The 57,671-nt window shown below is 45.2% G+C and carries 57 protein-coding genes (2 of these 57 cut by a window edge); 26 read left to right on the top strand and 31 right to left on the bottom strand.

Going from position 1 to position 57,671, the window contains the following annotated elements; all coding sequences use genetic code 11:
- The 6 genes from gspJ to ACYTPF_RS10700 all read left to right on the top strand — a co-directional run.
- Positions 1-61, top strand: the 3' end of a protein-coding gene (gspJ, locus tag ACYTPF_RS10725) for a type II secretion system minor pseudopilin GspJ (protein ID WP_461852200.1). Its footprint begins 566 nt before the window's first position; 61 of the gene's 627 nt are visible here — the last part of the coding sequence; the start codon falls outside the window, past its left edge; the stop codon is at positions 59-61.
- Between the two features lie 59 nt (positions 62-120).
- A complete protein-coding gene (gene gspK, locus ACYTPF_RS10720; protein ID WP_461852199.1) occupies positions 121-1,131 on the top strand; it encodes a type II secretion system minor pseudopilin GspK in 1,011 nt (336 codons plus the stop codon).
- Positions 1,131-2,330: a type II secretion system protein GspL gene (gene gspL / locus ACYTPF_RS10715; RefSeq protein ID WP_461852198.1), complete on the top strand. Its 1,200-nt coding sequence runs from the start codon at positions 1,131-1,133 to the stop codon at positions 2,328-2,330. The genes gspK and gspL overlap by 1 nt, the downstream gene beginning before the upstream one ends.
- Positions 2,327-2,806, top strand: coding sequence for a type II secretion system protein GspM (gene gspM, locus ACYTPF_RS10710; RefSeq protein ID WP_179985004.1), 480 nt, complete (start codon positions 2,327-2,329; stop codon positions 2,804-2,806). The genes gspL and gspM overlap by 4 nt, the downstream gene beginning before the upstream one ends.
- Positions 2,803-3,558 carry a type II secretion system protein N gene (locus ACYTPF_RS10705; RefSeq protein ID WP_179985005.1) on the top strand — a complete coding sequence of 252 codons (756 nt, stop codon included), beginning with the start codon at positions 2,803-2,805 and terminating at the stop codon, positions 3,556-3,558. The genes gspM and ACYTPF_RS10705 overlap by 4 nt, the downstream gene beginning before the upstream one ends.
- An 87-nt stretch (positions 3,559-3,645) precedes the next feature.
- Positions 3,646-5,079 carry a YdgA family protein gene (locus tag ACYTPF_RS10700; RefSeq protein WP_461852197.1) on the top strand — a complete coding sequence of 478 codons (1,434 nt, stop codon included), beginning with the start codon at positions 3,646-3,648 and terminating at the stop codon, positions 5,077-5,079.
- A 277-nt stretch (positions 5,080-5,356) separates the two neighbouring features.
- Here the strand turns inward: ACYTPF_RS10700 and ACYTPF_RS10695 are convergent, their stop codons facing one another.
- The 4 genes from ACYTPF_RS10695 to yrfG all read right to left on the bottom strand — a co-directional run bounded on the left by ACYTPF_RS10695 (position 5,357) and on the right by yrfG (position 9,588).
- Positions 5,357-6,394 (bottom strand): MBL fold metallo-hydrolase, encoded by a 1,038-nt coding sequence (locus tag ACYTPF_RS10695; protein WP_461852196.1) that lies wholly within the window; start codon positions 6,392-6,394, stop codon positions 5,357-5,359.
- Between the two features lie 252 nt (positions 6,395-6,646).
- Entirely contained in the window at positions 6,647-8,035 is a 1,389-nt protein-coding gene (locus ACYTPF_RS10690; RefSeq protein ID WP_461852195.1) for an NAD-dependent succinate-semialdehyde dehydrogenase, read from the bottom strand.
- A 280-nt stretch (positions 8,036-8,315) separates the two neighbouring features.
- Positions 8,316-8,861 carry an inosine/xanthosine triphosphatase gene (yjjX, locus tag ACYTPF_RS10685; protein ID WP_179985009.1) on the bottom strand — a complete coding sequence of 182 codons (546 nt, stop codon included), beginning with the start codon at positions 8,859-8,861 and terminating at the stop codon, positions 8,316-8,318.
- 13 nt (positions 8,862-8,874) lie between these two features.
- On the bottom strand, positions 8,875-9,588 hold the full coding sequence (gene yrfG / locus ACYTPF_RS10680; RefSeq protein ID WP_461852194.1) for a GMP/IMP nucleotidase: 714 nt from the start codon (positions 9,586-9,588) through the stop codon (positions 8,875-8,877).
- Between the two features lie 71 nt (positions 9,589-9,659).
- Between yrfG and nudE the strand changes: the two genes are divergently transcribed.
- The 3 genes from nudE to ACYTPF_RS10665 all read left to right on the top strand — a co-directional run bounded on the left by nudE (position 9,660) and on the right by ACYTPF_RS10665 (position 11,784).
- Positions 9,660-10,223 (top strand): ADP compounds hydrolase NudE, encoded by a 564-nt coding sequence (gene nudE / locus ACYTPF_RS10675; protein WP_269917920.1) that lies wholly within the window; start codon positions 9,660-9,662, stop codon positions 10,221-10,223.
- Positions 10,224-10,226: 3 nt separating this feature from the next.
- Positions 10,227-11,072, top strand: coding sequence for a 3'(2'),5'-bisphosphate nucleotidase CysQ (gene cysQ / locus ACYTPF_RS10670; protein ID WP_461852193.1), 846 nt, complete (start codon positions 10,227-10,229; stop codon positions 11,070-11,072).
- Positions 11,073-11,199: 127 nt separating this feature from the next.
- Positions 11,200-11,784 carry a YceI family protein gene (locus tag ACYTPF_RS10665; RefSeq protein ID WP_179985013.1) on the top strand — a complete coding sequence of 195 codons (585 nt, stop codon included), beginning with the start codon at positions 11,200-11,202 and terminating at the stop codon, positions 11,782-11,784.
- 111 nt (positions 11,785-11,895) lie between these two features.
- On the opposite strand, the gene mdoH is transcribed toward ACYTPF_RS10665, so the two are convergent.
- Entirely contained in the window at positions 11,896-13,896 is a 2,001-nt protein-coding gene (gene mdoH / locus ACYTPF_RS10660; RefSeq protein WP_461852192.1) for a glucans biosynthesis glucosyltransferase MdoH, read from the bottom strand.
- Positions 13,877-15,502 (bottom strand): glucan biosynthesis protein G, encoded by a 1,626-nt coding sequence (locus ACYTPF_RS10655; RefSeq protein ID WP_461852191.1) that lies wholly within the window; start codon positions 15,500-15,502, stop codon positions 13,877-13,879. Before ACYTPF_RS10655 ends, mdoH begins: the two co-directional genes overlap by 20 nt.
- 813 nt (positions 15,503-16,315) lie before the next feature.
- Here ACYTPF_RS10655 and ACYTPF_RS10650 point away from each other — a divergent pair.
- The gene (locus tag ACYTPF_RS10650; RefSeq protein ID WP_179985016.1) at positions 16,316-16,870 is read left to right on the top strand and encodes an outer membrane beta-barrel protein; all 555 of its coding nucleotides are present in this window, start codon (positions 16,316-16,318) and stop codon (positions 16,868-16,870) included.
- A gap of 92 nt (positions 16,871-16,962) precedes the next feature.
- Here ACYTPF_RS10650 and ACYTPF_RS10645 read toward each other — a convergent pair whose 3' ends face one another.
- The 4 genes from ACYTPF_RS10645 to ACYTPF_RS10630 all read right to left on the bottom strand — a co-directional run bounded on the left by ACYTPF_RS10645 (position 16,963) and on the right by ACYTPF_RS10630 (position 20,775).
- A complete protein-coding gene (locus ACYTPF_RS10645; RefSeq protein WP_269917915.1) occupies positions 16,963-17,196 on the bottom strand; it encodes a YheU family protein in 234 nt (77 codons plus the stop codon).
- A gap of 63 nt (positions 17,197-17,259) precedes the next feature.
- Positions 17,260-18,294 (bottom strand): hydrolase, encoded by a 1,035-nt coding sequence (locus tag ACYTPF_RS10640; protein WP_118491212.1) that lies wholly within the window; start codon positions 18,292-18,294, stop codon positions 17,260-17,262.
- A gap of 20 nt (positions 18,295-18,314) precedes the next feature.
- The gene (locus ACYTPF_RS10635; RefSeq protein ID WP_461852190.1) at positions 18,315-18,815 is read right to left on the bottom strand and encodes a TIGR02444 family protein; all 501 of its coding nucleotides are present in this window, start codon (positions 18,813-18,815) and stop codon (positions 18,315-18,317) included.
- A complete protein-coding gene (locus ACYTPF_RS10630) occupies positions 18,802-20,775 on the bottom strand; it encodes an ATP-binding cassette domain-containing protein (protein WP_461852189.1) in 1,974 nt (657 codons plus the stop codon). The genes ACYTPF_RS10635 and ACYTPF_RS10630 overlap by 14 nt, the downstream gene beginning before the upstream one ends.
- A 118-nt stretch (positions 20,776-20,893) precedes the next feature.
- Between ACYTPF_RS10630 and ACYTPF_RS10625 the strand changes: the two genes are divergently transcribed.
- Positions 20,894-21,100, top strand: a complete 207-nt coding sequence (locus ACYTPF_RS10625) for a YheV family putative zinc ribbon protein (protein WP_461852188.1) — start codon at positions 20,894-20,896, stop codon at positions 21,098-21,100.
- A 178-nt stretch (positions 21,101-21,278) separates the two neighbouring features.
- The gene (locus ACYTPF_RS10620) at positions 21,279-22,388 is read left to right on the top strand and encodes a DUF748 domain-containing protein (RefSeq protein WP_461852187.1); all 1,110 of its coding nucleotides are present in this window, start codon (positions 21,279-21,281) and stop codon (positions 22,386-22,388) included.
- 111 nt (positions 22,389-22,499) lie between these two features.
- Here ACYTPF_RS10620 and ACYTPF_RS10615 read toward each other — a convergent pair whose 3' ends face one another.
- The 3 genes from ACYTPF_RS10615 to ACYTPF_RS10605 all read right to left on the bottom strand — a co-directional run bounded on the left by ACYTPF_RS10615 (position 22,500) and on the right by ACYTPF_RS10605 (position 24,098).
- The gene (locus ACYTPF_RS10615) at positions 22,500-22,658 is read right to left on the bottom strand and encodes a hypothetical protein (protein WP_012520154.1); all 159 of its coding nucleotides are present in this window, start codon (positions 22,656-22,658) and stop codon (positions 22,500-22,502) included.
- A gap of 249 nt (positions 22,659-22,907) precedes the next feature.
- Positions 22,908-23,156, bottom strand: a complete 249-nt coding sequence (locus ACYTPF_RS10610; protein WP_179985022.1) for a SlyX family protein — start codon at positions 23,154-23,156, stop codon at positions 22,908-22,910.
- A 9-nt stretch (positions 23,157-23,165) separates the two neighbouring features.
- Positions 23,166-24,098 carry a WD40 repeat domain-containing protein gene (locus ACYTPF_RS10605; protein WP_461852331.1) on the bottom strand — a complete coding sequence of 311 codons (933 nt, stop codon included), beginning with the start codon at positions 24,096-24,098 and terminating at the stop codon, positions 23,166-23,168.
- Positions 24,099-24,295: 197 nt separating this feature from the next.
- Here ACYTPF_RS10605 and fkpA point away from each other — a divergent pair, with 197 nt between their 5' ends.
- Complete coding sequence (gene fkpA, locus ACYTPF_RS10600) at positions 24,296-25,081, top strand: FKBP-type peptidyl-prolyl cis-trans isomerase (protein ID WP_179985023.1); 786 nt, start codon at positions 24,296-24,298, stop codon at positions 25,079-25,081.
- Between the two features lie 264 nt (positions 25,082-25,345).
- Here the strand turns inward: fkpA and ACYTPF_RS10595 are convergent, their stop codons facing one another.
- Positions 25,346-25,615, bottom strand: coding sequence for a hypothetical protein (locus tag ACYTPF_RS10595; protein WP_461852186.1), 270 nt, complete (start codon positions 25,613-25,615; stop codon positions 25,346-25,348).
- A 174-nt stretch (positions 25,616-25,789) separates the two neighbouring features.
- Here ACYTPF_RS10595 and greB point away from each other — a divergent pair, with 174 nt between their 5' ends.
- The 4 genes from greB to ACYTPF_RS10575 all read left to right on the top strand — a co-directional run bounded on the left by greB (position 25,790) and on the right by ACYTPF_RS10575 (position 31,019).
- Positions 25,790-26,275: a transcription elongation factor GreB gene (gene greB / locus ACYTPF_RS10590; RefSeq protein ID WP_179985025.1), complete on the top strand. Its 486-nt coding sequence runs from the start codon at positions 25,790-25,792 to the stop codon at positions 26,273-26,275.
- Positions 26,276-26,453: 178 nt separating this feature from the next.
- Complete coding sequence (locus ACYTPF_RS10585) at positions 26,454-28,844, top strand: Tex family protein (RefSeq protein ID WP_461852185.1); 2,391 nt, start codon at positions 26,454-26,456, stop codon at positions 28,842-28,844.
- 202 nt (positions 28,845-29,046) lie between these two features.
- Complete coding sequence (locus ACYTPF_RS10580; protein WP_461852184.1) at positions 29,047-29,178, top strand: hypothetical protein; 132 nt, start codon at positions 29,047-29,049, stop codon at positions 29,176-29,178.
- 62 nt (positions 29,179-29,240) lie between these two features.
- Positions 29,241-31,019 (top strand): C1 family peptidase, encoded by a 1,779-nt coding sequence (locus ACYTPF_RS10575; RefSeq protein ID WP_461852182.1) that lies wholly within the window; start codon positions 29,241-29,243, stop codon positions 31,017-31,019.
- Positions 31,020-31,183: 164 nt separating this feature from the next.
- Here the strand turns inward: ACYTPF_RS10575 and ACYTPF_RS10570 are convergent, their stop codons facing one another.
- The 3 genes from ACYTPF_RS10570 to bioH all read right to left on the bottom strand — a co-directional run bounded on the left by ACYTPF_RS10570 (position 31,184) and on the right by bioH (position 33,452).
- On the bottom strand, positions 31,184-32,134 hold the full coding sequence (locus ACYTPF_RS10570) for a putative metalloprotease CJM1_0395 family protein (protein WP_461852181.1): 951 nt from the start codon (positions 32,132-32,134) through the stop codon (positions 31,184-31,186).
- A 14-nt stretch (positions 32,135-32,148) separates the two neighbouring features.
- Positions 32,149-32,466: a hypothetical protein gene (locus tag ACYTPF_RS10565; RefSeq protein WP_179985029.1), complete on the bottom strand. Its 318-nt coding sequence runs from the start codon at positions 32,464-32,466 to the stop codon at positions 32,149-32,151.
- Positions 32,467-32,642: 176 nt separating this feature from the next.
- A complete protein-coding gene (gene bioH / locus ACYTPF_RS10560; RefSeq protein ID WP_461852180.1) occupies positions 32,643-33,452 on the bottom strand; it encodes a pimeloyl-ACP methyl ester esterase BioH in 810 nt (269 codons plus the stop codon).
- A 99-nt stretch (positions 33,453-33,551) separates the two neighbouring features.
- On the opposite strand from bioH, the gene ACYTPF_RS10555 reads away from it, so the two are divergent.
- Entirely contained in the window at positions 33,552-34,265 is a 714-nt protein-coding gene (locus tag ACYTPF_RS10555; RefSeq protein ID WP_461852179.1) for a ComF family protein, read from the top strand.
- Positions 34,266-34,323: 58 nt separating this feature from the next.
- Here the strand turns inward: ACYTPF_RS10555 and ACYTPF_RS10550 are convergent, their stop codons facing one another.
- Positions 34,324-36,981 carry a M14 family zinc carboxypeptidase gene (locus ACYTPF_RS10550; protein ID WP_461852178.1) on the bottom strand — a complete coding sequence of 886 codons (2,658 nt, stop codon included), beginning with the start codon at positions 36,979-36,981 and terminating at the stop codon, positions 34,324-34,326.
- 161 nt (positions 36,982-37,142) lie between these two features.
- Between ACYTPF_RS10550 and nfuA the strand changes: the two genes are divergently transcribed.
- From nfuA to ACYTPF_RS10525, 5 genes are all read left to right on the top strand, one after another.
- The gene (gene nfuA / locus ACYTPF_RS10545) at positions 37,143-37,721 is read left to right on the top strand and encodes a Fe-S biogenesis protein NfuA (protein WP_118491185.1); all 579 of its coding nucleotides are present in this window, start codon (positions 37,143-37,145) and stop codon (positions 37,719-37,721) included.
- A gap of 45 nt (positions 37,722-37,766) precedes the next feature.
- Positions 37,767-37,997 (top strand): hypothetical protein, encoded by a 231-nt coding sequence (locus ACYTPF_RS10540; RefSeq protein ID WP_461852177.1) that lies wholly within the window; start codon positions 37,767-37,769, stop codon positions 37,995-37,997.
- A gap of 204 nt (positions 37,998-38,201) precedes the next feature.
- Positions 38,202-38,909, top strand: coding sequence for an aspartate/glutamate racemase family protein (locus ACYTPF_RS10535; RefSeq protein ID WP_461852176.1), 708 nt, complete (start codon positions 38,202-38,204; stop codon positions 38,907-38,909).
- 75 nt (positions 38,910-38,984) lie between these two features.
- Positions 38,985-39,368, top strand: coding sequence for a VOC family protein (locus tag ACYTPF_RS10530; protein WP_461852175.1), 384 nt, complete (start codon positions 38,985-38,987; stop codon positions 39,366-39,368).
- Between the two features lie 205 nt (positions 39,369-39,573).
- Positions 39,574-40,266 carry a class I SAM-dependent methyltransferase gene (locus ACYTPF_RS10525; protein WP_461852174.1) on the top strand — a complete coding sequence of 231 codons (693 nt, stop codon included), beginning with the start codon at positions 39,574-39,576 and terminating at the stop codon, positions 40,264-40,266.
- Between the two features lie 87 nt (positions 40,267-40,353).
- Here ACYTPF_RS10525 and ACYTPF_RS10520 read toward each other — a convergent pair whose 3' ends face one another.
- On the bottom strand, positions 40,354-41,700 hold the full coding sequence (locus tag ACYTPF_RS10520; RefSeq protein ID WP_461852173.1) for an MATE family efflux transporter: 1,347 nt from the start codon (positions 41,698-41,700) through the stop codon (positions 40,354-40,356).
- A gap of 121 nt (positions 41,701-41,821) precedes the next feature.
- On the opposite strand from ACYTPF_RS10520, the gene ACYTPF_RS10515 reads away from it, so the two are divergent.
- Positions 41,822-43,042 (top strand): polysaccharide deacetylase family protein, encoded by a 1,221-nt coding sequence (locus tag ACYTPF_RS10515; protein WP_461852172.1) that lies wholly within the window; start codon positions 41,822-41,824, stop codon positions 43,040-43,042.
- Positions 43,043-43,133: 91 nt separating this feature from the next.
- On the opposite strand, the gene ACYTPF_RS10510 is transcribed toward ACYTPF_RS10515, so the two are convergent.
- Genes ACYTPF_RS10510 through ACYTPF_RS10485 form a run of 6 tightly spaced genes read right to left on the bottom strand, consistent with a single transcriptional unit; the run spans position 43,134 to position 47,790 of the window.
- The gene (locus tag ACYTPF_RS10510; RefSeq protein WP_179985039.1) at positions 43,134-43,721 is read right to left on the bottom strand and encodes a GNAT family N-acetyltransferase; all 588 of its coding nucleotides are present in this window, start codon (positions 43,719-43,721) and stop codon (positions 43,134-43,136) included.
- Position 43,722: 1 nt separating this feature from the next.
- Positions 43,723-44,367, bottom strand: a complete 645-nt coding sequence (locus ACYTPF_RS10505) for an SCO family protein (protein WP_269917895.1) — start codon at positions 44,365-44,367, stop codon at positions 43,723-43,725.
- Entirely contained in the window at positions 44,364-45,281 is a 918-nt protein-coding gene (gene cyoE / locus ACYTPF_RS10500; RefSeq protein ID WP_461852171.1) for a heme o synthase, read from the bottom strand. The genes ACYTPF_RS10505 and cyoE overlap by 4 nt, the downstream gene beginning before the upstream one ends.
- Positions 45,274-46,548, bottom strand: coding sequence for a COX15/CtaA family protein (locus ACYTPF_RS10495; RefSeq protein ID WP_461852170.1), 1,275 nt, complete (start codon positions 46,546-46,548; stop codon positions 45,274-45,276). The genes cyoE and ACYTPF_RS10495 overlap by 8 nt, the downstream gene beginning before the upstream one ends.
- A gap of 5 nt (positions 46,549-46,553) precedes the next feature.
- Entirely contained in the window at positions 46,554-47,093 is a 540-nt protein-coding gene (locus ACYTPF_RS10490) for a hypothetical protein (protein WP_461852169.1), read from the bottom strand.
- Complete coding sequence (locus ACYTPF_RS10485; RefSeq protein ID WP_461852168.1) at positions 47,086-47,790, bottom strand: SURF1 family protein; 705 nt, start codon at positions 47,788-47,790, stop codon at positions 47,086-47,088. The genes ACYTPF_RS10490 and ACYTPF_RS10485 overlap by 8 nt, the downstream gene beginning before the upstream one ends.
- A gap of 45 nt (positions 47,791-47,835) precedes the next feature.
- Between ACYTPF_RS10485 and ACYTPF_RS10480 the strand changes: the two genes are divergently transcribed.
- Complete coding sequence (locus ACYTPF_RS10480) at positions 47,836-48,045, top strand: DUF2909 domain-containing protein (protein ID WP_118495343.1); 210 nt, start codon at positions 47,836-47,838, stop codon at positions 48,043-48,045.
- Positions 48,046-48,061: 16 nt separating this feature from the next.
- Here the strand turns inward: ACYTPF_RS10480 and ACYTPF_RS10475 are convergent, their stop codons facing one another.
- From ACYTPF_RS10475 to lexA, 5 genes are all read right to left on the bottom strand, one after another.
- Positions 48,062-48,955, bottom strand: a complete 894-nt coding sequence (locus ACYTPF_RS10475; RefSeq protein WP_136782458.1) for a cytochrome c oxidase subunit 3 — start codon at positions 48,953-48,955, stop codon at positions 48,062-48,064.
- Positions 48,956-48,978: 23 nt separating this feature from the next.
- Entirely contained in the window at positions 48,979-49,566 is a 588-nt protein-coding gene (locus ACYTPF_RS10470; RefSeq protein ID WP_179985293.1) for a cytochrome c oxidase assembly protein, read from the bottom strand.
- 151 nt (positions 49,567-49,717) lie between these two features.
- Entirely contained in the window at positions 49,718-51,376 is a 1,659-nt protein-coding gene (ctaD, locus tag ACYTPF_RS10465; RefSeq protein ID WP_461852167.1) for a cytochrome c oxidase subunit I, read from the bottom strand.
- Positions 51,377-51,386: 10 nt separating this feature from the next.
- Positions 51,387-52,550 carry a cytochrome c oxidase subunit II gene (gene coxB, locus ACYTPF_RS10460; protein ID WP_179985046.1) on the bottom strand — a complete coding sequence of 388 codons (1,164 nt, stop codon included), beginning with the start codon at positions 52,548-52,550 and terminating at the stop codon, positions 51,387-51,389.
- A 582-nt stretch (positions 52,551-53,132) separates the two neighbouring features.
- Entirely contained in the window at positions 53,133-53,759 is a 627-nt protein-coding gene (gene lexA, locus ACYTPF_RS10455; RefSeq protein WP_269917890.1) for a transcriptional repressor LexA, read from the bottom strand.
- Between the two features lie 240 nt (positions 53,760-53,999).
- On the opposite strand from lexA, the gene ACYTPF_RS10450 reads away from it, so the two are divergent.
- On the top strand, positions 54,000-55,385 hold the full coding sequence (locus tag ACYTPF_RS10450) for a glycerophosphodiester phosphodiesterase family protein (protein WP_461852166.1): 1,386 nt from the start codon (positions 54,000-54,002) through the stop codon (positions 55,383-55,385).
- 58 nt (positions 55,386-55,443) lie between these two features.
- On the opposite strand, the gene ACYTPF_RS10445 is transcribed toward ACYTPF_RS10450, so the two are convergent.
- Positions 55,444-57,671, bottom strand: partial view of a sensor domain-containing diguanylate cyclase gene (locus tag ACYTPF_RS10445; RefSeq protein ID WP_461852165.1) — the 3' portion only. 55 nt of this gene lie beyond the right edge of the window; only the last 2,228 of its 2,283 coding nucleotides appear in the window; the start codon falls outside the window, past its right edge — the gene reads right to left on this strand; the stop codon is at positions 55,444-55,446.

The following is a 57,671-nucleotide window of genomic DNA, read 5'->3' as shown; positions in this document are numbered from 1 at the left end:
AAGTAAAGACTTTGGCAAAATTCGAAGGGAATTCACCTTAACTACGGGTGAATCATCATAATGCCAAACACAAGAAGACGCCTTTTAAAAAAACATACGCGCGCCAAGACTAAGACGTGTATGCCCCAGCTGTCTAGCCCACCAGCTAAACAAAAGGGTGTGGCACTTATGATTGTACTTATGATTGTGGCATTAGTGGCCGTGCTGGCTACAGAAATGGGTACGCGATTGCAGCTACAAGTGCAGCGCACCATGAATTTAAAAGACAATAATCAGGCTTATTGGTACGCCATGGGCGCCGAAGCTTTTGCACGTAAGTCAATTCAGTCGCTGATAGAGGAAAGCCCAGATACTATTTCTATTGACCAACCTTGGGCACAAGAATTTAGCTATCCGTTAGAAAACGGTGGTTTAACGGCTAATTTGGAAGACCTTCAAGCTTGCTTTAATCTTAACGCAATAGCATCGGGTAGTGCTTCGAATAACGCAAACAGTGCCTCAAGCAATACCACCGAAGCTATGGAAGCTTTTCACACCATGCTGCTATCGCTAAACGTTGACGGGTTAGACAATTTTACCGCCGATACACTGCGCGACAGCTTAGCAGACTGGGTTGATGAAGATGACAGCATGCGCCCCTATGGCGCAGAAGACAGCGAGTATGAGTCAAGAGAGTTTCCATATCTTGCAGCCAACGGACCACTGGCATCGAAAAGCGAATTGCGTATTATTAACGGAGCATCGCCTGCGTGGCTAGACGATTTAATGCCTTTGGTTTGCGTGATCCCAGATTACAGTGAATTGAAAATAAACGTTAATACGTTAGAAGAAGAAGATGCACCATTACTAGCAGGCCTAACGGGACTTGATCTTCAGCAAGCTGCGAGTTTACTCAGCAGCCGCCCGCAAAACGGGTGGGATGATACGGATGCATTTTTAAATGAGCCGTCTATTCAAGCGCTTAACCTAACAAGCTCTCGACAAGATTGGTTTTCAGTTAAAACTGAATATTTCATGTTGCATACAAAAACACAATACAACAAAGCAACCTTTAAGCTTTCCACCGTGTTTCATGCAAGCGCCGATAGTGGCGTTAGCATTGTGAATCGCGAGTTTGGGGGAACCTATTAATGGAACAATTATTGGTGCGTTTAGGCGCCAACTACACAGACCCGATAAGCTGGCTCGTTTATTCAAAATCTGAAGACGAGATCATTGCTTCTGGCGAATTACCTAGTGCAGAAGACTTATCTACGCTCACTGAGCGCGCTGGTCAGCGAAGCGTTATCGCTCTAGCACCAAGCAGCGAGATACTGCTTAAATGGGTAGAGCTACCGCCTAAAGCTGGGCGTAAAATTATCTCAGCTATTCCATTTATGCTAGAAGACGAATTGGCTACCGACATTAGCCAGCAGTTTTTCGCCATTGGCCCTAAGCGCGGGAACAAACAAGCTGTCGCTGTGGTTAGCCATGAAAAAATGGAGCAGTGGCAAGCCTGGCTAAGCGAAGCAGAGTTATTTTGCGACACCATTATTCCTGACGTTCTAGCGGTTCCAGTAACCGAAAACGGCTGGTCGGTACTGACCTTAGGGGAGCAACTACTGGTTCGCCAGGACGAATTTAAAGGGGTTCAAGGTGAACAAACCTGGTTGCTTCCTACATTAGTGCACTTCACTGCGCAGCAAGAAGCGCCGGTAACTATCACAAACTACGCAGGTATCGATTTAAGCAGTCTGCCAAATATTGAAGAAGCACAGGCCCCACTTGAATTGCCCATGCAAGTATTGGCTAAAGAGGCCATGCAAAGCAGCTTTAACTTGTGCCAAGGTGAGTACAAGATTAAACGTAAGCGCAGCGGCGTGCTAAGTCAGTGGCGTGTAGCCGCTGTACTCGCTGTACTTGCACTGTGTACCAGCTTAGTAGATAAAGGCGTTACTCTTTATCAGCTAAAGTCGCAAAACCAAGCACTTAGCAGTGAAATAAGTAGCGCAGTTAAAGCCGGCTTTCCCAACATTGGTACCTATCGCAACGTACGGTTAAAGCTACAAAGTGAGCTTGCCAAGTTAGAGCAGGGCGGTGGGGATGCTTCCATGCTTATTATGTTAGATCAGCTCGCACCGGCTTTTTCAGCCACCGACGTTAAGCCACAAACATTGCGCTTTGACGCTACCCGCACAGAAATTCGTATTCAGGCGCAGGGCAAAAACTTTGAAGCTTTAGAACAGTTTAAACGCAGCGCTGAAAACGCGGGTTTTGTGGTTGAACAGGGTGCGATTAATAATCGTGACAACGGCGTTGTGGGTACAGTTTCAGTAAGGAGTACGTTGTGAACGCGCTTTTAGAAAAATACAAAGCCCTCACTGAACGGGAACAAAAATTAGTGCTCATTTCTGCAGTGATGGTAGTGATAGCACTGTTTTATTTTGCAGTATGGTCGCCACTAAATGCTGCGCTAGATAAACAAAAACAACTGCTTGATAACCAGCAGTCGCTTCTAGTTTGGGTAAAAGACAGCGGTGCACGCGCTCAACAGTTACGTCGTAGCACGGGTAACAAACGGGCGTTTTCAGGGTCGTTACCGCAAGCGGTGAACCGAACCACTGCCCAGCATGATATTGCTATTTCCCGTATGCAGCCTCAAGGTGATGAACTGCAGGTATGGGTAGACCAAGCGCCATTTAATGCGGTGCTAGAATGGCTTAAAGCCATGGAAAACATGGGCGTAGTTATTCTTCAAGCCGATATAGCTGAAGCGGATGCGCCAGGCTATATCAAAATTCGCCGACTACAGTTAGGTAAAGCATGAAGTCGAAAGTTAGTTGGATCATAGGCGGAATTCTTGCCTTCCTATTGTTTGCTATTGCTTATATGCCCGCAGTGCAGGTTATTGGTCGTGTAACACTACCGAATAATGTCTCGGTAAGCGGAGTAAGTGGCACTTTATTTTCTGGTAAAGCACAGACCCTAGTGGTGAACGGCTTGCCGGTTAACAACCTGAAGTGGGAACTCAGCCCACTTCACATGTTATTAGGTAAGGTTAAGCTAGACCTAAAAGCAGGTAATATTCGCGATAAAAACGACATCGCGTTTGAAGGGCCTGTTACCACAGGGCTTTTCAGTCAAGATACAATCAATACCGAGAACTTTACGCTCTACCTGCCTGTAGATAGAGTACTTGCACAAGTTCGTCTACCCTTACCTGTTAATGCAGGCGGACGCTTTAAAGTCTCGTTAAATGATTTAACATTCGGCCCTGCGTGCGAGTCGCTAGATGGTACAGGAGATTGGTTAAACGCGACGGTTGCGGGAACCCAAGGGCCCATTGATTTCGGTACTTACTCAGCGAAACTTCGTTGCGAAGGAAAAGATATTGGCATCATGGTAAGCGAGCCTAACTTGTTAAGCTTATCCATGGACGCGGTTATCCCTACCAATATGAAAAATATCCGCGTTAGCGGTAAATTTAAACCAGACGATAGCTTGCCCAACGAAGTACACCAAGCGGCTCGCTTGTTTGGCGCGCCTAATAGCAGCGGGTATATCCCAATAAAGCTTTAACGAGCAAAGCAGAATTTTTAACACAGAGCGCGCCCTGAATTTTTAAATCAGGGCCACTAGGAAACACACTCAACAAAGGATTGTACAATGAACAAACCTCTTTTAGCTGGCGCTGGCGTGACTTTAGTTGCGCTTGGTATTGCCCCTTATTTTATCGGTTCTAGCGTTGAAGATAACGTTAACGCTGCAGTAAACGGATTTAACGAACAGGCTGTATATTCAGCCGAAGTCCTTTCATACGACAAAGGCTGGTTCTCAACAAAAGCAGAAATCAAACTTGCTATAGACTTTCAAGCGCTTTTCAATGCGCAAAATGTTGACGCAGTAGAAATGCCTTTAGACGAAAACCCTAACATTACCGCTACTTTGGTCGCTCATCACGGTCCTGTGTATTTTGGTGACGGCGTTGGATTAGGGCGCGTTCATTATACAGTGTCGATTGATGGCGATGAATTAAGAGAGTACGTTCAATGGGATGGGCAACAGTCCATCTATCACAATGAAGGCGTGGTTGGTCTATTAGGCGGCCTAAGTTATAAAGATGTAATTCCCGCCCTTAGCGCTACTAATGAGGAAGAAGGCTTTACCCTGCTATTTTCCGGTTATACGGGTGAAGCGAAGCCTGATGGCGGGCAAACCTTATATACGTCCTCGGGCGAGTCGCTAAGTATTAACGCCGATGAGTTTTCAATGAAAATGGCTAATTTATCTATGGATGTAACCTATGACGGCAGCATGATGGAAGCTTTCAAGGGCGAATTGTTTGAATCTAAAATTGAAGCGCTCGTCGAAACCATGGAAGTATCTGGCCTTGAAGCGGGCGCTACGGTGCAGCTAGAAAATATTGCACTGATTACAGACACTAACATTGATAAAGACAACAACACCGCCAATGTGTACGTAGAATACGCCATTGATAAGGTAGAGGGGCCTGAACTTGAAGCCTCTGATATGGTGTTAGGCGTTGCCCTAAACAACTTAGACGTAGACTTCATCAAGGCTTATCAAGACTTTAGCAACACATCTTTGATGATCCCTCCTGAAGAAGTACCCGCTAAAATGATGGAGTTTGTCGAAGCTAACTTACTTCCACAACTGAAAGCCGAACCTGAACTTAACATTACGACGCTTAAAGCGACGTTACCTGAAGGCTCGTTTACTGCCCATGCGAATACTAAGCTAGTAGGCATTGATGCGCTACCGGGTACTATGGAAGATGTGGCCTATTGGGTAACACACCTCATGGCCGACGCCCAAATAGTTGCTGATAAGGCCTTTGCGCAAAGCGTAGCGTCTGGTTATATGATGGGTCAATTGATGGCGACACCACAAGCGCAAAGCATGTCAGCAGAAGAACTCGAAGCAGCAGTAGAGCAGCAAACTCCTATGATGTTAAGCACCTTTGCTCAGCAAGGCTTGATAAAAGAAACCGAGAAGGGTTACGAGACAAAACTGGAGCTTAAAGACGGCAAAGCCAGCGTTAACGGCACGCCTATTCCACTGCCTTTTGCGCCTCAGTAACGAGTAGAACAGTATTTAAAATACTTGAAAGCTAAATACGGTTGAAAGTACGGTTGAAAGTACGGTAAAAAGTACGGTAAAAAGTACGGTTAACACAAAGCGCTATTTGCGCTAAGCATTGACTGACTTAGTTTGAATAAAACATCCCCAAATTAAAAATGCAGAGCCCAAACGCTCTGCATTTTTTGATAACCCCATTCTACTTAACTTTATACCCGTAAAACCCAAGCCCCTTGCTACAAACTACCATAGCTAAGTTTTTGACCTAAAACTGCGGCTAGTTGTCATCAAGCAGTTCGATATTCATCAATTCTTGAGCAGCATATACACGCCCTTCAGCTACGACTGAAATGGCCTCGGTAAGCGCGTCTAAGCCCGATTCGCTGCGTTTCATAATATGAGATAGCACGATGCGTTTTGCTTTAGACTGCTCGGCAATATCGATAATTTGTGTTGGTGTCATATGCAGATTCTTCGCAACGCGCCCCGCGTTATCGTCAATTGCGTTATGCAGCACTAAAATGTCAGCGTTTTTAGCAAAGCGCGATAGGTTTCCCTCTTTATCATTAGTATCACCAGAAAATACCGCTTCACACCCGTTAGCCTTAACTTTCCACGCAAGTGTTGGTATAGGCCCGTGATTTACCGACATAGCTTCAACGCTAATGTCATTATTCACTGCGTATTCAAAGGGTTTCTCTAGTGTGGCGTTTGCAACGCTTTTCGTCGATATTGTGTAATCGTCTTGACCTTCGATAGTGTAAGAAGACAGATATCTAAACGCACCTTCCTCGCCTATTAACGATGATACGTAGGCGTTAGTGGAGGGCATAGTTTCGTTACCGTCTGGCCCCATTACCCATAAATTTTTCTCGCGATTAGTGAAATAACCACCTTTTACGAAGCTGGGTAAATCCGCTGAATGATCGGTATGTAAGTGAGAAAGTAGAATCACATCAAGGGTTTCAAATGACGCGCCAGCGGCGCCGAACTGAACACTGCTGCCGCTGCCAGCATCTACCAACACGCGGGCTTTGTTATCTACCCAGACCAAGTAAGCGCTAGAGGTCCTTCCATCATCCAATTCAGGTCCGCCCGACCCTAACACCTGCACTGAGACTTTGTCACAAGCCATTGAGGCCGTGTTTTCACTCTCTTTGCTTGCTAGTTTCTCCTGTTTAGGTGGGGTCTGATGTAACGATGTAGACGATGCCTGCGCCACAGAAGAAATCGATAAAATGGAAGCCGTTACCAACATGGTTAACGAGAGAGCATGCGCTTTATTACGCCGTTTCTCGCACTTCTCAAGCTTCATGTGTTTCCTATTCCTAACGCTTAAATCAGCACCGCTTATCTGTCTATGTAAGACCTTCATCGCCATCGCCTTATGTCGTTTCCTAGTAATTTATACATTCATATCACAGTAAAAGACCTGATACCTGCGTAAAATTGTTCAATGAACAGAGGGATGAAGGCAAGATGAGTAAAGGCTAAAAGCGAAAGCAAATAAAAAAGCGGGCACATTAGATGTACCCGCTTTCGTTTAGCAATATCAAACAACTAATATTTATTCGGCAGAGTTTTCCGCTACCATAATGGTTTTGATATTTACGAATTCACGCATACCATAACCACCGTGCTCTCGACCATAACCACTGTCTTTCACACCGCCAAAGGGTAGGTTCGGTTGTGCTAAAGAATACCCATTGATATTTACCATACCAGTATCAAATTCATCTTTTGCTAAGGCAACCGCTTTATCAGTATCAGTACTAAAGATACCGCCGCCTAAGCCATAGCGCGAATCGTTTGCGACTTCCATCGCCTGCTTGTCATCGCGAGCTCGAATTAATGACGCAACAGGGCCAAATAACTCATCATCATAGGCTGGCATGCCAGATGAAACATCTTCAAGTATAGTTACTGGGTAAAAGTAGCCGTCAGATTCTGGAATTTCACCGCCTAGGGTAAGTTTCGCTCCAGCTTCTACTGAGTTTTTCACCTGCTCATGAAGTTCATCTCGTAAGTCTTCTCTAGCCATAGGGCCAAGATCAGTGTTTTCATCCGTTGGATCACCCACTTTAAGCTTCTTACACTGCGCTACGAATTTGTCTCTGAACTCATCATAAACGCTATCGACGATTACGAAGCGCTTAGCCGCTACACAAGTTTCACCATTATTGATAACACGGCCTTGAATACACATTTCTACCGCATGATCGATATCGGCATCTTCAAGTACCAAGAAGGCATCATTACTACCAAGCTCCATCACGGTTTTCTTCGATAAACTTGCAGCTTCTTTCGCAACTTGTTTACCTACTTCGTCACTGCCGGTAAAAGTAACGCCACGTACGTATTTATGTTTGATTAAGTCGCTTGCCGTACCGCCATCAATTAATAACGACTGATATACGTTTTTCGGGAAACCAGCATCTTCGTACATCTGCTGAATGGCTTGTGCCATACCAAACACGTTTTTAGCGTGTTTTAGTACTGTCGTATTACCTGCCATGATATTCGATACGCTGTAGCGTATAACCTGATAAAGAGGGAAATTCCAAGGCTGAATGCCCAGAATAACGCCAATAGGTTGATAGGTAATAATCGCACGACCACCTTCAAAGATACGGTGTTCGTCTTCTAAAAAGGATGCGCCATGCTCAGCAGTATAGCGACAGATTTGAGCACACAGCTGCACTTCTTGCTTACCCTGCGCCGTCACTTTTCCCATTTCTCGGGTCATTAGGCTGGCAAGGTCGTCAATGCGCTCTTCCATTAAATCTGCAAGGTTATTAAATAAATCTGCGCGAGTTTCAAATGACGTACGGCGCCAGTTCAAATATGCTTCTTGAGAACGTGTTACCGCTTGTTCGGCGTCTTCAGCTGACATCAAATGATAATGATCGATCTTTTCACCTGTAGCAGGGTTGTAGGTATTAATTGTCTCACTCATTGTCACTCTCCTTAATCCGTTTGTTAAAATGAAGGTGCAACTAGAAAGCCAAATTGCAAAAAACTTTTTTTCGCAATATATTCAAAAACATAGATAAAATTAACAGCAAAGATGGAGTCTGAGAATAAAACTGGAATTAGAAAAGATTACTTATCGCAGTAAAGATTTCAGAGCGAACACTTCAGAAAAAGAAAGGCGGCCCTCAAGAGGTAACATTTGTTTGAGGGCCGATATGCTGTATTTGGTAATGGCTAATTTAGTGAGAGGAAACTTGGCCTGACTAGTCGGTATATAAGTCTGGAAAATGAAACTTCGCCATAGCAAGGGTCAACGCAACTTCGTAAACACTTTGACGCGAAGCATGATTTAGAGTCAGTAACCCTATAGCACCGCCTTTTTGCTTAATATTTACCGTATCAAAAAGCTTGTCCATAACCGGCCCAAGCTCTTCGCCACGCTGTAGCGCCTGATACACGCTCACTGGAAGGGGTAAACTCGCACTTCGTGTTACCGACCAGTGACCTTCATGGTAAATCGCCACATAAGCAAAGGTTGCAGGGCCATCTTCAAATACATCCACACCACCTTCAATTGCCACATACCATGCGTCTGTAAGGCCGCCCTGATGATGAGCTAGCATGGCCTTCACTCGATTAATAGCACCTAAGCGCGTTTCATCCTCGTTCATGGGCTGTTCGGGCACGCCGCTTGGCACAGACATGCCCTGGGCGTCGAAGTCGTGCTCTAGTGTGTCAGAAAGTGTATTGAGCGCAGCATTTATTTTTACCGGATTCAGCGACCCTACAAAAATTGTGTCAGAAACCATTTGCTTTCGTCCTTTAAAAACGTCCTTTTGCAGCATCACCCACTGGGTTACGCTTAATATCTTCTAGCATTAAACGGTAATCGCGCACTGCTGGAAATTCGCTAATATTGCGATTTGGCAAGGTACTATCAGGGTTGTCTACAGCAAGTAAGTGTTTAATACCGTACGTCTGTGCCGCTTTCAAAATAGGCAGTGAGTCATCGACAAATAAGGTGCGGCTATTATCAAATTGCACTCTCTTTTGTAGTCGCTCCCATAAAAGCTGAGACTCTTTGGTAACGCCAAATTCGTGGGTAGAAATAAGGTTGTCGATATGCGCATCAAGTTGGGTATGCTCTATTTTAAGTGCCAGACTGTTTGGATGCGCATTGGTTACTAACACTACCTGCCTACCTGAGTCGTGAAGTGCATCAAGGAAGGGAATGGTATCGTCGCGAAGGGATAGTAAGTGCGCCAACTCTCGTTTCAGCGGCATAAACTCATTTTCTAAGTCCAGTGCTAGAGTTTCAGCCCAGTAGTCTAAGCAGTACCACTGAATTTGCCCAAATACTGACTCATAACGCGCGCTCATTTCCTTTTGACTCTCGGCCTCAGAAATACCTTTTATCTGAGCTAACCGTTTGGGTAAATGGTGCAGCCAGAACTGGTTGTCATAATGAAGATCCAGCAAAGTACCGTCCATATCTAGCAGTACAGTTTCTATTTCATTCCAGGGCAGAAAGGGCAAGCGATTTTCCTTATAATGAAGTAAGCTAAGAAATTGTATACAAGTATGATAACAAAGTTGTAGCGAGAGACATGCCAAAAATTGATCCGAACAAACCGTTACCACACATTCATTCTCGTGAAATCGTTGCGCAAAGCAAACTCTTTAGGGTAGAACGCTTAGACCTTGAGTTTTCGAACGGCGCTACCCGTGAATTTGAACGGATGGCAGGCGGAAACCGAGGCGCGGTAATGATAGTGCCTATGCTTGATGAAAATACCATGGTGTTAATTCGTGAATATGCAGCCGGCACACATTCGTATCAACTAGGCTTTCCAAAAGGCCTAATAGACCCTGGCGAAACAGCTATTGAGGCCGCTAATCGCGAGCTTCAAGAAGAGGCTGGCTTTGCAGCGAACGATCTTATAGAGCTCCATAAGGTCAGTATGGCACCCACTTTCTTTAACGCCAATATGACCATTGTTTTGGCTCGCGACTTGTACCCAAAGCAACTTGAAGGCGACGAACCTGAACCTCTTGAGGTGATTCACTGGCCTTTAAATGAAGCAGATGCTTTACTTGCAAGAGAAGACTTTGTTGAAGCACGCTGTATAGCCGCGCTGTTTTTAGCTCAAAAGTGGTTTAAGGAACAATAAACAATGCCCGATGACGCCCATGCCGACTTACTAGAACTTGCGAAAGAAATTGCCATTGAAGCGGGTCAAGCCGTACTAGAGGTATACGATAAAGGTGAGTTTGACGCTTATCAAAAAGACGACGACTCTCCTGTTACCAGTGCAGATTACCTAGCAAACGATATCATCAACAAGCGCTTACAAGCTGCAACGCCTGATATCCCAATCCTCTCAGAAGAAAATAAACACGCAAGTTTAGAAGAGCGAAAGCATTGGTCTCGATACTGGTTAATCGACCCCATCGACGGCACCCAAGAATTTATTGCCAGAAGCGGAGACTTTGCGGTCAATATTGCCCTAATAGAGAACAATGAGCCAACTATCGGCGTTATTTTCTGGCCTCCAGGGCAATCGTTGTATTATGCGCAAAAAGGTAAAGGCGCGTTTAAGTCATCACCTGATGGCGATCACCCAATTGGCGTACGCAAGCTAGACGACCCTAAAAATAGCGTGGTGATGATTGCAATTAGCCGTCGCCAGTCAAGAGAGAAAGTACTCAGCAGAATGTGCGCTAAGCGCGTATACCAAACCCTTCCACTGGGCAGCTGCTCACTGAAAGCATGCTTTATTGCCGAAGGCAAAGCTGATGTATTCATGCGCATTGGTATCACAGGTGAATGGGACACAGGCGCATCTCAATGCATTGTTTCTGAAGCTGGCGGGAGCATCGCCGCGGCCAACTTCGAGCCACTTACTTATAATCAGCGCCATTCGCTGGAAAACCCAGATTTTGTGGTAATGGGCGATCAAAGGGTGCCATGGCAAGACGTAGTCCAGTATGATGACTTCGTAAACCCACATCAGCACTAGCGCGTATTATTTACTTAGCGCAGTGCAATAAACCTACGTATAATAGCGTAGTAATGTTGCTGGGCCACATTACTCTGGTATTGGTTAAATCAAGCCAGATGGAACCAAAAAGTAAAAGGAGTAACCTATGATGACTACACGTATTCGCACGTTATCTGCAGCATTGCTCGCATGTGGGCTAGCATTCCCTGCCGCAGCCGACTGGTCAATAGACGGCGAGACAAGTGCGCTACATTTTTTATCAACTAAGAATGCACAGGTCACTGAAGTACATAAGTTTGATAGCTTTGACGGTACCCTGTCTGATAGCGGCAAGCTCTCTGTGGCGGTAGACTTATCGTCAGTTAATACAGCTATTGATATTCGCAATCAGCGAATGCAAGAGATGCTTTTTAACGTGAGCAAATATGCACAAGCTAAGTTTGAAGCCGATTTACCTGAGTCGATGATGAGCCTGAAAGCGGGCCAAGTCGTTAACGGAAAAGTAGATGGCATTTTGATGTTACATGGAAAGGCCGTTCCTACATCATTTTCTGTTAAGGCGAGTAAAGTAGACGACGATACGCTAACTGTATCTACTACTGCTCCTACACTTATTAAAGCAGAGTCTTTCGGCCTTGCTGAAGGCGTAGCTGCACTACAAAAAATTGCAGGGCTGAAGAGCATAACAACGACAGTCCCAGTTACGTTTTCCGTTACCTTTACGCAATAGAATACTGCTATTGCTAGCGTCTATCGATAAGCGCTAGGCGGTGGTAAGAAAATAAGAAGCATTAAAAAACCGCACGAAACGTGCGGTTTTTTTGGTTTAAAGGGCTTCTCTCTAAGACTGATGTAGTCTTTTAGGAAGTCTGTAACGCATAGGCAATGGCTTTTGACTTAACGCTTGCTCTGGCATGCTTTGCCACGCATTATCAGGTAGTGCAGGTACTTCCGCTTTATGTTGAGAAAGAGTGAAATACCCCATCGCAACACGTAAGCGCTTAAGCGCTTTACACTCATTCACTTCCTGGTCGATAACAAACACTCCAAACTTGCGCATCGCCAAGCCGAACTTGTCACTGCTTGTAAGGCGAATAACCGGCGCCGCCAACACCATGCCAACCAATACAGGTAGCAGCCACATAAATAGAGATGGTGTGAAGTAAAAGGTAGTTACGCCCCACGCTACGGCTAAACAACTCATAATTTGCGTGTGTTTGATTGCGACAGTCCAAGGTACTTTGCGACCTTCACGCTCTTGCGCTTCCCATTTTACTGAGTGGCCTATAAAAACACTGATCACAAAATAGCTGTGGTAGAACATCATCAGCGGCGCAATAAGTACAGCCATGGCTAATTCAATTGCAGACCCCTTAAGTAAAGACCACGCCCCGCCAAACTCTTCGCGACGTTTGATTAAGGCTAAGGCAATACCCAAAAGCTTAGGCAAAAATAACAAGGCTGCAGTGCCCCACATGGTTACCATCATCATGTCTTGACGGGCTACCTGCCAACTAGGAAAAAGCTGATACTCAGATACGAAGAACTCTGGCACTGACGTAGCGCGAATTAATGCATCTGCAGTCCCTAGCGCCAACATACAAAATAGTATTAATGAAGAAATGTACGCAAACGCGCCAAATAAAAAGTGCAGGCGGTTCGCCATTTTAAGACCTTTCACCTTTAAAAGCCCTAAATGCTGTATGTTGCCCTGTACCCAGCGGCGGTCGCGAATGGCGTAGTCAACAATGTTGCTAGGCACTTCTTCATAACTACCTGTTGTGTCGGTAAGTAAGTAAGCCTGCCAACCTGCTCGGCGCAGCAGCGCAGCTTCAACGAAGTCGTGACTTAGTATTTCGCCACCAAAAGGCGCACGACCTTCAAGGGTAGGTAGACCGCAATGCTGCATGAAAGGCGCTATACGAATAATAGCGTTATGCCCCCAGTAGTTTGCACTGTCCGTTTGCCAAAACGATAAGCCTGTTGCCAACATTGGGCTATACAGATGTGCAGCAAACTGTACGAAACGACCAAAGAAGGTGTTTTGTCGTACTGGCATAGGAATAGTCTGTACTAAGGCCGTGTCAGGGTTTTGCTCAATACGACGAGCCAGGTCCTGCATACGCTCTCCGGTCATTACGCTGTCGGCATCTAACACAATCATCGACTCGTAATTTGCGCCCCAGCGTTCGCAAAACTCTTTAAGGTTACCCACTTTTCTATGCAGGTTTTGTTCGCGACGGCGATAAAACACTTGGTTTGAAAAAGCGCCTAAACGCTTCTTTAACCGCGTAAAAGCACGCAGCTCTGCTTCAGCTTTTTCCATATCTCTGGTATCGCTGAGCATGAAAAAATCAAAATTCGAGCTGTTCTCGCTTTCCATCAGCTCGCGAATACAGGCTTCGAAGCCCACCATGATGCGGCGGGTATCTTCGTTATAAACGGGCATTACTACCGCGTGTTTTTGCTTCAACGGCGACGCAGCATCAGGCTTAACTTGGTTTTTTCTTAAACTCAGTGGATCTATATTGAAAAGCTGTAAAAAGAATCCAATGATACCTGTCCAAAACGCCATGCACAGCCAAGCGAATAGGGTTAATCCTAAACCTAACTGTGCAATTTCTAAGTTCGTAAGGCCGTTCGGTAAAAATATCTCGTATAAGCTCCAACCGGCCAATGCCGTGCTTGGAATTACTAGCATTGCCATGATAAACAAACGCATATGCTCTCCTTTTAAGATGAAGTGTGAAGCACGCACAGTGCTGTCACGTTTAACCTGAGGCACGGCTTTAGCCTCGTTCGATACTGATGTATGAGTGCGACTATTTTGGCTGGTAGACATAATTCCAAACCTCGCTAACGCGCTCGCCGTCTTTTTCAATGTAAGCGCGCATGTCTACCGTTTGCCTTTCATTCGGCTTTACAAAGAAAGAGGCACGCCACTCTTGGCCGTCGGCTACCGGATAAAGGCGCTGTTGTGAAATCGTGCCGTTAGTACCCTGTACCACCAGCTTCATAGTCTCGTTATCAAAAGAAATATCAGAAGGAGCACTGAAGTCCACATTAAACTGGCGGGTAGTATTCAAGCTATCATCTTTAAATTCATCGCCGGGTAACACAGCTTTTCCCTGACGAGTACGCACTACAGAAGCAAACTCGCTAACAAAGGGGTTTTGCTCTACCGTTTTAAGGTCGTAAGAGAAATATAGGGACTCACCCGATTTGAATGGCTTTGCAGGTGTCCAGAAAGCCACGATGTTGTCATGAATCTCAGACTTTGTTGGAATTTCTACTACTTCTAAACGGCCTTTCTCAAAGCCTGCTTCCGGGGTAACCCATAGCCCTGGACGTATATGATAGTTGGCCTCTGCATCAAGGTAATTATCCCATTCACCGTCGCGCTGAAGCATGCCAAACCCTTTAGGGTTGGTATCGCTAAGTGACGTTACCTGAAGGCGTGCTGGGTTAGTCAGTGGACGCCAAATTTCTTCACCTGCATGAGTTACCATTAACACACCGTCACTGTCGTGCACTTCTGGGCGATAATCGTCATGACGCTTTTCTGTATTCTCGCCATACAAAAACATACTGGTAAACGGCGCAATGCCTAGTTTACTAACGTCGTCTCGCGCAAATAACCAGCTTTCCACTTTTACGCTGGTATCAATATCAGGCTGGATAACAAACTTATAAGCGCCAGCTACCGAAGGACTTTCAAGACGAGCATAAATAGTAATTGGCTTGCCTTCACCCGGCTCGATAACCCAGAACTCTGTGAAGTGAGGGAACTCCTCGCCTTTCGCCAAAGCAGTATCAATTGCGAGGCCGCGCGCTGAAATACCATAAACTTGATTTTTACCTACCAAACGAAAATATGAAGCGCCAAGGAAAACGGCAAATTCATCTTTGTACTCGTCGTTTTTTATAGGGTAGTGAACACGAAAGCCTGCAAACCCCGACTTTTCATCTGTCATGCCTGCCAAACCTGCAGCAGAACCATCGTAGTTAAACATGTCACTATTAAATGCTAAGCGCTTAGGTTTATTGTTTTCACCGATAGTGTGAATAGTGACAGGGTATTCGTATAGAAACCCCGGATGAAAAAACTGAAGTTCGTAGTCATTCTCACCGTGCCAAAGACTTTGCTCAGGCTTAAAGCGAATAGAACGATAGGTGGTATAATCAATTTTTTTTAACTTGCTGTTTAATCCGTGGTCGTCTTGTTCATAGCTTTCTGTTGCTGATTTGCGAGCAGCATCAATAATAGATTGAAGAACGGGTGATGCTTTTTGAGGCTGATTGTTGTCATTAACCTCGACAGCGCCAGCTTGGTGAAATGCAAATAGGGCAATAACGCTGGTCATCGCTAAAAGAATGCGCGACAGCTTTCGGTGCTGAAACGCATTAGTTTGTAAATCTTTTCCGAAAATTGAAACTGGCTTAGCCATTTGTCCTCTCCTTATGAAAACAATGGTTATCCAGATGGTCGTCAATCTCTTAACTTTATCGCTTAGCTATGTATAGCTAGCAACAGAGTATCTGCTGCTCTAAAAGCGATGATGAGAAAAAGTATTCATTGAAACCATTCAAGAAAGGCGCTCTATTCCTTTCCTTATTCACTGGTATCGCAAAAAAACCGAAATCCGTGCCCGTTGGCAAAAGTGAATGCTGGATAACACACAAGTACTTCAGCAAAAGCTGTTCCAACACTAAAAAAGCGGGCTTATTTATTATATTTACATTAATTTACAACAACTTAAAAACACCCACTTCGAAGGTAGTGGGCAATTTCGTTGTTGTAAATTTGTCCGATGAGTTAGCCAAAAGGTTAACTGTTGTTTTTTAGAGACAGTTTCCCATGCCAATGTGTTCACTTTTTAAACTCCACACGGCCTTTAACTGCTTTAACATTTGCATAGCGCCTCTTCTTACTTTTAATTTCTCCATACTTATTAGATAGATAGCAACTTCTTGTTTGATTTTCAGCTGAGATTTTTTCGAAGTTGGCAGACGCTTTGCACTTCATTATTTTGATAAATACATCGGACACGATTTCTGAAAAGAAATAATTGAGATGACATAAAGACGTTTTTAGCTTTGTGTTCATCAACAAAGTAACCCACTGCAGAGCGACGTATAAGGGCAGCGCGATGTAGAAGAGCGGCGCATCGCAAAAGCGCTGACTCCCGACACGCCTTGCAAACTTATTGAACGTTTGCGCTGCAGACGGTGGGCTACTGAAAATACTAAGGAGTTATCACATGCGTAAATCAATCACACTTATTGCAGCGGCACTTACTGCGGCAACAATTCCTCTTACAGCAATGGCCGACAAGCCAGACTGGCGTTACGTAGAAGGTGGTTACACCAAAATGGACTTTGACGACAACGAGTCTTTCGAGCCAGACGGCCTGACCGTTAATGGTAAATACCTTTTAAACAGCAACTGGTACCTAAACGGCGAGTACAGCTTCTTTGAAGAAGGTAACTTCGATTTTGATATGCTTACACTGGGTGCAGGTTACCGCTTACCTGTAAACGCCACGACAGATGCCTACTTCGGTGCGAATCTAGAGCGTATTGACGGCGACGTAGACGACGAGACTGGTTACAGCATTAATGCAGGTCTTCGCTCAATGATTACAGAGCAGGTAGAGCTTGCTGGTGAAGTGGGCTATTACGATGTAGACGATGGAGAAGCGACATTCAAAGTAGGCGCTAACTACTACATCACGCCACAGTGGGCAGTTGGTGCAAACTACAAAATCATTGATGATTTAGACATTATGCAGGTAACTGCACGCTACGCTTTTTAAGCCTTCCTCTCCTCAGGTAGGTAGCCGGGTTGCTCGACCCGGCTTTTTTGTGTCTGCATTTCAAGAAGACGTCTATTTTTTCGCTTCGTTTTCTATTCAGCTGTGTCGCTGGGCTCAATATCTTCTTTTCTTTTTATATCCACACTTTCGTGAAGCTCTGAGTATACTAGTACTGCCTCGCCCGACTTTAACCTGTCTAGCACCTGCTGAACTTTTACTTCTAGCTCAACTTCCTCAGCGCCATAGTCGGTGCCTTCGCGTAATACAAAAGCTTCAGCCAAGCTATAAAGCGTATCGCCTTCTAACGCGTCGATGGGAATTATCATTCACTCTCCTGGGAAAAACGTTTTATAAAACTCAAACCACACCAATATAATATCACTGCGGTATTAGCGGCTAACATAACCACAGGTTGAGTTTACCGGTAAGGCTTCGCTAACAAAGCGTTTTACGCGCTCGTGCAGCCAAACCTTCGGATTTAATACAGAGCCTTGCATGAAGCCAACATGACCGCCGCGTTCACTCAACTCTACGGTGACATTACGCGCAAGCTCTTCTTCTTTCGGCACAATTAAGTGGTTCATAAAGGGGTCATCAATGCTATGCAATACTAACGTTGGGCAGTGGATGGCGCTTAAAAAGTGATACGCGCTACACTTTTCATAATAGTCTTGCGCATCTGCAAAACCGTGCAGGGGAGCCGTGATCTTTTCGTCAAATTGAGTAAAGCTAGTAATGCCTTCTACATCACTTTTTGTAAGCTGAATAAGCTTACGATAATCAATGTATTCCATCTTCTTACGCAAAGTATCTTTCATGCTAGTAAGTAAATACTTTTGGTATACCCGCGAAAACCCCTGATTAATTGACTTTGCGCACTCAGATAGTTTAAGTGGAGAAGAGATGGCAACAGCCGCCTTCAGCCACTTTTGTGCCGGGTTTTCACCCAACAGTTTCAACAGCATATTACCGCCAAGCGAAAAGCCAATAGCGACTTTGGGAATACGAGGAAATTTATCGTGCAGCCACTCTAAGAAAAAACTAGGGTCTTCTGTTTCGCCACTGTGATAAGCGCGCGCTTTTAAATTTGGCACACCGCTACAGCCGCGATAATGCATCATTACCACCTGCCAACCATTCACAGACAGTTGGGCCATCATATCGTTCGCATAATGCGACTTGATGCTGCCTTCCAATCCGTGAAACATCACCACTATCCCTGATGTTTCTTGTGGTTTGGGGCCCCATGCTACGTCAACAAAGTCGTCATCCGGTAAGGTTAAACGCTCCATGTTATAAGAAAGGGGCAAGCGCTTTTGAATAAAACGCGGCCATATGGTTTGCACATGTCGGTTCTTTGCCCATCCCGGCACTTTAAAGCTACTTTTTATTATCTTTCCATGCGATAGCGCTGATTTGCTCATTGTATTTTCTTATTGTGTTTTTACGATAATTGATTAACTACAAGGCTCACTAACTGGCGCGCCTCTTTGTTGTCGCGTAACTCGTATGCATTAATGAACGCAGCGATAGACGCGTTAAATATATTCGCTGGCGAGGCCTGCTGACCCAAGTTCGTAACCGCCTGCTCATTAAAAGACGCAACGATGTCTTGCTGCTGTTGCCTTTCAAGTTCTAATTCTTGCGCTTTAAGTGCATCGTAGGTTGTTTGCTCACCACCTTTCTCTGGGCTTGCTGCTTTGCGCTTCTCGCGATGCTGCTTTAACTTTTCGTCAGTGCTCGCTGATGCCGCTATAACCGACTTAAGCTGAGGCAAATTTATAATGACATTATTCTCTAAACACCAGCAAATCAGCAAGAGAACGTTTACATTCACCTTGTGGTTGTCCTGAAGTAAAAGCGCGAGCGGTGCCATATCGCCTTTCGTATAGCGAGATACACTGTACTCCCAAAACACACTGCTTTTTATATTAGGCGCTGACATTGTCATACTCTTCTCGTTTTTGCTCTATCTGCTCTTGGGCATCTAGCCATGCCATCTCTTCCTCTTCAAGCTGTTGCTTAAGCTGAGTTTGCTTGTCGAGTAAGCCCATGAGTTCTGCTTTTTTGTCGTCGCTGTAAAGCGAGGTATCGGCGAGTGATGCTTCTACCTCTGCTAATGCGGTACTGCATTTCTCCATGGCTTTTTCGTGTTTTTCGATGGCTTTTTTAAGTGGCGCTACGCTTTGTCTGAACTCGGCTTCGCGGCGCTTTTCTTCTTTACGATCTAACTTGCGTTCCGGCTTACTGTGCGCTCCGGCCTCGTGGTGCGCGCCGTTTTTAGCGTCGCTGTTGGCACTTTTAGCCTCGCTGTTGGCCTTGGCTTTTTCTGCCGCCTGCTGTTTTAGAATCCAGTCGCGATAGTCATCCAAATCGCCTTTAAATGGCTCAACTTCACCGCTGTCTACCAAATAGAAATCTTCACAAACCGAGGAAAGTAAGAAGCGGTCATGCGATACCAGCACCATAGCGCCTTCAAAACCTTGAAGAGCAATATTAAGCGCGTGGCGCATTTCTAAATCTAGATGGTTGGTAGGCTCATCGAGCAGCAATAAGTTAGGTTTTTGGTAAACAATTAACGCCAACACCAAACGCGCCTTTTCACCACCTGACATAGGTGCCACGGGCGCCAATGCTTCATCGCCGTTAAAACCAAAACCGCCCAGATAGTCGCGAAGCTGCTGTTCAGTCGCTTTTTCATCAATGCGTTGCAAATGTAAAAGGGGAGTGGCGTTAGCGTCTAGTGTTTCTAACTGGTGCTGCGCAAAATAGCCAATTTTAAGACCTTTAGCGGTATTAAAAATGCCCTGCTTGGGCGCATGAACGCCCGCTAATAGCTTAATTAACGTTGACTTACCTTGGCCATTTCTGCCTAAAAGACCTATTCGGCTACCGGGTACTAAATTCAGTTTTACCTGTTGGAGAACTATATGGTCATCGTACCCCAGCTGTATTCTTTCCATTTGAACCAGCGGGTTAGGAAGCGCTGTTGGCGGCGCGAAGGAAAAGCTAAACGGGCTAGCCATATGGGCTGGCATTAACGTTTCCATTTTCTCTAGCTGCTTAATACGGCTTTGCGCTTGCTTTGCTTTACTAGCCTTGGCTTTAAACCGCGTAATAAACGAGTTTAGATGGGCTACCTTTTGCTGCTGCTTTTCATACTCAATGTTTTGTAAGCGTATACGCTCAGCACGCTGAGTTTCGTAAGATGAATAATTACCTGTGTAAGTAACAAGCTTCTGTTGCTCAACACTGATAATTTGCGCCACCGTATTATCGATAAATGCTTTATCGTGAGAAATAAGTAACAAGGTACCTGTATAGCGTTGAAGCCATTTCTCTAACCAAATCACGGCGTCTAAATCTAAGTGGTTAGTGGGCTCATCAAGCAGCAATAGGTCTGAAGGGCAAAGAAGTGCTTGTGCAAGGTTTAAGCGCATGCGCCAACCACCGGAAAAGTCACTCACTGGTGCGCTTAACTGCACATTAGTAAATCCAAGGCCGGAAAGTATAGTCGCTGCGCGTGATTCTACATCGTAGGCCCCAGCCTGCTCTAGTTGCCCATGAATTTGGCCAATTTTCACGCCGTCTCCGCTTTTTTCAGCGGCATCTAGCTTAACCTGTAAATCACGTAAATGTTTGTCGCCGTCTATCACGTAATCTATCGCAGTTCGATCAGTTGCTGGCGTTTCCTGAGCTACGCTTACAATTCGCCAATCACTTGGAACGCTGCAATCTCCGGCATCGACGCTTAGTTCACTGCGCAACAGTGCAAACAGCGTGGACTTTCCGCAGCCATTGCTGCCTATAAGCGCCACTTTGTGGCCTGGAAAAACCTGTGCCGACGCTTCTTCCAACAGCATTTTGCGGCCGCGAAGTAGCGATACATTTGAAAGCTTAATCATGACTAACCTGTGATAGAACAATCTAGGGCGCGTATAGTATCAAAAACTTAAGGTAAAAGCTGATCAACACATGCCATTTCAAGGTATAATACTGGCGAAATTCCCCAAAGGTGTATGTATGTCAAAACGTGTAAAACGTCGCTTTGTAGCAGGGGCTACGTGCCCAAAATGCCGAGAGCTAGATACTATTTCGTTATATTTTGAAAATAACGTGGAAAAGCTGGAATGCGTCGCATGTGGGTACAACGAAGCGCAAACTGACGAAAAGGTCAGTGCCGCTACTCGCTCCAACGAAAACGTGATTGGTATTTTCAAACCTCACTAGCATTCCTACTCACTGTTAAGAAAATCTTACCATCAGGCCTGTGTAACACCTTATCATACTGTACTCAGGCTTTTTAAAACCTTCTCTGGATACCGCGCCAGTAGCGACTAACGCCCTTACCGAGGAAAAACGCTCTCCAAGGCATGTTTTTTGTATTTATTTCTCTAAGGAGTGAAATATGAAACACGCTAAAAAACGATTTTGCTATGTAGTAGCAGGGCTATTGCTCATGCTCATCGCGTTTAGGTTGTACCTTCCTTATGCCGCAGCCACATACATCAACAACACACTAAGCCAATCGGACCAATACAATGGTCGTGTGGGCGATGTTGATTTAATGCTGTGGCGAGGTGCCTACAGCTTAGAATATGTGTTGCTGTATAAAGCGAACGGACAAATAGATAAGCCGTTGTTTAAGGCTGACTATGTGGAGTTTACACTATCGTGGTCACAGCTTTTTAAAGGTGCGGCCGTTGGCAGGGTGGTGGTAAATTCTCCCGAAATTAACTTTGTAGACGGAAACACGGAAGAAAAGAGTCAGTCGGGTAAGAACGAAAATTGGCTGTCTATTGCCGACCAATTGTTTCCTCTGCGCATAGATAAACTCACCATTAACAAAGGGAAAATTGCCTTTCACAACCCTGATACCTCTCCGGCTATCGATATTGCGCTGCACGACATTCATCTTGAAGTGAATAATTTGGTAAACAGCGACGATTTATCGGACACCCGCGTGGCCACAGCTACAGCGAAGGGCCAGACGGCAGAGCAAGGTACTATTTCATTAAACGCCAAGCTTAATCCAGCAACCAAAGCTCCTACCTTTGATTTAGACATTCAAGCTGACAACGTTGGTCTGGTGAATTTTAAAAACCTGCTTGATACCTATGCACCTTTTGACTTAGAAGCCGGAACGCTTACGCTTGCTGCCGAGGTCGCGTCTAACGAAGGGCAGGTAAAAGGCTATATAAAACCTATTTTGCATAACGTTGAGGTATTTTCTTGGAAAGGCGACATTGAACGTGACGGAGACGGTTTTATTGAAGGCAGTATTGAAGCGATTTCCGCGTTTGTCACTGAACTGTTTGAAAACCAGAGCCAAGACCAAATTGCCACACGTATTCCTATTGAGGGCGATTTATCTAGCCCAGATACACAGACTTGGGAGGCATTTACGGCGATATTAAAAAACGCATTTATTAAAGCGTTTCAGGGCGATGTAGAGGAAAGTGTAGAGCTTGACCGATTAGAGTTAGACAGACTGGAAAACCCTGAAAAGTCTAATTAAAGTCGCAGAGGTTTTTTCTCCCTCTGCTCAGGGCTTTAACCGCTAAGGGCTTACTTAACCGCTGAGGGCTCTGCATGAGCCCTCGCCGTCATAGCTGCTGTTATAAGGTACTTATATGGTACAGCTATCACCACAATCGTTGGCACCGTCGCGCATGCCTTCAATTTCTTGGCTTTCTTGCTTGTCTTTTTCAGCCTGCTTTTCGGCTACTGATTGCTCTACTGAGTCAAAATCGATGCTGTCAAACGCATCCATATCAAAATCACTCATAATTTTCTCTTTTAAATAGTAAAAAGGCTTCTTTAACTGAAGCCTTTGTATCGGGGCGCAAGTGTAAATCAATTAGACTGTCAGGATAAATGCAGTCTTAACCTAACTCATAACAAGATAAACTAGTGTTTAACCCGTAGCTTATGCAGCTTGGTTTTATGAACCTTTGATTTTACTAATTTGTCGACTGCCTATGAAAAACCACATTCAAACCAAAGTGGCGCCTATGCCATTTAAAGATGGCTATTATTAATAGTGCGGGGGCGGGGTTTCTTCTGATTGCTTAGCAATATTAGACGGTTCTATGCTTTTAACACGGTCTATTACGTGACTTACTTTAAACGCCAAATCATCAAGTTGCTTTTGCTGTGAAGCCAGCGCTTCGTTTAGTGCCTCGATAGTGTGTTCTTGAAAGGCTACTTTCATCTGTAACTCTTCAATATAGCTATTGGCGCTATTTATTTGCTGCTCTAACTGCTCAGCGCTTTTGTCTGTCATGTAAATTCTCTATCTCTCTCGTTGCCATTCTTCGGCAAGGCCACTGCTACTTATAGACAGTATATTATCATTGGGAAGGAAGCCGACGCCATAAACAACTGCGGTTGGCGGTGAAATAGACTCTCTCGATGCCACTTGAATTGACTGAACTTGCTCGCCGTTTTTCAAATTCCAAAGATAAACCTTCCTGGCTGGCGAGCCTGTTAGTAAATACTGGCCATCTTTTGAAAACTCGACGTCGGTGAAGATTTTTTGTCGTGAAGCAAACTTAAGTGAAGTCACGGGCTGCCCGGTTTGTACATTCCACACTTGCGACTTACTTTGACTGTCGGCAGTAAAAGCAAACCGGCCTTCATCATCCAACGCAACTTTGGTCACTCGGGTTGGATGCGTGAAGGTGTGGATAATCTGCCCAGTGTCTGTACTCCACAAATAGGCAATATAGTCATTGCCACCAGTAAGGGCAAACTTGCCATTAGGTGAGATATCAATGGAATTAACTTTTTCCTGATGTCCAAAAAATTCGATGCGACGAGAGGTGCGCGGCTCAAAATACATCACCTTGCCATTTGAGCGAGCGACGAGTATGCCATTACCATTATTGGTGACTACCACGTCGCGAATAGAGGACTCATCTATTCGCCAAAACCCTTCTGGTTCGCCAGTTTCTAAACTCCAAAGAGCAAACGCTTCACGGTCAGCAGTTACCACATAGCGCTTGTCTGCACTAATGTGCACTGACATCACTAAGTTGTTGCCTTCCCCTTGATGACTCCAATGATAGAGGGGTTCGCTCTGCCCAATTCGCCATACATTGACCCCATTGTTCACGCCAGATACCACCGCTAACGTGCCGTCGGTGGATATATCTGCCGCGTATGCGCCCTCTTCTACATGACGCCACTGCTGTATTGGCGTAGTATCAGGGACAGAACATCCCATGGAATTGCCAATAAGTAAGGTGAGTAACACTATTCTATGGAACATTTGAGGCCTAAACATAATCAAATGGGTTTCGCTTTGTAAACGCTAGGTTTAACATAGCATGGATCACGCATCTTTAACTATCGTGCAAACTGCCTTAGATGCAGCAGTATAGACATAGACGCATGATGATAATAATTAATGGAGACGTTTTTATGCAGAAGTCGCTCGTTGCCTTATCTACTATCGCTGCGCTAGGCCTTTTCGCTTGCCAGCCAAACACATCTGATGAGGCCGCTTCTACAAGCGCTGATAGTGCAAAAACAACTGCTGTTGCAGCAGAAGAAATGACAGATACACAAAAGCAAGCTTACGCCATGGGCGCGAGTATGGGTCTGTTCGTTAGCAACCGTGCCGAACAACAAGAGCAGCTTGGTTTAACCCTAGACCAAGATGCACTACAACAAGGCTTTAAAGACGGCCTGAACGACACCCTTAAGTTTACGCCAGAGCAAATTCAGCAAATCGCTCAACAGGGCGAAGAAGAATTGCGTGCTAAACAGCAAGAAATGGCTGAACAAGCTGCTGAGAAAAACATTGAAGCAGGTCTTGCTTACCTAGAAGAAAATGGTAAGAAAGAAGGCGTGACGACAACAGAGTCTGGTCTTCAATACGAAGTACTTGAAGAAGGCGAAGGCGCAAGCCCAGAAGCAACAGACATGGTAAAAGTTCACTACCGTGGCACCTTGCTTGATGGTACAGAGTTCGACTCTTCTTATAAGCGTGGCGAGCCAGCTGAATTTCCACTTAATCGCGTAATCGCGGGTTGGACTGAAGGCGTACAGCTAATGAAAGAAGGCGCGAAATACCGCTTCCACATTCCATCAGAGCTTGCTTATGGCGCACGCTCAACAGGCGCGATCACGCCTAACTCAACGCTAATTTTTGATGTTGAGCTTCTAGAAGTGGTTAAACCTGAAGCCGAAGCGCAAGCTGAATAAGCTAGAGTTTCAGAAAAGAGAAAGCCGACGCATAGCGTCGGCTTTTTTGTTTTAGTGAGTCAGCGTGATCCTTGCTTACCTTTTCCCTACGAGCTAGTGGATTTTCACCACGCGCGTACCCAAATAGTAATGTGGGTTATTCAATATGCTTGGTGCCTCGAATTACACTTTTAAGCATAGCTTAAAGTTGCAAAATTTCACGGCCCTAACAAAGCTTTTTAGGAACAATTAAACCTTAAAAACTAGGGCTTAAAACTAAAGGTTTTAACGGTTAGGTGCGCGTCGTCTTTCCGTATGGACTCTGAACGTCGCAAAGTGGTTAAGCAATGAGTGCCCTACTTTATACATGGCACACGCTAAGATAAGGTATATCACAGTTCGTACACTATTTAAGCGAACAACTATATCAAGTAAGGCATACAACAATAACAGCGCGCCGCTTAAAAACAGCATAAAACCTATGATAGTGCCGCTGGTTTGAAGCGGATCGCTCCCCGACCGTCGGCGGTTCAACACAGGCATTCTGTTACGCATTCATTTCCCCTAATGGCTAGTATGATATTGATACTACGACACTGACAGAAAGGTTTATGTTCAATAATTATTCAATCTGTCTATTTTGTCACTTTTTACCTTATCGAAAGATTGCGTTTTGCCTTATTACCCACATAAAGTAGGGGTAATTAGCTGGATTATTTATAGGACATTGTGAAAACACCGCTTATCACTCGAAAAGGCTATTTAAAGCTTAAACAAGAACTGGATTTCTTGTGGCGTGAAGAACGGCCAGAAATCACTCGCAAGGTAACTTGGGCAGCCAGCCTGGGCGATAGGAGTGAGAATGCTGACTACCAATACAACAAAAAGAAGCTTCGCGAAATTGACCGTCGAGTTCGTTACTTACGCAAATGCTTAGAGAACCTAAAAGTTGTTGATTACGATCCACAGCAAGAAGGGAAAGTGTTCTTTGGTGCTTGGGTGGAAATTGAAAACGAATCCGGCGCTGTTATGGAGCTTCGCCTAGTTGGCTATGATGAAATATTTGGCCGTAAGGACTATATCTCTATTGATTCACCCATGGCCCGTGCTCTACTTGGCAAAGAAGAGGACGATGAGTTTATTGTTAAAACTGAGGCGGGTACTAAAGAGTGGTGGATAAACCGTATTTGGTACGACGCAACAGATAAACTTTGAATAAAAAGATGGTCTTCTTAACTACCCAGTTGTAACACAATGATCAGACGACTTTCCCTACACCGCGGTGATATACTCACCGCTCTTATTTTCACTACTAACGCTGTGTATGTAAGCCTGTCACACACCGTTTATTCGCCATTGCCTAACGCGAACTTTTAGTATCTTAGAGCGACTTATGATTACCAATAAAATTGCAGAAGAGCTTAGCGTTCAACCCTCGCAAGTAACTGCCGCAGTAAAACTTCTCGATGAAGGGGCAACCGTTCCTTTCATTGCCCGATACCGCAAAGAAGTCACCCAAGGCCTTGATGATACGCAGCTGCGTAATCTAGAGCAGCGCTTGACCTACTTACGTGAGCTAGAAGAACGCCGCGACGTTATTCTTAAATCTATCGAAGAGCAGGGCAAACTAACTGACGAACTTAAAAGCAGCATTGCCGGTGCTGACAGCAAAACAACCCTTGAAGACTTGTACTTACCGTATAAGCCTCGTCGACGCACTAAAGGACAAATTGCTATCGAAGCAGGTTTAGCGCCGCTAGCCGATGCATTGTTTAGCAACCCTGACACAGACGCTGAAAGCAAAGCGCAAGAGTTTGTAAATGCAGACAACTGCGTTGCTGATACTAAAGCCGCGCTAGAAGGTGCTCGCTATATCCTTATGGAAAGGTTTGCTGAAGATGCCGCTTTGCTAGCGAAAGTGCGCCATTACCTTACTGAAAATGCTCACGTAAAAAGTACGGTTGTACCAGGTAAAGAACAAGAAGCGGCCAAATATAAAGACTATTTTGAACACAGCGAGAAATACAAAAAGGTACCCTCGCATCGCGCATTGGCCATGTTCCGAGGTCGCAATGAAGGCATGCTTCATATTCAGCTAGATGCAGATCCACAATCAGAAGAAAAGGGGCCATCTCATTGCGAACACATTATCGCAAGCCACTACGATATCATGCACCGCGGTCGTGGCGCGGATGATTTCTTAGCTCAGGTTGTGCAGTGGACGTGGAAAATCAAAATTGGTTTACACATGGAAACTGAGCTATTCAGTGCCCTTCGAGAGCGTGCTGAAGAAGAAGCCATTGAAGTATTTGCTAAAAACTTAAACGACCTGTTGATGGCTGCACCTGCAGGTGCAAAAACCACTATGGGACTAGATCCAGGTTTAAGAACCGGCGTTAAGGTAGCAGTAGTAGACAGTACAGGTAAGGTGGTAGCAACCAACACCATATTCCCACACGCTCCGCAAAATCAGTGGGATAAGTCTATTCGCACGCTAACAACCTTGTGCAAACAATACAAAGTAGACTTAATCAGCATTGGTAACGGTACAGGTTCTCGTGAAACCGACAAACTTGTCGGAGAAATGCTTAAGAACAATAGCGAACTTACAGCACAGAAAATTATGGTAAGTGAAGCTGGCGCTTCTGTATATTCAGCGTCTGAGCTTGCCTCGAAGGAACTGCCTGAACTGGATGTTTCAATTCGCGGTGCCGTGTCTATCGCACGCCGCCTGCAAGACCCACTCGCAGAACTCGTTAAAATTGAGCCTAAAGCCATTGGTGTAGGCCAATACCAGCACGACGTAAGTCAAAGCCAGCTGGGTAAATCCCTTGACCGTGTTATTGAAGACTGTGTGAACGCCGTTGGCGTTGACCTAAACACCGCATCGCCTGCGCTATTAAGCTATGTATCAGGCTTAAATAAAACTCTAGCGCATAACATTGTTAATTTTAGAGACACCAATGGTGCTTTCCCAGACCGTAAAGCACTGTTAAAAGTTGAGCGTTTGGGACCAAAAGCTTTTGAGCAAGCGGCGGGTTTCTTGCGTATTGTAAACGGCACCAACCCACTTGATGCCTCTGCGGTTCACCCCGAAGCATACCCGGTAGTCGATAAAATTGTAGATACCACTGCGGTTGCAGTTAATGACATTATCGGCAATACCGAGTTACTTAAAAGCTTGTCGCCAGATACCTTTACCAGCGATGCATTCGGCTTACCTACCGTTAAAGACATCCTTAAAGAGCTCGACAAGCCAGGTCGTGACCCTCGCCCTGAATTTAAAACAGCGGCGTTTAAAGAAGGCGTTGAAACTATTAACGACCTTAAACCGGGTATGATTTTAGAAGGCGTAGTGAGCAATGTAGCTAACTTTGGCGCATTTGTTGATGTGGGCGTGCATCAAGATGGACTGGTACATATCTCTGCATTGACCAACAAGTTTATCTCAGACCCTCGCGAGGTAGTTAAAGCCGGCGATATCGTGAAAGTAAAAGTGCTGGAAGTAGACGTACCGCGTAAGCGTATTTCCTTTACCATGCGCTTAGACGACACACCAAATCAAAGTAATAATGCCGGTGGCTATAGCTCTTCAAGTAAGGGCTCTTCAGGTAGAGGTGCGAATAACCAAGGCTCAGGTAAAGATCAAAACAAAGGGGCTGGACGTGCCAACGGTAAAGCAAATCCGCGCTCGAATAAGGGAGGCGGCAATCGCAACAGCCAGCCTCAAAACAGCGCCATGGGCAATGCCTTTGCTGACGCGTTTGCTAAGGCGAAAAAGTAAACCCTAGCCATTCATCATCGCTTATTTTGTTTTATAAAGGGCTTGTCGCAAGACAGGCCTTTTTTTGTTGCTCTTCCATTTATCCTTTCGCTTTTGCTACATTAGTTATGGTGCAATGGAGAGTATTAACGCTCAACAATATTTGCGTAAAAAGCATTAATACCAATCCGTATAGTTAAAGATACCGAAACAATGAAAAGGTGTGGGTCACACCGAAACCGAAGTTCGTATGTTAGTAGCGTTTAACGAAGGTAATGTTGCTCATTTGACCTCAGCCTTTTTCCAGGCAGTACTTTCGGACAACCATAATGAGTTAACGGCCAACGACCTTTGATGTACGCGTGTTTCATCTAGCTCTACAGCAAAGATCACCTGCCCTAATCAGAGGATGATGTTATGAACTTACCTGTTTCAGAAAGCATGCTAAATGTCAGCGCAGACTACCCCGACCTTCGGGATCGCTATTACCAACCCAACCTCTCCCCGCTTAAGCCTTTTATCGATCCGCCGGGTAACTTGGGTATATTAGACCAAGGCCAAGACGGCGCCTGTACAGGCTTTGCCTTGGCCGCCACCATAAATTTTATCTATCGCCAACAAGGCCGAAAACATACCGTGAGCCCATGGATGCTTTATGCCATGGCAAAGCGTCACGATGAATGGTTGGGCGAAGCCTATGACGGTTCGAGTTGCCGCGGCGCTATTAAAGGCTGGTATAACAGTGGGGTGTGCAGCGACTCTCTGACAAAAGATATTAATCACAGCAACGAATTTGAAATGACCCTCGCCATAGCTGATAACGCCAGTAATCATAGGCTTGGCGCATACTACCGGCTTGAACGGGAAATTAGCGATTTTCATGCTGCACTTAATGAAGTGGGTGTTATTTTTGTGTCAGCAAGAATACATGAAGGCTGGAAAGACGCCGAGGGCGACGCGATAAAATTAAGGCCTGAGCCCATGGGAGGCCATGCGTTCGCCATTGTTGGCTATAACGATGAAGGCTTTTGGATTCAAAATTCGTGGGGTACGGATTGGAAAAAGTCAGGGCTGGCACTCTGGCGATACGATGACTGGGCGTTAAATGTTATGGATGCTTGGGTGGTACAACTCGCACTTCCTATTTCAGGTACGGGTACCTACCATCAGGCTACGCGCTCTATCGCACAGGGGCTGTTCTCTCGCTCTACACCACGAGTAAGTATTCAAGATCACTTCGTCCATTTTGATGACGGGCACTTTGATACTAAAAGTAAATATTGGAGCAACAAAAACCACGTCGATACCATTATTGAAAAGCTCTCTGACAGTAATCATCAGCATGTAATGCTGTACGCGCACGGCGGCTTAAATAGCATTAAAGCCTCGGCTAAACGCATTGCCGCCATGAAAGACACCTTTCTTAAAAACGATGTGTACCCCATTCACTTCATGTATGACACAGGCATGCTTGAAGAGCTAAAGGACATTTTGGGCTTTAAGAATGAAGAAATTAGCGCCAAAGTCGGGGCATTTACCGACTACACCGATCGCATTTTAGAATGGGCGACACGTAAAGTGGGCGGCGCACTGTGGCGTGAAATGAAATCAGACGCTTGCACGCCTTTTACCCGTACCACGTCCGACGGCACCTACTTTTTGACCAAGTTAGCTGGCTATCTTAAAAACAACCCAAGGATACAGCTGCATGTTGTGGGTCATTCGGCAGGCTCTATTTTTCATGCACACAGTCTATCGAGGTTATTCAAAGTTGATGAAAATATAAAAGTAACAAGCCTGCATTTAATGGCCCCAGCCATTAGCTACTCACTATTTAACGAAAAGCTTTCGGAGTTTATAGAGGGAGAACATATCCAGTCGACCACGATTTACAACTTATCCGAAGCATTAGAAAAAGATGATCACGTGGCGCGTATTTACCAAAAATCATTACTTTATTTAGTATCAAATGCATTTGAGCCTAAACCGGAGATGCCATTATTAGGTATGGCAGTGTTTAATCAGCCGCTGTCTAACGTAACGTTTGAATACAGCGAAGGAAAAGAAGGTGATGCGACGGCAGCTACATCCCACGGTGGATTTGATAGCGACGTAGATACCATGAACTCGGTACTTTCAGATATCACTGGCGGTACACCTAAATATCCGTTTACAAAGGCGATATTAGATTATTGAGGCTTGCTGATGTGAAGAAGCCTTTGCATAAATGAAAGTGCCGTTCTTGCGATTTAGCTCGCAGTTTTTTTGGGCTAGATCGTGATTTATTCTGTAAGCTAAATTGTTGGTGTAATGTGAAGCAGCCAGCGCTAACTTGACGCTATTATGCTTGAAGCCGGCTATTATGCTTGGAGAGATATACCTTCTCTTAACGGGGTGTAAGCTTGCAGATAAGCATTTTGAATGCGGCCTATTCTTGTCTGCATGGCGTCAGGCGCATTTGCCTCTAACCCCTGCGAAGATATAGCGTTTGCGGGGTTAGACGCACTATCCAACACTTCGTCTGCCGCCGCTCCTATTCTTGGGCCAGTGTTAATTTCGGACTCAGTGATAGTTTCAATACCTGAAACTGTATCGACACTATCAGTTGGAGTCTGCTCTGTAATAGATTCCACTGTTGGTGGGTTATCAGCTTGCGCTTTAGCAATCTCACTTCGCGCCTCTGTCGCTTTTTGAGATGCCTCTGCGGCCACTTTTAAGTCTTGCGAAGAAGGCTCAGCTGGTGCGAGCGCTGCGGCGCGCACCTGTTCCATTTTTTGCAGCGTTTCTTCTGGCGTTTTTTCTTCTGAGACGTCAATAGACACCTCGCCATCGGTAACATAGCGCTTATTATCTGGGCCTGTAGTGTATTCATATCGCGGTGCACCAGCGTACTGCCCACCTGTTGCCGCATGCGCCTGCTCGTGAACTCTTACTTCCTGATCGCGAGCTTTTAGCTGTTCAATTTCCGAAGCATCTTGCTTCTCTTGTTGCTGTTGCTGCCTGTCTTTCGCGTCTTGCTTGCCTGCACTCTCGTCCTGCGCATTGTCTTTTTCTTGCCCAAACACGTTTTGGAAAGCGGCTTGAAGCTCGGTTTGTATTTGAGGACGTTCGTAGGTGACAGGAGCTGGCGGCTGACCCGGGCTTTTAGCCTTATCAGTTTCAGAACCTAAACCTTTTTGAGAAGCGCCTTGCTGGGAGTCTGATGCTTGGGGAATAGTTTCCCGCTGCACGTTATCTCTACGGGCAGATTCTGTATTTATGTTCGCCGTGGGATAAGCAATGGCGTTAAGGATTGGCGTTACTATATTCACCGTACCAGCTCCACTTAAGCCAATACGTCAATGATAGTGCCAAGCATCTCGTCGGCCACCCCTAAAACTTTGGCAGAAGCTTGGGCATTACGCTCGTTTACATTAAGCGCAATTAAGTCGTCGGTTAAACGCGTAGTGCTAGAAGCGGAGTTAGAAGAAGCGTTGTTTGTTTCGCTGCTAGCCACTGTAGGTTGAGCGGGTGCAATCGCATCTTCAGCTGTGCGCTGAGCAATATTTGCCGCTGCCTGCGATACGCCGTCGCTTGCACTTTGTAACCCATACTGAGCCGCTGCAAATGCAGAGCCTGCACTTAAACCATCAATATTTGTCATACACTACCCCTAACCTCTCATGTGCAATTATTGACCAATTTCACACAAATGGAAAGACATGTATCACACACTGCCATTAACTTATTGTAAGCAGGCGACTTTTAATTAGCTGTAACGAAGGAAAAAGCTTCAAGCCACTGATTAATAGCAGTTTGAAGCCCTGTTAAGGCGTTAGATCAAGACGCTTTCTGTTGGTAAATTCCCGCAGCAAAACGAAATAGAATATCGGCGGTTTGCTGAGGATGAGAAATAAACGGTGCATGGGAGGCGTGTGGCAGTACGACGGTATCAGCTTGCGGATGGAGCTCGCAAATTCGGTCTATACCGCTGGTCGGCACCAAACTATCTAATCTGCCATACAATCGTAATGTAGGCGTAGTTATGCGTCCTACATCGTGTCGCATGTCTTCAGTAGACAATATACGTAAGCCTTTCTTAAGCGCTTCCTCAGCGGGTTCTGGAAATTGAGTGACCTGCTCTCTTATTGCCTTAATATCTTGCTTTGCCGTTTCACTACCCATAGCCTGAATTGCCAAAAAGCGTTCGAGTGTCTTTTGGTAATTCTTCTCCAGCTGTGTTTCAAACATAGTAAGTAAATCAGCCGCAATGCCTGGCCAGCAAGGTCCAGCTATAAAACGAGGCGTTGAAGCAATAGTAACCAGTCCATTAAGCTTTTCTGGTGCTAATAACGCGAGCTTTTGAGCTACCAATCCACCTAGTGACCATCCAACCAACACGCACTGGTCTGGCAGTTTGTCTACAATAGCTTGGGCAAGGGACTCAACATTGTAAGGTGAAGGCACGATTTCCGCGTTTTCTCCAAACCCAGGAAGGTCGATGGTGGTAACGCGAAAACTATCACTAAGGTAAGGGATAAAGGATGTGAACGCGCCGCTGTTCATACCCCAACCGTGAAGAAATACAACATCTACGCCTGTACCCTGAGTACGGGTGACAAGCTCGCCATTTGTATGCAAAATTTCCATTTACACCTCCTTAGGCAGAAACGTGTTTTTTGAGGGAACACGAAATGATGAAAATAGGTCGACGTTCGACAATTCAAGGAAGTTGATGGAATCAACACTATGAACCTTTCATGCTTGCTATGTTATCAGGCAAGTCCTACGCCAGTATGTCACTGGTGTGAAGATGACATGTTTTTTTTCGAAGCCTCATTACATGGGAGTAACCTACTTCAATACGGCCCTGTGGCAGGCCACGTCAAGCATAGCCACTACGACGCACTATCCGTGCTCGGGCTCCATACATGGCCCATGTCATCGCTGGTTCACCAGTTAAAGTTTACGCACTCACTGACGGCAGGGAAAGTATTAAGTAACTGGTTTGTCCATAAAAAGCGACAGTGCACTCTATCAGTGCCAGATGTACTGCTTCCGGTTCCAATTAGTGCATGGAGGCTTGCAAAGCGTCACTACAACCAAGCTACGCTTTTGTGTGAAAGCTTAAGCCGCGAATTAGGTATACCCATTAACCAAGCGTGGGCTAGCCGCAAAGGCTTTAGTGTGCAGCACCACTTATCCAAGCTGGCCAGAGCAGAGAACGCAAGCCGTGTATTTAATTTATCTAAGCAGTGTATCGATGAGGAGATAGCAACGACGCACGGTAATAAAGATCGCAGCGATTTCACCGTGGCGATAGTGGATGACGTGCTTACTACGGGTGTGACCGTAAACACATTAAGTAAAAGACTTAAGCAGCGCTACCCAAATATACAGATTCAAGTGTGGGCAGCGGTATTTACGCCGCCACCCAAAAGCAGCTTATTGCTAAAGGCGTAAGGCTAATATAGAAAAATGCGCTGTTAGGCGCGGCATGCACCGCGCTTCATAAACTGATTTAACGGATAAAATGCGACTGGTAAATTGCATTAGCTAGCATTTTGTTCGTGCCGTACCAGTAGCCTCTAAATTGCGTATTGTCGGTAAAACCAATGACCACACCACGTCCCATCTTCTGAGTTGTCACCGCGGTCGATTCAGCCATTAACGCAACCATTCTTTTATCGCTAAACCCTGCCACAAGGGGCTCGTCGGTGTAGCGTGCTGGTGTGACAAACGGCGAACTACTTGCTTCCACGATCATATTGTTCGTTTTAAACATAGGTAGCGTGTCATCGCTATAGCCATAAAAAAGTGGATGCGTATTATCAATATCCGCTTCAAATACAGCGCCAGCCACCAACTTTCTGGCATAGAGGGACGAGCCGTCTTCGTAGCTTAAATCGCTTTCATCGAAGGCATTATCTATCGTCTCTCTACTGATAATGTCCGCATCTAGCCACTTGTGTTTAGCGAAGTAACGCAGTGCAGATTTCTGGCCTACAATCACGCCACCGGCTTTCACCCAGTCTTCAATTTTCGCTCTGTCGTTCTCTGTAAAGCGATAGCGACCGCTTGGAAATAGAATGTGAGTGTATGTGATGCTAGGGTCATTAAGCGCACTTAATAGATGTTGTTGCTCAACAATGCTTGCTGATAAGCCGACTTTTGTATCGAAGTAGTGCCACATTTCTCCTACTTCGTATTCACTCGTCCCTTCACCCCCTACAATTAATACCTGCGGTAAGCCCACTGGCGCCATACTTCGGCTACCTAAATCATTACCTGTCGGCGTTAATCCACTGCTCAAGCTAAACACAGGTACTTGAAGTTGTTGCTGCGCTTTGCTCAAAATGGCTACTAAGTTTTCGGGCTGCCCCAAACCTTTAGGCACCACGATACCACCGGGCTGAAGGTCAACGTTTTTGCCGTCGTATTGAATAGCGGAAAACGCTTTTTCACTGCTTCGCACTTTCACACCGGCTTCCAGTAAAGTTTGAAGCATGGCGGGCGCGTAATAGTGCTGCCATGAAAACGCGTAGGCATAAGCGTTTTCATGAATATTATTAAGTGTTGCTTGTGCTAGAGCAGAGTTGTCACTTAGCGCAAGGCTTCGCACATCGCCCTTGTCTAAAGCCGCGTAGTCCAAGTTAAATGCCATAGCTAAATTCCACGTTGAAACATCATAGAAGGTGTTATTTTCAAATGATGTTTGCGTAGAAAAAATTGATTTTACTAGGCGGTATTGAGGTTGGTTAGTAGGGATAAATATTGCCCTCCCAGCCTTGTAGCTAATCTTATTCGCATCGAAGTTCTCTGTAAGCACTTCATATAAAATGTGATGCTGCTCAAGTAATGCGATAAATGCGTTAAAACGAGCGGTATCATTCGATGCACTTACCACAAATCCAGCCTGTGCATCTTGCTTGGCCAAAGACTGCGTGCTCTTCACAAAGCCCGATTGGTAATCAAGGATTGCAGCCTTATTTGCCAACGCGCCTCTAAAGGTACTCAGAGACGTGGTAATTTGGTTCGCTATAGTGTCTTTGAAAGCAAGCTTGCCGTTTATAGAGTTTTGCATGTGTCCCCGCGAACTGGCCTGTTCAAACAGTATACCCACGCTTCCGTGTAAATCTGGATAGGTAGACCCTTTACCAGCGTAGAAATCGTCGAATGCTTCTTCGGTAAAATACAGCTCGCCTTGTTCGTCAAATGCAGCCGCGTGATAATGCGCAAGCGCTTCGGTTAAGGTGACGTTCTCGTCTGGCGTTAAGGGGTTTTTGCGCGAGCGTACGCCGGGCTGAAAGAAATAGGTACTGTCTGTGCCCATTTCATGAAAATCGGTCAGAATATGTGGCCGCCATTTATGAAACTGTTTAATACGTGCCTGCGACTCTGGGTGCGCCAGCAATAGCCAGTCGCGATTTAAATCGAACCAGTAGTGATTTGTTCTGCCTGACGGCCACCCCTCGTCATGTTCACGGTGGCGGCTGTCAGAAACTAACTGCTTGCCTTTGTGCATATTTGCCCACTGAGCAAAACGAGAGAGTCCATCGGGGTTGAAAGATGGATCAAACAGCACAATATTGTTGTTCAACAAGGCATCGATTTCTTCGCCTTCAGCGGCGGCTAAGTAATAAGCCAGCGCTAGCGAAGCATTGGTACCGGAAGGTTCGTTACCGTGAATACTGTAGCCCATGTAAAAAATCAGTGGAGCGTCGTTACCTACTTTTTTGCCACTTTCCATGGCATCAATGTGCTGCTGCCTCATGACTTCAATGTTGTTTCTGTTTGACGGTGCAGTGATAGTCATAAGTAAAAGCGGGCGATTTTCGTGGGTACGGCCAGTTTCTTCGATGGTAATGCGGTCAGACTTCTCGGCAAGAAGCTGCATATAGTTTACGACTTGGTCGTGACGTACGTGCCACTCACCAATGTTGGAACCAAGTACAGATTCAGGCGTAGGAATAGCTGGGTTGTAGGATACTGTATCAGGTAAGTATGCTGTAACTGGCTGCCCACCTGTATCAGGGGTAATACTAACCACTGATGATAAGGCTGGCTGTGCCAATGCTTGCTGGCTGGTCGTCGCCCCAAGACCGATAGAGCCAAGCGCCAACAATAAAGCGAGTGTTAATAGGTTCTTTTTGGCGGAGTTTTTTAGTTTCGCTAACATAGCGCTTCCCGTCTTGTTGTTATGGTTGAGAGTAATAGCGGTGTACGCCACTCTCAACAAATTCGATTCATTGGAATTATTTATTTAATTAATACCTGACTGTTTTACTCAGGTAAATTTGATACAATAATCTAAATTTTCAAAATATGTAGGACTTGCTGATGATAACTATATCAGAAGAAGCCCAGGCTCACTTCGTAAAACTGCTGAGTAAACAAGAGTCTGGCACGAATATTCGTGTATTCGTCGTAAACCCAGGCACCTCGTCAGCTGAGTGTGGCGTGTCCTATTGTCCGCCAGACGCTGTCGAAGAAACAGACACTCGCCTTACGTTTAACGGCTTCGATGCCGTGGTAGACGAAGAAAGTGCGCCTTACCTCGATGAGGCGGAAATTGACTACGTTACCGATCAAATGGGCTCACAATTAACACTTAAAGCGCCTAATGCTAAGGCGCGCAAAGTGGCCGACGATGCCCCTTTAGTCGAGCGAATCAACTACATGATCGAATCAGAAATCAATCCGCAGCTAGCGAGCCACGGGGGTAATGTTGTACTTACCGAGTTAACTGATGATGGCTACGCTATTCTTCAATTCGGCGGTGGCTGTAATGGCTGCTCAATGGTAGACGTTACGCTTAAAGAAGGTATCGAGAAGCAAATGATTGAACAGTTTGCTGGCGAGCTTAAAGGCGTGCGCGATGCAACTGAACACCAAGCCGGTGAGCACTCTTACTACTAAGCGCAATACTGCGCTTATTTAGGTGCACAGTACAATGCTGCCCTTATGCTGACGCAAGATCCACTCAAGAGCTGGCAACGATTCAAAATAGGCTTATCTATTTTCGTTGTCGGCGTCTTGCTGTTGTTTACCCTTAGCGAATTTCATATCGCGCTGCGCTACCTAAGCCTTTTAGTGCTATTTCTTGGCTTTGCTATTGCCATGTTGGGTTACTGGGGCATTTTCATTCAGCGCTTCTCGTTGATAAAAAATAAGAAGCCGCCGCCTAAGTTCTAGTCATTGAACTTATCTACTCAATTCCAGCCACTTTTTCGTATTAAAATACTCACGAAGCGCAAGAGCACCTGTTTAAGCCACCAAAACATAACATTGTTATAATTTGTTTTTTGTATGACTTGCCAGCTTCCTGCCACTAGTAGCGGACGCATTTTGTCGGTAACTTAGCGTTTGTGCTTAGTGTTTGAAAAAGGAAGCCAAATCGTGGAAAACAAACTAAAGAAGTTAGGCTTGCTTGGCGGTATGAGTTGGGAGTCTACGGTCAGTTATTACCAAGCTATAAATCGCAGCATCAACGCACAGCTTGGCGGCCTGCACAGTGCGCCCATGCTTATAAGCAGCGTTGACTTTGCTCACATAGAGCAGCTTCAACATAAGGACGAATGGGATAAAACTGCCGACATTTTAATTCATGAGGCAAAGCATTTAGAGGCAGCGGGTGCAAAAGCAATATTAATTTGTACCAATACCATGCACAAAGTGGCGGCTGAGATAGAGCAAAATATCAGTATCCCCCTTATTCACATTGCCGACGCCACGGGCCGTGTATTGCAGCAAAACAAAGTTAAAAAGGTCGGGCTGCTAGGTACACGATTTACCATGGAGCAAACCTTTTATACATCCCGTCTTGAAGAGGCTTTTGATATTGAGGTTGTTATTCCAAATGCGCAACAACGAGACACGATTCATAACATTATTTATGAACAATTATGCAAGGGCGTGATTTGTGTTGATTCTCGTGAGGCGTATATTGAAGTAATAAACGCGCTTGCGGCCGAGGGTGCTGAAGGCATTATCCTAGGCTGCACCGAAATTGCGTTATTAGTGCAACAACAGCATACCAAGATTAGGTTATACGACACTACCGCTATTCATGCTAGAGCCGCGGTAGACTTCGCTTTAGGGCAATAAATAAAGTAGAGCAGAGCACGAGTAACCTAATTTGATAAAAGGGGGTTTCCCCTACTATTTTCAGAGGACACAACTATGTTTAGCCACGTTATGTTAGGTGCAAACGACCTTGAAGCGTCAAAAAAATTCTATGACGCTATTTTAGGTGTATTGGGTTACGAGCCAGGCGTTTTTGATGAATATGGACGCGTATTTTACTACACGCCCAAAGGTATTTTAGCCCTAACCAAGCCAATTAATGGCGAGGAAGCGACACACGGCAATGGAACAACCCTTGGTCTTGCAGCGCGTACACCAGATATTGTAGATGAATGGCATAAAGTTGGAAGCGAGAACGGGGGAGTTCCATGTGAAGACCCACCAGGCATTCGAGGAAATGGCGAACGCCAATTATACCTTGCTTACCTGCGAGACCCGTCCGGTAATAAACTCTGCGCCACGCACATAGTAAGAAAATAAAGCATTAATCCTGATTTTATGTCGAGCAGCCTAATAGGTTGAAATAATGCGAAAAAGTATAGGCGTTATCTGTTGGCAGTTTATGACCAAGGCAGGTAGCGTCTTTCCCCTCCCTGCATACACTTCTTTGTATACACTTCCCACTATACATTTTTGCTAGATGAATTAACCTTAAAGAAGCAAAAGTTCAGCTAACAGATAGCATATGACTCCTGAAGAAACTGGCAAGGCCTACGACACTATTACTCATCGCTGGACTCGACCCGGGTTTAATCAGAAAAATGGCATAACTGCCTATCAAAAAGCCCTGTCATTTCTGCCACACGCCCCACAACCAGAGCAGGATAAAGTGCATATTAGAGCGCCTAATGAGGGAGATGCGCACAGTGAAAGAAAAATACAGGTATACGGCTACGCACTAGACATTGGATGCGGCTGTACCAGCCGCTTTGTTCCCATTATCGAAAGTAATGGGCTAACGTACGAGGGCATCGATGTTTCTAACAATATGCTGGCTATAGCTAAGTCGCAGTTACCTGCCCACACCTTCTATTGCGCCGACGTTTGCACATTCACATTAACTAAGCACTATTCCTTCATAAGCGCTTGGGATAGCTTTTGGCATATCCCTTTGACGCAGCAAGAGCCTTTGCTAAAGAAGCTAATGAATCACTTAAACGATGAGGGCGTGTTACTTTTTAGCTGCGGTGGCACGGGTGAAAGTGGAGAGCACACAAATAAGGTGATGGGACCAGAAGTCTACTACGCCTCGCTTGGGCTACATAGATATTTGGAAATATTGATGAAAGCTGGCGGATTTATTCGCCACGTTGAATTTGATCAGCACCCCGAGCTACACACTATTATCATTGTGCAAAAAAGAACAGAGCAAAAATAAAGCGGAATAATGCATCAGGAAGACTTAAAGAAGCAGCGTGCTAGGCACGCTTTCCTTAAATAAGGTCAACGATACGCTCTAAAAACGCTAGCTTTGCGATGCCGCTAGTTCATCGCGTTTATCTAAACGATAAAAACTCCACGCCAGTGTTACGCCGCGAGCGAGTAAAAAGGCGAGTAGGGCATACCACAGGCTAACGTTACCTTGTTCTTGCATGAGGTACCAAACAGGGAAATACACACCTAACGCACTTATTATCATGGTATTTCGCATTGCACTTGCTCGAGTAAGACCAACAAACACGCCGTCGTACAAAAAGCACCAGTGGGCTAATAAAGGAAGTAATACCATTAGGCCAAGATAAGGTAGCGCTGCGTCTACGATGTCACCATGCTCAGTAAGCAGTTCGACAATGGCTTCACCTGATAACCAGAATATCAGGCTATATATGAGGGCAAACAAGCTTGACCAGGCTAGCCCTTGATAGGTGCGTCGCTTTACTTCATCGCTGTTTGACGCCCCTTTAGCTTCACCCACCAGCGCTTCAACTCCATAGGCAATACCATCTAACCCCAATGCAATTAAAACAAAGAACTGCATAAGTATGGCATTGACTGCCGCCGACGTTTCACCGTAACGGGCCCCTTGAATAGTGAGGAACGCTAGGCAGCCTTGCAGTGCCAGATTTCGTAGTAACATGTCACCGTTTAACTTCATTAGCACCTTACGGGCCGCACGGTTAAACCAAGACGCACTAACCGCTACACCGCCAACGTGTTTAAATGCCACCATTAACGCCATTATGGCCATAGTATATTCAGCAATAACACTGGCTAATGCCACACCTGCTACTGACATATTCAGTGAAAATACGAATACTATATCAAGTGCAGCATTCAGTAGATTGCCCACAATTTGAATCGTCATAACGCTGCGCGTTTTTTGCTGCCCCACTAGCCATCCTACCAACGCAAGATTAAGCATGGCAGCAGGCGCGCCCCATACGCGCATAGAAAAATAGCTTTGAAGGTGTAGGGCTACTTCGTTATTAGGTTGAGTTAAGGTTAACCCTATAGAAAGGATAGGGGATTGAAGAACCAGTACGACTGCACCTAACAATAAGGCCACAGCCACCGTTTGCCACAATACCTTGGCCGATTCTAACCTATTATTGGGCGAGCCTTTCGCTTGCGCACTTAAGCCTGTTGAAGACATGCGAAGAAACCCGCATACCCAGTATATTTGCGTTAAAATAAGTGCGCCTACCGAAGCGCCAGCAAGCATAGCAGGCAATGACATGTGCCCTAAAACTGCGGTATCCACTAAGCCCAATAAAGGCGTGGTAACATTCGCTAGGATCATAGGAAGCGCTAGCGCCAACAGACGGGTATGGTCGTCAAAAAAGGAGCGCTGGCTTACTTCGGCACGGGACATAAATGATCTCAGTAAAGATTGGTTTCGCTATATACTAACAGGCTATGCATCAACATTAGTGAAAGGTGAACTTGTCTATCTGCGTAATAGACAGTTAAGCTCTGCTTCTTGAGAGTTTACCATGCTATTTAATTTAATCAGGCACTCAGTGGATGAAGATATGAAAAACAACTACCTAATTCAAAAAAGAACAAAGCAATCCACGAGTTTGAAAGTTTTATATTCAATGCTTGCGGGCGTTTTCTGTGTATTGTTAAGCTCACCTGGCTTTGCAACTGATTTGAATGCCAATGCTAATAAGTCTCACCGCACGCAAGAGCAAGGCGCTAAAACCAGCAAAATGAGTGTTAGCACCATACCTAACGCGGCCATTTTGCTTTATCACCACGTGTCTTCATCTACACCGGCCAGCACTAGCATTTCGCCTGAGGCTTTTAAATCGCATATGGAATACTTAGATGCACATCACACTGTGGTGTCGATTCAGGACGTTGTTTCAGCTATACAAGACAACAAAACACTGCCAGAAAAAGCAGTGGCTATCACGTTTGACGATGGTTACGCGAATATCTTACACAATGCTCACCCAATACTGGCTGACCTAGGTTTCCCGTACACGGTATTTATCAACCCCGATGAAATCGGTGTAGGCCCGAAGCAGCTGACGTGGGACCAAGTGATTGCCATGCATAACGACGGTGTTACTTTTGCCAATCACACGCTAGATCATCTTCACATGCTAAACGGTGAGCAAATGATGGGCGAGCGCGCATGGCTGAAAAAAGTGTGGGAAAACGTAGAAAGTGCTGAAAAGAAGATAAAAGACAAGCTAAATATAAGCCTTAGATATCTAGCGTACCCATTTGGGGAGTACAACACAGCGCTTGCTAATAAGCTCGAAGCAGAAGGTTACATTGGGTTTGGTCAACACTCTGGAGCTGTAGGCCCAAATAGCAACATGCAAGCGCTTCCACGGTTTCCAGCAGCGGGGCCTTACGCCAACCTTGCAACACTTAAGACCAAGCTAAATAGCCTAGCAATGCCAGTAACACACAGTACACGCGAAAACCCTCGCATGACGACACGAACCTTGTCCTCACCCATAAGCTTGACGATAGACAGTGACGATGTGCGCCTTACTCAGGTTAATTGTTTTTTTGGGGGCGATACTATCGAGACAAATCTTGAAGGTAAGGTGCTTTCGTTCACCTTAGATAAGGCACTTCCCGTAGGACGTTCACGGGTTAACTGTACAGCACCATCCAATACTCAAGCTGGCCGGTATTATTGGTACTCTACGCCTTTCTTTGTAGCAGATGAAAGTGGCAATTATCCTGACTAAGTAAATTAAAAATTTTAACTTGGAGTTTGCCTAATGTGGGCTCGCGCGAGTTATCGTCAATGAGCTCGCGCTTATATAAGAAAACGTTTACCTAAACGTTACGGGCGAATCTTATAAAGCCTTTATTTATCGACTCTTCTTCAAACCCGTGGTGTTGGTAAAAACGAATAGCCGACACGTTCGACACTTCAACATCAAGCACAAGTTTACGTTTTTTCAATTTTTCCGCTCGTGCGTGCATTGTATCTACCAGCATTGAGCCTACCCCCGTACGGCGTGCACTCTCTTCTACTGAAAGATGACCAATCATAAGCTCTGTATTGGTGGGGGGTGTAAGGTTTACCGCTACTGTTTGGTTACGCATGAGTACTGTCATAGCTTCATCAAGCGTAAAATATGACGTTATGCTGTCTAGAGTTGCTCTATCAAATGCAGCACCCAGTTTGCTATGCCAAGCAGTTACCACGCCTAGCACTTCGTCACCACTGCATGCCACCCAATGATTGTTGAAACCATACTGACCGCCGCCGAGTTCCCAAGCATGAGCAAGGTAACCATCGGCTGTTTTATTCTTATTATGTCCAAAAATAGACGTTAATAATGACTGCGCCGCGTTCAATATGAGCGGCGTAGTTTGCGCGGCATCAGATGCCACACCTTGCCTAATTTCTATTTCCATACTACTGCTTCGAGGTAATTATCGGCATATCTGCCAATATTTGCTGAGAATCACTTATCGATAGCTTTCCTGGCTCTCTTTTTGGTTTGAATCTTCCTATCACCCTAGCCTCAGGGTCGACAAGTACAACAGATGCACTGTGATCAACTAAATAGTTGGGGTTATCGGTACTTTCAGCAATAGCATACATCATCCCTAAATTACGTACGAACGGGAATAGCGCTTTGTGCTCTCCGGTAACAGCGATGAACTCCTCATTAAAATAGCTCACATACTCTGAAAGTCTTTCTATTGAATCGCGATTCGGATCAACGGATACAAATACAACTCGAATTGGTTCGACAGTATTTAACGCTTTTAGTTCAGGGTATATTCCGTTTAACTCGGCCATGGTAGTGGGACAGATATCTGGGCAAAATGTATAGCCCACAAATACTAAGCTCCATTGGCCTTTAAGCGAGGAATTATCGAATACGTCACCTTCATGTGACGTTAGTGTAAAAGGTGATAATGCCCTTGGCTCAGGATAAGTTTGAAAGTATTCAGGCTGACTTTCAACACTTGGAGGCGCTATGTAAAGCGCCCCGACAATGCCCGCACATAACGCTAAAAATGCAACAAGACCGACAATAGTTCGTTGGTTCATAAACTCAATGGAATGTAATGATCTAGGAGTAATACTACGAACAATACCATGAGATGAATGATAGAGAACCTAAAAGTTTTCATTGCCGTTTGAGACTGTGCATCAAATTTTAGCTTTAATGCATAATATAAAAATCCAATATTAAGCACGCTTGAGCCAATTAAATAAATGAGGTCGCTCATACCTGTAAGGTAGGGAAGCAAGCACACAAGCCCTAGTAACACTGTATATAACAATACTGAAGTTTTCGTAAATGAAACACCATGTGTTACCGGCAGCATAGGCACCTTCGCTTTGGCATAGTCTTTTTCTCTATGGATGGCGAGGGCCCAAAAATGGGGAGGGGTCCAAGTAAAGATAATTAGTACCAAAAGTAGTGCATGGGCATGTATTTCCCCGGTTACCGCCGTCCAGCCTAAAAGTGGCGGCGCGGCACCCGCCAAACCACCTATCACAATATTTTGAGGCGTAGCGCGTTTTAAATACATGGTATAGATGAACGCGTACCCGACTAAGCTCGCTAGGGTCAGCCACGCGGTTAACATATTTACAAATAACGCCAACACCACGAATCCTACCACACCTAAGATACCGGCAAACCACAGAGCGTTGTTCACACTGACTTTGCCTTTCGCGACAGGCCGGTTAAACGTACGTGCCATGATGCTGTCTATCTTATGGTCGACAACGTGATTAATGACTGCTGCAGAGGCCGATAACATACCAATACCCAATAAGCCGCAGATGAGTACCGTTGCATTTACCCATGTAGGCGTAGCTAAACACATTCCCACCAGCGCAGTTAACAACAGTAACATAACCACGTTTGGCTTAGTCATTTCGTAATAGTCGCGCCACGTTACTATATCGTGGTGGCGGGTAGTACGTGTAAGTAAAGAGACCGATTTAGCCATGGAAACCTCCTGGAGCTTTAGGGAGAATGTGCGAGGACGTAGACCCGCTCAAAGGATCTTGAAAAGAGCCGCGTAAAGATGCGTATTCAGATTCGTGTAGTGATGTATTACGAGCTTGCTTATTTCTAAAAGCCTGCTGTTTTCTATAGGCGCCTTGCAGCGGTTCAGACACCGAGAATGGCGCTTTACTTTGCTTTTCTGAATCGAAAACCTGATCGTTTTCCAGAATTCGGAAAACGGTAAAAATAAGGTTTAGCAAGGATAGTAGCAGTACGGCTGCTACTGCGTTATGCATGACGGCGACAGCCAGTGGCAGCATAAAGATAATGTTACTAAGCCCCAGAGCAACTTGAGTACACAGTGCTACCAACATAAATGCGCTCACATACTTTTGTTTATTTGTGGCGTAACGGCTAACTAAGACGTTTATACCAAGTGCTAACAAGTATAAAAACGTAACCACTGCGCCAAACCTGTGAACGATATGCATAGTGACCCGCTCGCCGTAATCGTGAGCGCCAAATTCATAGTTGTCTGCATCAGGTACGCTGAATGCACCTGCAATATCGATTCTGTCCTGCCATCCGCTTTCACAAACCGGCATTTCCGTGCAGGCTAACGCAGCATAATTGGCAGAAGTCCATCCACCAAGTGCAATCTGTGTAACAAGTACGCCGAGTCCAACAAAGGCGAAAAGTTTAAGGTTTCGCTGAAAGATTTTGGCTTGAGGTAGGTCGGTAATGCCCTGATCATGCATAGCTGACGCTATGGGCGCTTGTTTAGTTTTCGGCGCATCGCCTGCGGTATTGCGCAAGCGAAGATAGAGAATAAATAGGCAGGATATTACGGAGAAGCCTCCTAACAAATGCCCCATTACGACAACGGGAAGGAGGTTGAGCGTCACTGTCCACATACCAAGGGCTGCTTGAAATACAATGAGCCCCAAAAGCAAAAGCGGCAGTTTAACAGGCGTGCCTTTGTCGCGCTGCCGAACAGCAATAATGGCAATAGCCAGTACACACAGTCCCAGCGCTCCAGCAAAATAGCGGTGAATCATTTCATTCCACGCCTTAAATGCTTCAACTGGACGTTCAGGAAAAGCAGCGTTGGCTTGCGACACCTTTTCCTCACTCAAAGGCACGGTTAAATTACCGTAGCACCCCGGCCAATCGGGACAGCCTAATCCGGCATCGGTCAAACGGGTATAGGCACCTAGAATAATAACAACAGCCGCTAAAAATATACTGAATAGGGTTAACTTTTTCATAGCGTTTATCCTATGCGTGATAGCTTTAATAGCTTTCTCATATCCGCCAGCATGTTGCGGCTTTCCATCACCGCGTCTTTCCTATCGTCTTTGATTTCGTAAAAGAGCATGGCGTTATTTTGGGTATCGACGATATAAACGCTGCTAGAGGCGAGGGCAGTTGGCGTGGTAACAGGCAAGGTTTCTACAAAGGGATAGTCCGCTAAGGCTGCTATCGCCACTTGATCACTTGAATCAGTTGTAACGACCACGGCTTGGGCGCGATCAGACTCTTTACCTAAAGCAAGCCATACCTGGTTAATGCTAAAGAGTGCGTTTTCGCACACTGCATCGCACTCATTCGGCATGACGTAAAGTAAACGCCACTTAGGCTCTGCGTCTTTCAAAAGTGCGCTCATGTCGATTGTTGGCGCAAGCAGCTGACCTTTATTAGTAGCGCCTTTGGTAAACCAATCGTTATCAAGTGCAAGCTTCGCCATGACGACAGGCAAAACAAACACAGCTACCATGATAATTAACGTTTTTTTCGATGCAGCATTACTCATAACTACGTCCTTTCTTATTTATTGCAAAACCACCTATCGCCGCAGCGGCAATGGCTAAACCGAACCACTGAACGGCATAACCCAGGTGCTTTTCGGGAGACATTACAACGGCCTGATGTTCGCGAATAAACGCAGGATCTGGCGTAGTAAGTTGGAGAATAAAAGGTAAAAAATTTCGCTCTAAGGCGTCGTTTAATTCGGGAAATTCGATGTGTTGTATAAGCGCGGGGCTTTGCGCCAAGGCCATGTTGGTTTCTTTAACTAAAGGGTTATCACCCGGCACACTGATGACACCGGTAAAGTCGCGAATTTCGCTCGTAAAGCTTATATCCGGCAAGGTGCGAGTTAAATCTGGTGCGGGCACCCAGCCAAAGTTCACTAAAAGCCAACCGGCGTTGGTATATACCGGTGCTATCACGTCAAACCCTACCCGTTGATTGTAAATCTGGTTGTCTAAAAGCAATAGGTGATTTGCATCTAAGGAACCACTGAAAGAAACGGTGATATCTCTCGGATCTGTCTGGTTCAGTGCCTCTTCTAAACTCAAGGTTCCATTACTTTGCTTTTGCGCTATGCTAGCTAAACGTTGTTGCTTTTGGACCATGCGATCAAGTTGCCAGTAACCTAACCCGCACATAATCGCCACACTAAAACCCGTGATCAACCAAGGAATAACGTAGCGAGTGCGAAAAAGCATGATTATCTCGCACCCTGCAAAATGAGAATAAAAACAGAGGTGAGTATGTTGATAAAAATAGTCCTTGTTGCTTTGGTACTGTACATGATTGTTAATCTGTTCATGGCGATGCGCATTATGATAAAAAACGACACATCTAAGGGGCCAATGAGCAAATATATTGGTCGACGTGTCCTAACTTCTGCCATCATCGTCGTTATCATTCTTATCGCTATTGGTACTGGTTTAATTACCCCAAACCCAAGGCCTTACTAAGTTTGGGGCGTTATTTTTAGAGCACGTAAACAAAGATGTAGAGCATGACCCACACCACATCTACAAAGTGCCAATACCAGCTTCCCGCCTGAAAAGCGAAATGGTTTTCTGGTGTGAAATGCCCCTTCAACACTCTAAAAAACAATACAATAAGAATGATGGTGCCAAGGGTCACATGCATGCCGTGAAACCCGGTCAGCATAAAGAAGGTGTTGCCGTAAATGCCCGACTGCAGAGTAAGCCCTAGGTCGCGATAAGCATGTATATATTCTTCCACCTGTAAAAACAGGAACCCACACCCGAGTAAAATGGTAATGCCCAGCATTAGCGTTAACTGCTTGCGTTTATTTTGCTCTAGACCCACATGGGCGAAGTGCAGTGTAATAGACGAGATAAGCAAGATAACCGTGTTGATTGTAGGCAACCCCGCAGCACTCATTTCTTGAGTGGTAGTGCCACCCGGTGTAGATACCAGCGGCCACATGGCCTCAAAAGTCGGCCACAAGACTTCATTGGTCATAGCGTTATTCGATGCACCACCAAGCCATGGAACCGAGATAAACCGTGCGTAGTAGAGCGCACCGAAAAACGCAGCGAAAAACATCACCTCTGAAAAGATAAACCAGCTCATGCCTTGGCGGTACGAACGGCCTAGCTGGTCGCTGTAAAGCCCAGCCATAGACTCATCAATTTGGTTTTTAAACCAGCCCACTAGCATAACCAGCAATACGGCTATTCCCGCTAAAAGGATATGACCGCCATAGCCGGTTTCGCCTTTGGTTGCCTGCACCACATAGTTTCCTGCACCTACGGCGATAAGAAATAGAGCAACGGCCCCGACAATGGGCCATGGGCTTTGCGCGGGTACATAGTATTTTTGGTATTCGTGATTCTGTACTTCGGTTTGCATTTTTTTCTCCTTATCCCTTCTGCTTATTCGCCAGTTGATGGTGTTGAAGCCATAAAGGGATTCGGTGTTGTCGTTAGGTCACTGGCTCGCGCTGTGACGTCATAGAGTGTGTACTGCAAGGTAAAAAAGGTTATATCTTCAGGAAGCTGTGGGTCGACGTAGAACTGCATAGGCATATAGGCCTCACTCCCCGCATCAAGTGGCTGCTGATTGAAGCAGAAGCATTCCGTTTTATTCAGATAGAGCGCTGCTGTGCCGGGGGATACAGAGGGAATGGCTTGAGCGACGATATTACTTGATGCAGGATTTCTCACATAAAACGATACCGTGTTTAGCTCGCCAGGGTGCACTTTCACACGCTTAGTTTCGGCGCGAAACTCCCACGGCATACCGGTATTTGTACGAGTAATAAACTCTACGGTCACTTCTCGCGATTCATCAATCTCAACTGATTGGTAGACGGCTGCCGTGTTCTCGGTTTTGCCATTAATGCCCGCTACGTCACAAAATACGTCATACAAAGGAACCAAGGCGAAGCCAAAGCCAAACATGCCAATGACAATAGCAACAAGCTTGATAACCATTTTGTTATTTGCACTTTGCTGTGACATCACGCAACCTCCGGGTAACTTCAAAAGTGAAGCTTGGTAAACGCTTGTATAGCCGCTTACCTACTTCACCGTCAGCAATATGTGAATGCCATCCTTACCGTTACTGCCTAGCGCTTTACAAGAATGGCTAATTCACAAACCCCACCTATCGTTACTTCACGACAGGCGGCGTTTCAAACGTGTGATAAGGAGCAGGGGATGGAATTTCCCACTCCAACCCTTCAGCGCCATCCCAAACTTGCGCCGATACCGCTTCACCTTGCTTTTTACACGCTTTAATAAGCAGGGCAAGGAAGATAAGCTGAGATAAACCGAAAGCGAAGCCCCCCAAGCTTATCCATTTATTGAAATCAGCGAACTGTAATGCATAGTCAGGAATACGACGTGGCATACCCGCTAAACCAACAAAGTGCATAGGGAAGAACAACACATTTACCGATACTAAAGAGCACCAAAAATGCCATTTAGCCAAAGTCGTGTCGTACATTTTGCCTGTCCATTTAGGCAGCCAGTAATACACGGCCGCCATTATTGAAAAGACCGCCCCAGTTACCAGAACATAGTGAAAGTGAGCCACTACAAAATAGGTATCGTGATATTGGAAATCCACAGGTGTTATCGCCAGCATTAGTCCTGATAGCCCACCGATGGTAAACAGAACAATGAAGGCAATAGCGAACATCATTGGCATTTCAAAGCTTAGTGAACCACGCCACATTGTCGCTACCCAGTTAAACACCTTAACCCCAGTGGGCACAGAGATAAGCATGGTGGCAAACATAAAGAACATTTCCATGTACACCGGCATGCCCGTGGTAAACATATGGTGAGCCCACACTACAAAAGAAAGTAGAGCGATAGACGCCGTGGCGTACACCATAGAGGCATAACCAAATAGCTGCTTTCTAGAAAAGGTAGGTACAATTTGCGAGATAATGCCGAAAGCGGGCAAAATCATAATGTACACTTCAGGGTGCCCGAAGAACCAGAAGATATGCTGGAACATAACCGGGTCGCCGCCACCAGCAGCATCAAAAAAGCTGGTGCCAAAGAACTTGTCTGTTAATACCATGGTCACTGCACCGGCGAGTACTGGCATAACGGCAATAAGCAAAAATGCAGTGATAAGCCACGTCCACACGAATAGCGGCATTTTCATCCAAGTCATGCCTGGCGCACGCATATTGAAAATAGTCACTATCACGTTAATCGCACCCATAATGGATGAGATACCCATAATGTGAACAGAGAACACGAACAGCGCGGTTGAATCGCCACTATAGGTTGTTGAGAGCGGCGCATAGAAAGTCCAACCAAAGGCAGGGCCACCACCTTCCATAAATAGCGAGCTAAGCAGAATCAAAAAGGCGCCGGGTAAAATCCAAAAGCTCCAGTTATTCATGCGCGGCAATGCCATATCTGGGGCGCCAATCATCATTGGAATAAGCCAGTTCGCGAGCCCTGTAAAGGCTGGCATCACGGCACCAAATACCATGATAAGCCCGTGCACAGTGGTCATTTGATTGAAGAAATTTGGTTCAACAATTTGTAGACCAGGCTGAAACAGTTCAGCGCGAATAACCATGGCCATTGCGCCGCCAACTAAAAACATAATGAAGGCAAACCACAAGTAAAGTGTACCAATGTCTTTATGGTTAGTAGTAAACAGCCAGCGCGTTACTCCTTTCGGAATATGGTCGTGGTGTTCATGGTCATCATGTAGGTGATCGCCCTGTGCGTGCCCACCATTTACTTGACCAATGTGAGTCGCAGAGGTATCTGGCGAAATAACTTCAGTTGCTTTGCTCATTTGTCTGCTCCTAGTTTCCGTTTGCCACTGCATTAACGTCTTTGGCTTGAACCATATCGCCAGTGTTATTGCCCCACGCATTGCGCTCGTAAGTGACAACCGCAGCAATTTCTTTAAGGCTCAGCATTTTGCTAAACGCCTGCATAGCTGTACCCGCCTTACCATGTAGGACAATGTCGATGTGACCTTGCTGATCTTCTAACGCCATCTTGCTGCCTTTAAGTGCTGGAAATACACCTGGTAAACCCTCACCATTTGGCATATGGCACGCTGCACACGTGGCGTTGTAAACGCGCTCGCCTTCTTTCATCAATTCATCCATGGACATATTCATAGAAAGTAGGCGTTGCTCTTCTTCTTTGGCTTTGCGAACAATTTCTTCTTGTTCGCCCATCCATTTATCAAATTCTGCTGGCTCTTTAGCGATAACCACTACTGGCATGTAGCCATGGTCTTTTCCGCAAAGTTCTGCGCACTGCCCGCGATAAATGCCCGGCTCATTGACCTTGGCCCATGACTCGTTAATAAAGCCTGGGTTTGCATCTTTTTTAACGGCAAAATCTGGAACCCACCACGAATGGATAACGTCGTCAGAGGTAATAAGAAAACGTACTTTTTTCCCAGTTGGAATGACTAACGGACGGTCAACTTCAAGCAAGTAATTGTCGGTTTTTTGAAATTTGTTCTCTATTTGCTCACGCTGAGTAGCAAGCAGTGAGTAAAATTCCACGTCGCTGTCCATGTACTTGTAGTGCCATTTCCACTGAGAGCCCGTGACTAACACTGTCATGTCAGGCTCAGACGTGTCTTCCATTGCAATAAGCGTGTTCGCCGCCGGCACAGCCATAAAAATTAGAATAAGAAAAGGAACAACGGTCCATGCTATTTCAACCTTCACGTTTTCGTGAAAGTTAGCGGGCTTAGCGCCACGAGACTTCCGATGAAGATACATTGAGGCAAACATCACCCCAAATACGACTACCGCAATCCCTACGCATATAAAAAACATCAGCATATGCAGATCATAAACCTGCCCGCTGATGTCGGTGGCACCGCGTCTTAAATTAAGAGAAGAGACTTCTTCACTAACTTCTTGCGCAAGAAGTAACGGGGAAAAAAGCAAAAACGGTATTGTTGAACACCACTTTGCGAAAACGGTCGTTAGTTGTTTCACTCAGCACCTCCGTAATAGCAAGACCAAAAACGCTGATTATTTTGCGCGCTGCCCTACCAAATGGTTTGCGAACGATTGACCCATCACCTCAACTTGTAAAACAAATTTAGAGCCATTGTTATTATTTTGTTAATCTCTGTATAAGAATTGCGCAATAATGCCGTGCCGTCTAGTCTTTTCTATTAAAAATTTAATGAAGAGGTTAATTTTTAATCATTTCATGTGGCAGGGTTGCGTTACAATTTTGGTAGAGTGGGTATAAGGCGTGCTGACGGCGCTTAAAAAATCAAACGCGCATTTTGAACGGGGAGTTGATAAGGATGAAGCTTTATTTGGTCACAAAATCAACAATTAACACATCGCTTCTCGTGTTTTTCAAACAAATTTTCAAATAATAAATGTGCTTTAGCCACTCTGTACTCGGGCCAAATAGCGCATATCTTTCATACAATGGTGATGTCAGATTTCATAATTTTGAAACATACCAATAAACGCTAAACTAAGAAAATTAACTAAAATTTGGTACTAAAAGACATAAAAAAAGCGGCTAATACGCCGCTTTTGATTGAAGATGCTAAAACCTTACATCCAGTCGGCGTTTCTTATAACACCCACGGCAATACCTTCTATAGCAAAAGGCTCATTAGCAAGGTCTACTTTAATTGGCGAAAACTCTTCGTTTTCAGCATGAAGTAATACTTCACGACCGCGCTTTTCTAAACGCTTAACCGTAACGTCTTCATCCACCCGCGCTACAACTACCTGACCGTTGTGGACATCAGTCGTGCGATGCACAGCAAGAAGATCGCCATCCAAGATACCGATGTCCTTCATACTCATGCCGTTTACACGAAGTAAAAAGTCAGCCTGAGGCTGAAACAAAGCAGGGTCGACCTTGTAGTGAGATTCTACATGCTCTTGCGCCAAAATTGGCTCACCAGCCGCCACGCGCCCGATAAGGGGCAGGCCTTCTTCTTCTGGTGCAGTGTCCTCAAGGGGGATATTGAGCTTAATACCACGAGAGGTACCAGGCAAAATTTCAATTACGCCCTTACGCGCCAATGCCTTCAAATGTTCTTCTGCTGCGTTGGCAGAACGAAAACCAAGTTGACGAGCAATTTCCGCACGCGTAGGCGGCATTCCCGTTTCTTGCATGGTTGTTTTAATAAGTTCTAAAACTTCAGTTTGTCGAGCTGTGAGTGGGCGCATAAAAGACCTGTCTGTTCATACAGTTCCTGTAAGTATATACACCTAAAAACAAATAACAAGTAGTAAGCCTTGTGAGAAAAGCTCGAGGTGCTTTTAACATTCTTTATTTCCTATAAAAAATGTAGCTAATTCGTAACCCCATTATCACGAAACTGACACGCTCAACGCTTAGCGTAATTTTGGGCAGATGTTAATTACCCTACAAATAAAACTTAATTCATTAATTACAATGGAAAATCTATGAAACTAACTAAAAAAATACTCACGGTATTAGTCATCACTCTAAGCTTAGCAGCGTGTGATGACGACTCTGTAGAAGTCGTTGAGGTAGAAAAACAGGTAGTTGTAGAAAACACAGTAACCGTGGTCGAAACAGTTGAAGTTCCTGTTATCGTTCAAGTACCGGCTGGAGAGGCCCCGAATATACAGATAGGGGCGCGCCCATCTTTTCTTGTAGAGGATATGGATGATGGAGAGCTAAAGAGTGCACTACAACAATGTAGTGAAGGCCCGTTTTATAAAACAGATTTTTCAATTGGGCATCGTGGAGCGTCACTGCAGTTCCCGGAGCACACGAAAGAAGCCTACGAATCAGCGGCAAAACTTGGCGCAGGAATAGTAGAGTGTGACGTTACATTTACTAAAGATAAAGCTTTAGTGTGCAGGCATTCGCAGTGTGACTTGCATACTACAACGAATATACTCTCAACCGATTTGGCTGATAATTGCTCTGTACCCTTTACACCGGCCGACCCTGAAAATGGCATTGCCGCCCAAGCGCAGTGCTGCACCAGCGATATAACACTCGCAGAATTCAAAACGCTAAAAGGTAAAATGGACGCAGCGAACCCAAATGCAACCACTGTAGATGAGTATTTAGATGGTACAGCAAACTGGCGCACAGACTTATATTCATCAAAAGGTACCCTGTTAACACACGCAGAAAGTATAGAACTGTTCAAAAAGTTAAATGTGAAAATGACACCAGAGCTTAAAACGCCATCTGTTCAAATGCCTTTTGATGGTTTCACACAGCAACAATATGCTCAAAAGATGATAGATGAATACAAAGCAGCAGGCATTGAACCAGAAAATGTCTGGCCCCAGTCATTTAACTTAGCAGATGTGAAATACTGGATTGAGAATGAACCAGCTTTCGGCAATCAAGCGGTGTATCTAGACGATAGATATGGCGCCCAAAGCGCAGATGGCGAAGATGGCGTCACCGCTGAGCAATTAGTTAATAATCCCGAACTGTTAACTCCAACTATGGAACAACTTGTTGCAGATGGGGTACAAATAATTGCTCCACCAATTTGGGTCTTATTGACGGTTGAAAATGAAAAGATAGTGCCTTCCCCATACGCGATTGCGGCGAAAGAAGCAGGGCTTGATATTATTACATGGTCTCTAGAGCGCTCTGGATTGCTGAATACAGGTGGGGGTTGGTATTACCAAAGTGTTAATGGTTCTTTGGCCACTGATAGCGCAATCAATAACGATGGTGACGTTATGACAGTACTTGATGTACTAGCAAAAGATGTGGGCGTACTTGGTGTGTTTTCTGACTGGCCAGCAACAACAACATATTATGCAAGCTGTATGGGACTAGCACCTAGTATATAAAAGTTGGAGGGCTTAGGGCTGTAAAAAACGTGTTTTCTAGCGTTGTCCTAAGTTCCCATCACCCTAGAATAACTTGATTTCGGCCATTCTTTTTCGCCGTATATAGCAGTTTATCAGCTTTAGAAAGTAACCCACTAAAATCAAGATTCAAGCTATCCTCAGCAAAAACGGCACCAATACTTATTGTTACAGATATCGTGTCTTTCTTGTATTTAACTTCTGTTTTTTCAACAGCCTCTCGAAGTTTGTTAAATCGCATTTCTTCGTCTTTTTTGTTGTCTGAAATTGCTACTATCGCAAACTCTTCTCCACCAAGACGTGAAACAATATCGGGCTCCACATAATATTCTTCTATGAGGTGGGCTACTGAAATTAGGGCTTGGTCCCCTGCATCATGTCCATAAGTATCGTTAACTTTTTTAAAGTGGTCTATATCTATTACCGCTACGCTCACTCTATTGCTTTGTGCAGAGAGTTGATGGCATTTATCAACAAAAGCTCGCCGATTGTACAGCCCAGTTAGCGAATCAGTCATAGCCAGCTTACGCAACTTCTCTTCAGCTATCGCACGCGCTTCTTCCAGCTCTACCGCGTAGAAAAGACCTGCTAATGCGTCTAATAAAGGTTGTAAAAACTCTGCATCATCTAAGGCGTAGGGCTCGAATTTATTGGCTAAACCAATCATGCCCACTACTCTATCTTTAACCTTAATCGGTAGCCCTAAAAAACGACTAATGCGGGGGTGCCCTTGCGGTACCCCTTTTGAGTTTGGATGACTTCCTGAGGCATTACTTAACGTTACCTCACCGGTTAAAATTGTGGTACCAAAAAGGTTATCAAAGTTATCGAAATACAAGTTCCGCTTTTTGTACTCGTTGTATTGCGAGAAGCTGCTGCTGTCCCACACTATTTCAGAAATGGCATGAATAAACAGCTTCGAGGCATCGCCTTCGCCTTTCATTTGCCCAATGAAAGCAAACTGACTATCCGAGATATCAATGAGCTCAGGCAATACTGTTTGGCAGGCCATGGTTAAATCGTTGTTCTGAAGATAAGAGGCACGGGTTTTATTTATAAATTGAAGTAGCTGGGTTTTCTTTTTCTCATGAAGTTCGCTTTCCATTCTCTGGGTAATGTCGCGATGAATACCAGCAACGCGAATAGCCTTACCCGCAGCGTTAAATTCCACAGTTTTTCCATAGGTTTCAACCCAAACCCACGTGCCGTTAGTATGTTTCATGCGAAAGGTAGTATTGAAAACCTTGCTCTCACCAATAATGTGTTCATTTAATTGCTTTTCTACTTTTACATAGTCCGCAGGGTGAATTAACTGCCTGAAAAAGCGAGAGCTGGTATCATAATACTCATATTCAAGGCCGACGATATCACACCAACGTTTATTTACTTGGTTTACATCAGCGGCCAAATTCCAGTCCCACGTACCTAATTCAGAGGCTTCCAATAGCAGGCGCATGCGCTGGTTCGTTTTGTGAAGTTTGTCTTCAACATATTTTTGATCGCTGGTATCGAAAAGAAATGCTTGCACTGAATACAGCATCCCGTCTTCACGAAAGCTTGCCGTAGAAATCATGCTCACCCAAATAGTTCGCGTAGGGGTGGCTATTTGAAGGCGGCATGAATGGGTTTCCACACCTTCCATATGCGCCTGCATAGCAAAAGTAAAGTCGCTTTCAGCGTCTTGAGTTAGAACATCGCCAAGCTCTACAGCGCCGCATAGTAAGTCTTGTGCCGATATACCCAATACACGCTCACTATTTTGAGAAATATGAACTAGCCGTAACGACGTAGTATTTCTCCAAGTGGCCAACACTATAGGGGACTTTTCAATTAAACCGTGTTCGCGCTTAAGTGCCTCATGTTCCTTTGATAGAGAAATATGCTGGCTAACAAGCGCACCAATTCTATTCAGCACTTCAAGGTATTCGGCATCGATTTCTCGAGGAACAGTATCAATAAGACATACAGCTCCAATAATCTCATCATTAATTTCAATGGGAGTTCCTGCATAAAAGCAGATGTGCGGCTCTCCCGTTACTAACGGATTATCTTTAAATCTGGGGTCTTCATGTGCATTGTTAACAACAACTTGTTTGCGCTCTTCTACCACATGACTACAAAAAGCATGCTCACGGCTTACTTTAGAAAGAGTAGTTCCATATCGCGCTTTGAATGTTTCTTCAAATTCACCAACAATTCCTATTAGCGCGATAGGCACCTTATATGCCCTTGCTAACACCATCATAAGATCGTCAAGATCCAACGGCA

Source organism: Alteromonas sp. HB246098 (assembly GCF_054890645.1).
This window is presented reverse-complemented; position numbering and strand designations above follow the sequence as displayed.

Coding starts and splice junctions, on each gene's coding strand:
- gspK (WP_461852199.1), top strand. CDS start 121: ATGCCCCAGCTGTCTAGCCCACCAGCTAAACAAAAGGGTGTGGCACTT.
- gspL (WP_461852198.1), top strand. CDS start 1,131: ATGGAACAATTATTGGTGCGTTTAGGCGCCAACTACACAGACCCGATA.
- ACYTPF_RS10705 (WP_179985005.1), top strand. CDS start 2,803: ATGAAGTCGAAAGTTAGTTGGATCATAGGCGGAATTCTTGCCTTCCTA.
- ACYTPF_RS10700 (WP_461852197.1), top strand. CDS start 3,646: ATGAACAAACCTCTTTTAGCTGGCGCTGGCGTGACTTTAGTTGCGCTT.
- ACYTPF_RS10695 (WP_461852196.1), bottom strand. CDS start 6,394: ATGAAGCTTGAGAAGTGCGAGAAACGGCGTAATAAAGCGCATGCTCTC.
- ACYTPF_RS10690 (WP_461852195.1), bottom strand. CDS start 8,035: ATGAGTGAGACAATTAATACCTACAACCCTGCTACAGGTGAAAAGATC.
- yjjX (WP_179985009.1), bottom strand. CDS start 8,861: ATGGTTTCTGACACAATTTTTGTAGGGTCGCTGAATCCGGTAAAAATA.
- nudE (WP_269917920.1), top strand. CDS start 9,660: ATGCCAAAAATTGATCCGAACAAACCGTTACCACACATTCATTCTCGT.
- cysQ (WP_461852193.1), top strand. CDS start 10,227: ATGCCCGATGACGCCCATGCCGACTTACTAGAACTTGCGAAAGAAATT.
- ACYTPF_RS10665 (WP_179985013.1), top strand. CDS start 11,200: ATGATGACTACACGTATTCGCACGTTATCTGCAGCATTGCTCGCATGT.
- mdoH (WP_461852192.1), bottom strand. CDS start 13,896: ATGTCTACCAGCCAAAATAGTCGCACTCATACATCAGTATCGAACGAG.
- ACYTPF_RS10655 (WP_461852191.1), bottom strand. CDS start 15,502: ATGGCTAAGCCAGTTTCAATTTTCGGAAAAGATTTACAAACTAATGCG.
- ACYTPF_RS10650 (WP_179985016.1), top strand. CDS start 16,316: ATGCGTAAATCAATCACACTTATTGCAGCGGCACTTACTGCGGCAACA.
- ACYTPF_RS10645 (WP_269917915.1), bottom strand. CDS start 17,196: ATGATAATTCCCATCGACGCGTTAGAAGGCGATACGCTTTATAGCTTG.
- ACYTPF_RS10640 (WP_118491212.1), bottom strand. CDS start 18,294: ATGAGCAAATCAGCGCTATCGCATGGAAAGATAATAAAAAGTAGCTTT.
- ACYTPF_RS10635 (WP_461852190.1), bottom strand. CDS start 18,815: ATGTCAGCGCCTAATATAAAAAGCAGTGTGTTTTGGGAGTACAGTGTA.
- ACYTPF_RS10630 (WP_461852189.1), bottom strand. CDS start 20,775: ATGATTAAGCTTTCAAATGTATCGCTACTTCGCGGCCGCAAAATGCTG.
- ACYTPF_RS10625 (WP_461852188.1), top strand. CDS start 20,894: ATGTCAAAACGTGTAAAACGTCGCTTTGTAGCAGGGGCTACGTGCCCA.
- ACYTPF_RS10620 (WP_461852187.1), top strand. CDS start 21,279: ATGAAACACGCTAAAAAACGATTTTGCTATGTAGTAGCAGGGCTATTG.
- ACYTPF_RS10615 (WP_012520154.1), bottom strand. CDS start 22,658: ATGAGTGATTTTGATATGGATGCGTTTGACAGCATCGATTTTGACTCA.
- ACYTPF_RS10610 (WP_179985022.1), bottom strand. CDS start 23,156: ATGACAGACAAAAGCGCTGAGCAGTTAGAGCAGCAAATAAATAGCGCC.
- ACYTPF_RS10605 (WP_461852331.1), bottom strand. CDS start 24,098: ATGGGATGTTCTGTCCCTGATACTACGCCAATACAGCAGTGGCGTCAT.
- fkpA (WP_179985023.1), top strand. CDS start 24,296: ATGCAGAAGTCGCTCGTTGCCTTATCTACTATCGCTGCGCTAGGCCTT.
- ACYTPF_RS10595 (WP_461852186.1), bottom strand. CDS start 25,615: ATGCGTAACAGAATGCCTGTGTTGAACCGCCGACGGTCGGGGAGCGAT.
- ACYTPF_RS10585 (WP_461852185.1), top strand. CDS start 26,454: ATGATTACCAATAAAATTGCAGAAGAGCTTAGCGTTCAACCCTCGCAA.
- ACYTPF_RS10575 (WP_461852182.1), top strand. CDS start 29,241: ATGAACTTACCTGTTTCAGAAAGCATGCTAAATGTCAGCGCAGACTAC.
- ACYTPF_RS10565 (WP_179985029.1), bottom strand. CDS start 32,466: ATGACAAATATTGATGGTTTAAGTGCAGGCTCTGCATTTGCAGCGGCT.
- bioH (WP_461852180.1), bottom strand. CDS start 33,452: ATGGAAATTTTGCATACAAATGGCGAGCTTGTCACCCGTACTCAGGGT.
- ACYTPF_RS10555 (WP_461852179.1), top strand. CDS start 33,552: ATGAACCTTTCATGCTTGCTATGTTATCAGGCAAGTCCTACGCCAGTA.
- ACYTPF_RS10550 (WP_461852178.1), bottom strand. CDS start 36,981: ATGTTAGCGAAACTAAAAAACTCCGCCAAAAAGAACCTATTAACACTC.
- nfuA (WP_118491185.1), top strand. CDS start 37,143: ATGATAACTATATCAGAAGAAGCCCAGGCTCACTTCGTAAAACTGCTG.
- ACYTPF_RS10540 (WP_461852177.1), top strand. CDS start 37,767: ATGCTGACGCAAGATCCACTCAAGAGCTGGCAACGATTCAAAATAGGC.
- ACYTPF_RS10530 (WP_461852175.1), top strand. CDS start 38,985: ATGTTTAGCCACGTTATGTTAGGTGCAAACGACCTTGAAGCGTCAAAA.
- ACYTPF_RS10525 (WP_461852174.1), top strand. CDS start 39,574: ATGACTCCTGAAGAAACTGGCAAGGCCTACGACACTATTACTCATCGC.
- ACYTPF_RS10520 (WP_461852173.1), bottom strand. CDS start 41,700: ATGTCCCGTGCCGAAGTAAGCCAGCGCTCCTTTTTTGACGACCATACC.
- ACYTPF_RS10515 (WP_461852172.1), top strand. CDS start 41,822: ATGCTATTTAATTTAATCAGGCACTCAGTGGATGAAGATATGAAAAAC.
- ACYTPF_RS10510 (WP_179985039.1), bottom strand. CDS start 43,721: ATGGAAATAGAAATTAGGCAAGGTGTGGCATCTGATGCCGCGCAAACT.
- ACYTPF_RS10505 (WP_269917895.1), bottom strand. CDS start 44,367: ATGAACCAACGAACTATTGTCGGTCTTGTTGCATTTTTAGCGTTATGT.
- cyoE (WP_461852171.1), bottom strand. CDS start 45,281: ATGGCTAAATCGGTCTCTTTACTTACACGTACTACCCGCCACCACGAT.
- ACYTPF_RS10495 (WP_461852170.1), bottom strand. CDS start 46,548: ATGAAAAAGTTAACCCTATTCAGTATATTTTTAGCGGCTGTTGTTATT.
- ACYTPF_RS10490 (WP_461852169.1), bottom strand. CDS start 47,093: ATGAGTAATGCTGCATCGAAAAAAACGTTAATTATCATGGTAGCTGTG.
- ACYTPF_RS10485 (WP_461852168.1), bottom strand. CDS start 47,790: ATGCTTTTTCGCACTCGCTACGTTATTCCTTGGTTGATCACGGGTTTT.
- ACYTPF_RS10480 (WP_118495343.1), top strand. CDS start 47,836: ATGTTGATAAAAATAGTCCTTGTTGCTTTGGTACTGTACATGATTGTT.
- ACYTPF_RS10475 (WP_136782458.1), bottom strand. CDS start 48,955: ATGCAAACCGAAGTACAGAATCACGAATACCAAAAATACTATGTACCC.
- ACYTPF_RS10470 (WP_179985293.1), bottom strand. CDS start 49,566: ATGTCACAGCAAAGTGCAAATAACAAAATGGTTATCAAGCTTGTTGCT.
- ctaD (WP_461852167.1), bottom strand. CDS start 51,376: ATGAGCAAAGCAACTGAAGTTATTTCGCCAGATACCTCTGCGACTCAC.
- lexA (WP_269917890.1), bottom strand. CDS start 53,759: ATGCGCCCACTCACAGCTCGACAAACTGAAGTTTTAGAACTTATTAAA.
- ACYTPF_RS10450 (WP_461852166.1), top strand. CDS start 54,000: ATGAAACTAACTAAAAAAATACTCACGGTATTAGTCATCACTCTAAGC.